A 45,042-nucleotide genomic window follows, 5' to 3' on the forward strand; every position below is an offset into this window, starting at 1 on the left:
AGGTTAAGCCATTCGTGGTGAGCGTGTCGGATACCAACTTAAAACGGGACAAAATGTAGGTTGGGTTGAACGCTTTTCTCAACCCAACATTCCCAAGGCCTTGTAAAATGTTGGGTTGCCAAACAGCAGGCAGCCCAACCTACTTGAATGTTATTGTTTTTTTGTCCCACGTTAGGAACGTGCATGAAATAACTTGAACAACTTAAACGCCACCACCGTTCGTGCTGAGCCTGTCGAAGCATGAACTTGCTCAAGTTATTTCGTGCGCGTTCCTTACCTTAACTTTTGTTGCTTGTATTTATCAATGCGAACGACAAAATAAAATTTCAACTTTAAAACCAAGCGCAATTCAGATTTAAAATCTCCAAATTACGCTTGAACCGTATTACAAATGCTTTATTTTACTTTAATGCAATGTAAAAACGCTTGGTTTCTCGGGCGAATTTCTGTATTAGGTTTTGGTGTAAATTCGCTATACGTTCCGGTAGCGGAGGATATTAAAAAAGGATAACTTCCGCCCATGCCTGTATGACGATTATCGCCCCATGTATTCAGTTGTGGACTGCCCACGGCATTCGCTTGTTGTTGAGCTTGCCAAGTGTTGTTTTGTCTACCAGGATCAACGCCTCTACCATGATCCCAACCTCTAATAAATTCGCCACGTAAATCAGGCAATTTTACAAATATATCGGCACCTACTTGTTGAATTGGAAGTACTCCATCTGTTGCAAGAAATAGATTTAAACCATCCCAGTTTAATGCACCACTGACTAAGAATGGAAATAGCTGACCATTGGTTTCGCTCCAATTGGTAGGGCAGGAGTTTTTGGCAAATGCCATAATACCTCCCACTTGAAGATCACTGGTAGGATTGCTTGGCCCCATAATTTTGGCTGTTTGTTCTTTAGCAGCAATCAACTCAGCAGGTTTTAACAAACCCGCTTCGGCTTTATCAATTAAAGGCATTGCCACTAATTGTAATTGCGCTTGTTGTTTTGCATTAATTTTAGTTGGGTTGGATATAATAACAATGGGTGGTGTTGTATCTATCGGATCTGTTTTTATCGGATCTAAACCACCTGAGCCTGTTTCTATAGGATCTGTTTCTATCGGACCTCCTGAACACGGACCTGTTTTTTGGAGTTCTCCATCGACTGAAAGTGGTGGTTGGCATTTTATGTCTGGTAATGCTATGGCATGACTTAATCCACTATTAACTAAACAAACTGCTGTTAACGCGCTGTAAGCTAATAATTTTATTTTTTTGTTTTTCATTTTTAATCCATTAAATCGTCAATCTAAATTTAGGTAAATTATCCTTAAAAAATTGGCTCTTTGTGAAGCATGCGCTATGAAAAACCCTGTTTCAGGATACGAAGATACATATCGTAATAAATTCAAGCTACTAAACAACATCAAGTCTTGAATCCGAATTGTTATATGCAATTTGAAGATTAGTTCATATACCATGCATTACAACTGTGAATATTCCACACACTTTACGGCACAAAAACTGCTTAGGAACGCGCACGAAATAACTTGAGCAAGTTCATGCTTCGACAGGCTCAGCACGAACGGTGGTGGCGTTTAAGTTATTCAAGTTATTTCATGCACGTTCCTTAGAATAAATCAAAGCTATTATTTACTAGTCTTAGTCAACTTTATTTTTCGGGTATTGCAAAGACCTACGAGGTTTTCAAAACCTCGTAGGTCTTTATAGCATCCGACAGAATAATATTGACTGAGTACTAATTTGTTGAAATCGTAGGCGGGCTTTTAAAAAAGCCGCCATAGCCTTTATCGTGCTATGAACGGCTTTTTATGGGGTGGTGTAGGTTTTCTTATTTACTTAATAAAACAGGCTCTAACACTATGGCTGGCAAAGCGATTCTAGGTTTCGCTGTTTTTCCGAACAGGTATCGGTATGAAAATACTTTGCTCTGACCTGGATTTAGCGCTCCAACCTTGAAGGCAATATTAATTGTGGCATCTGAATAAATAACGCCAGGGCTGGGAACTTGTGCGACCCCGCAGATGGCATTCAAAATATTATTTGGTACCGTTGTCCAGGTGTCGCTGATGCAGGTTTTATGAGTAACCGGATCAACTGAATACAGTGCAGTAAAAAGTTTTGTATTTTTGCCACCCGCCCAGGCTATGTGGTCTGGATCTACCACAACATTGGGGATGCCAAAGCCGTAATTAAATGTATGGCCTATATGATTAGCCGTACGAAACTCACCGTATCCATCGTAATCTTGATCAGGATCGAGCCCACGGGCAAACTGTATATTTTTAACGGTATTTTTCCCCGTATTTTCTATCTCAGTACGCATAACAATTTCGCTGGCGTTGGGATCAAGAGAGTATTTTTGTGTAATCTTTAATTTATTTGATCCTTGTGTGATGGTAGATGTTGCCAGTACAGCACCTTCTTGGCCAGCGCTCCTATAGAGTGGTGTAATAGTTGTTGGGATATTATCCGCACCTGAAATTAACGGGCCATTGCTGTTGTTATTGGTATAAACGGGGCTTCCATTGTTAAAACTGACCGAAAAATATTCAAAAGGCGAGCCGGGTCTTAAATAATCAGGTGTGTTAAGTGTGCCCGTTCCGGCGGGATTATGGGTTATACCCAACAAGCCACTGCCATTGCCCAGCGTGCCGTCTTGACTTACACAGGTAGCAACAAAATTGTTTTCTAAAAAATAGCCGTTTGTTTTGTAGCACTCTTTTCGTGGCGATATAAGAAGTTCGCGGGTGAGAACAATAGCTGGTGTTGCCGTTTCATTATGAATGGTACTTGGGTAAGCAGATTCCAATTTGCTAAAATCAACGTTCCGTCCCGCAAGATTGGCATATATACTAGGGTGGAAGTCTTTTAGATAAGAATCCAACGTTACAACTTCCGGCTGCACGACCGCTGCTTCTGAAGTCAATGAAAGCACTGCGCTGACGGCTAAAAATAATTTTTCTAACGTGTTCATGTGATAATCTCCAAAGAAAATGAGAACTAGGCAGCGTTGGCTTCCTAATTAAACTTGTTGCCAGGTGATTGAAAAAACCAAACGCATAACACCGAAGTCGTGGCTAGTATGACGATCACTAAGCGCCCTGTCTGTGAAGTAATGCACACACTCAGGGGTGAATATTACCTTTTCTTATCATTTAAAATATGCCACTTCGCCTTGGCGATAGACATTGAATTTCATCCTCCAATGCTACAATCAATTGACTTAGCACCAACGAGTCATAGACAATGGTATGTTAATTTGGAAATAACGATTTACTTCTCGCATGGCCAATAGCGATTCCCATCTCAATACCTTGATTTCAGTTTCCAACCTATCGTTTTCGCGCGGCAACAAGAAAATATTTGACGATATTTCCTTAGATTTCGAGCGCGGCAAAATTACCGCCATCATGGGGCCTAGCGGCACGGGCAAAACTACCTTATTAAAAATAATCGGTGGCCAGCTATTGCCTGAGCGCGGCACGGTGCTGGTCGATGGCCAAAACGTTCACCAGTTACGCCGTGCCGACTTGTTCACCCTGCGCAAACGCATGGGCATGTTGTTCCAAAGTGGTGCGTTGCTGACCGATATGAACGTCTTCGACAACGTCGCCTTCCCCTTGCGCGAGCACACCAAGCTGACTGAATCCATGATTCGTACGCTGGTGCTGATGAAGCTGGAAGCGGTCGGCTTGCGCGGTGCATGCAACTTAATGGCTAACGAACTGTCCGGTGGCATGGCAAGAAGGGTCGCCTTAGCCAGAGCCATCGTGCTTGACCCGATGATGATTATGTACGACGAACCGTTTACTGGCCAAGATCCCATCTCTATGGGCGTGCTCGTGCATCTGATCAAAGCCTTGAACAAAACCCTGGGGCTGACCAGCATCATCGTGTCGCACGATGTCCACGAAACCGCCGCCATCGCCGATTACATTTATATTATTTCCGAAGGTAAAGTGGTAGGGCAGGGCACACCGGATGAAATTAAACAGTCTGATTCTGAATGGGTGCAACAATTTATGACCGGTGCTGCCGATGGCCCCGTGCATTTTCATTATCCGGCAAAAGATTATCTGGACGATTTATTGTCATCAGGGAAGCGTTATTAATGGATTGTTATTATGACTGAGTTATTTGCCCAGTTGGGTAAGAGTACGCGCGGCAGTTTTAGCAAGCTGGGGCGGGCGACCTTTTTTCTGCTGCAATGCTTGTCGGGTATCGGTAGCGTATTGCTGCGTCCGCGTTTGTTGTTAAATCAGTTACACTCGGTCGGCGTATTGTCGTTTCTCATTATCAGCATCTCCGGCTTGTTTGTCGGTATGGTGCTGGGTTTGCAGGGCTTTTATATCCTGTCCGAGTTTGGTGCAGAAGAAACCTTGGGGGTTATGGTCGCCGCATCCTTAGTGAGAGAGCTAGGGCCAGTCGTGTCTGCTTTGTTGTTTGCAGGCCGTGCAGGTTCTGCTTTAACCGCCGAAATCGGCCTGATGAAAGCCACCGAGCAGTTGTCTGGCATGGAAATGATGGCAGTTGACCCGATTAAACGTATCATTTCGCCGCGCTTTTTGGCCGGATTTATATCCATGCCGTTATTAGCGGCGCTGTTCAGTGCCATCGGCATAGTGGGCGGACAAATTATCGGCTCTGGCTTGCTGGGTGTTGATGAGGGTGCGTATTGGTCGCAAATGCAAACCAAGCTGGATTTTACCGATGACATCATCAACGGCGTGATCAAAAGCGTGGTGTTTGGTTTTATCACCAGCTGGATCGCCTTGTTTGAAGGCTATGATGCCGTCCCGACTTCTGAAGGCATCAGTCGCGCCACCACACGGACGGTTGTTAATTCCGCTTTTAGTATATTGGGTCTGGATTTTATCCTGACCGCCCTCATGTTTGGAGATGATTAACATGCAGCACAGCTCTACACAAGACACTTTTGTTGGCCTGTTTGTGGCCGCAGGCATAGCGGCCTTGTTCTTTTTGGCCTTGCAAGTGAGCAATTTAAGCTCGTTTACCGACCAGGACAGTTACACACTGGTCGCCCGCTTTGAAAATTCCGGCGCTTTAAAAGTAAAATCACCGGTTTCGGCGGCGGGTGTTAAAATAGGCCAGGTCAGTGATATTAGTCTTGATCCCAAGACTTACCAATCCGTCGTTAAAATGAGCATTTATTCACAATACAATCATATTCCTAGCGACACCACCGCCAGCGTGTTTACCGCTGGGCTGTTGGGCGAGCAATATGTCAGCCTTGAGCCAGGCGGCTCGGAAGACTTTTTAAAAGACAACGAAGTGCTGGAAATCACCCAATCAGCGATTATTCTTGAAAAAGCTATCGGTCAGTTCTTGTTTAAATCCGCCGAAGAAAAGAAGTGACCGTGCTGACCATTAGCCCGCAAGGTGCTGGCCAATTTAGCGTGGCAGGCCAGATGACGTTTGCCGCCATAAGCGCCCAGATAAGCACGGTGTGTGCGTTTTTAACATCGGCTAAGCAAATCACCATTGATCTTGCCCAAGTGACCGCCGCCGATAGCGCAGGTTTGGCCTTGTTAATCGAATGGAAAAAAATAGCCCGCAACCACAAATGCCAACTGGTGTTAAAAAACATCCCTGAACAATTACGCATGCTGGCAGGACTCAGCGGTTTTGACCTGTCTAGCCATTTTACCCTTCAGCCTTGATTAGCTTAGCTGTCAACGCTTACATCAAACACTAACGGTCTACGTATGGATAAATTAATTATTACTGGTGGCGCACGACTTTCTGGCGAGCTGCGTATTTCGGGTGCCAAGAATGCGGCACTGCCTATTTTGGCCGCTACTTTGTTGTCGCACTCACCGGTTACCGTCGGTAACGTGCCGCATTTGCATGACATCACCACGACACTGGAATTGCTCGGCCGCATGGGCGTGCATCTGTTAGTTGACGAACGCATGAACATCGAAATCGACAGCAGCAAAATCAGCAGTTTTGTCGCACCCTATGAGCTGGTCAAAACCATGCGAGCCTCCATTTTAGTATTAGGGCCGTTATTGGCGCGCTTTGGTGAGGCGCATGTATCTTTGCCAGGTGGTTGTGCGATTGGCACACGTCCGGTGGATATTCATTTAAATGGTTTGATTAAAATGGGAGCCGAAATTACCCTGGAAAATGGTTTTATCCATGCCAAAGCTAAGCGTTTAAAAGGCTGTCGACTGGTGCTGGAGCAAGTTACGGTGACCGGTACAGAAAACCTGTTAATGGCAGCGGTGTTAGCAGAGGGTACTACCATTATGGAAAATGCCGCTAAAGAACCTGAAGTCAGTGATTTGGCACATTTTTTAAATAAAATGGGTGCAAAAATTACCGGTATTGGTACTGATGTATTGGTAATTGAGGGCGTGGAAAAATTGGGTGAAGAAAGCATCCATTACAATATTATGCCAGATCGTATCGAAACCGGTACGTATCTGTGTGCGGCGGCTATCACCGGCGGTAAGGTTAAGCTTAAAAACACCCGCCCTGATATTTTGGATGCGGTATTGGATAAATTGATAGAAGCCGGTGCCGATATTCAAACCGGTGAAGACTGGATTAGTCTGGATATGCACGGCAAACGCCCCAAGGCGGTGTCTTTACGTACCGCACCTTACCCTGCTTTCCCAACTGATATGCAGGCGCAGTTTATTGCTATGAATACGGTTGCTGACGGGGTTGGTGTCGTTATTGAGACAATTTTTGAAAATCGTTTTATGCACGTCAATGAATTACAGCGCATGGGCGCGGATATCCGTTTGGAATCCAATACCGCGATTTGTACTGGCACTAAAAAACTGACGGGTGCGCCGGTGATGGCGACAGATTTACGTGCCTCGGCCAGTTTGGTGATTGCGGCTTTAATTGCAGAAGGTGATACTTTGGTAGATCGTATCTACCATATTGATCGTGGTTACGACCATATTGAAGAAAAACTGACGCAATTGGGCGCGACTATCCGTCGCGTACCGAACTGAGGAGTAAGCGCTATGTTAACAATTGCAGTCTCCAAAGGCCGTATTTACGAGGAAGCTTTGCCGTTATTGGCCGAAGTTGGCATTGAGCCGATTGATGACCCCAAAACCTGCCGCAAATTGATTTTGCGTACCACGCGCGATGACGTGCAGTTGGTCATTATCCGTGCGACTGATGTACCGACGTTTGTCGAATACGGTGCAGCGGATTTAGGTATTGCCGGTAAGGATGTGTTATTGGAACACGGCGCAGAAAGCCTGTACGAGCCGCTGGATTTAAACATTGCCCGTTGCCGTTTAATGACCGCTGCGCACAAAAATGCACCGCCGCCATACGGGCGTATTCGGGTGGCTACCAAGTACGTAAAAATTGCCCAGAAGTATTTTGCCAGTCAAGGTATCCAGGCGGAAATTATCAAACTGTACGGGTCTATGGAGCTTGCGCCGTTGGTAGGTTTAGCGGATTGCATCGTGGATTTGGTGGATACTGGCAATACTTTGCGAGCGAACGATTTGGAACCGCGTGAGCATATTATGGACATCAGTTCGCGTTTGGTGGTAAATAAAGCGGCTATGAAGATGAAAAATCAGGCCATTGCCAGTTTGCTTGATCAGCTTGAAAAAAATATTGCCCAAAAAAATTAAGCTTTATCACCTTGGTCTGCGCATATATTTGCGCATATATTACAGTGCCCACTGCGTTGTATGCTGTATGTACAGCGTTTTCAACTTAGGACAGTTGCAGCCACCGTTCGTGCTGAGCTTGTCGAAGCATGAACGGCACACTTCGACAAGCTCAGTGCGAACGGTTACGCTGTAACTATTGAACTGTGAAAACGCTGTAAGTGTAGGTTAGTTATTTTTGCTGGTGAATGCTCGCGGTAGTATTGCCAGATGCCGATGTGATTACACTTTGGTGTTGCCCCCACTAAAGTGTCAGCATAAATGATCTGTAAAAATCATACTATTGCTCACTCACTTTAGTGGCACCATCAATATATAACCAAGTACCCTGATTTTTTTTAAAGCGACTAATCTCATGCAATACAAAATGCTGACCGTCTTGTTGATAATAGGCTTTAAACTCAACTGTGCCTTGGCTGTGAGTCTCCCGTCCTTTGTGACAACGGATAATTTCTAGTCGTAACCAGACAGTTGTATCGTTAGAAAGATTCAGATTAGCCGGGCATTTAGTCGCATCCCATGTTGCCAATAAATAATCCACATGCTTTACAACAAAAGCGCTGTAGCGTGACCGCATTAGCACTTCTGCGGTCTGTGCCAATTTAGATGTATTGTGATATGGCTCGCAGCAGTCAGAATAATGCAGCTTCAATCCACAATAACAATCCGCCATAGCTAATAAGTTAAGCAGAAACTGCGTTTAAAACCTGTAAAAGTTCATCGACATGGGCTTTAACTTTTACTTTGCGCCATTCATATACCAGTATTCCAGCGGGATCAATTAAAAATGTACTGCGCTCTATACCCAAAACTTGTTTGCCGTACATATTTTTTAGTTTGATGACATCAAACCATTGACACAAAGTTTCATCGGTATCGCTCAGCAAGTCAAATGGGAGCTGTTGTTTGCACTTAAAGCCTTCATGAACACGGACACTATCACGCGATACACCAATAATAGCCGCGTTTAACTGGGTAAATTTATCGATATTATCCCGAAACGCCTGACCTTCCAGTATGCAACCGGGTGTATTGTCTTTAGGATAAAAATACAAGACCAGATACTTACCCCGATAATCGGATAATTTAACCGTTTTATCGCCTGTCGATGGTAAAGCAATATCAGTAATAATCGTACCGATAACGGGATGAGGCATCATGTTAGTTAACGTTTTATGGGTTCAAGTATGGCATCAATATTAGATTGATCACAAAAATCTAAAAACTCTTCACGCAGCGACAATAAATGTAATTGCGGTGGAATCAATAAAATAAATTTGGTGGAAAATACCGAAGATTGAATGTATGGCGCTTGATAACAGCTGCCAGTGATTTCTTCAATCTCTATTTCCCTGTCATATAAAAAAGACGTGATAGACTCCACAACATTAGCGCGATCTAAAGAGATGGTTTCTAATGAATACGGCATGTAATCTTTGCCCTTATCCTTGGCTTCTGGACGCAAGGTATGTATTTTTATCTCCAGACGCGTTTGAATAAGTTCTAATGTACTTTCAAACTTAGCAATTTGATTCCAGTTACCTTGTATCAGCATATACGCTGCGGTTGATTGCGCTAATTTGGTTGTTCGTATTTCCATAATGCTGCATTTACAATCGCGCACAGCAGGCAGCAATTCGGCAACGAAATTGATTTTGTTATTACCTAAAACAGTGATGGCTAGTTGCATTATTTTTTTAAATTTTTTATTTTGAGTAGATTAGCATCAAATTAATAAAATTTGACTAACATTAGGTTTTATTGTCATAAAATAAACATCGGCACATAATCTGCCTGTCATCTCATAGTAAACAGTATAGCTTATTCATCCTACAGTAAAAAAAATCAGTAGGGCTATTGTAATCTTAATTAATCGTTGTAAATATGTCATCGTTAAAAGATAAAAAATCGCATTTTTGGAACACAGGTATCGATACCGATCATATTGTCACGTTAGAGGGTGCGGACAGTATTAATCGCTTATTGGCTCATAGCGATTTCGATAGCTTGGATATGCCAGAAATTACCACCCAGTTTTCCGCATTTAATAGCCACGAAGCATTGCTAGATATTAAAACGATAGATGATTTTCACGATTCTACGTTGTTTATGGACACTTTAGTTGAAAAAATACCTCACTTCCCTGTTGAAATTATCGCTGTCATTGATGAGCCTCAAAAACCCATAATCTTAAAAAACAGCGACACCGCATTAGCTAACACAGATAACAACTCCATTATTACAGCGTTAAGTCGTTCAGACACAATAATATCGGTAGCCAATAGTGCTGGTTATCCTGATACCTCAGTCATGCTTGCCGATGTAACTATAGCAGCAACTGCTATCCCTACAGCATTGGATAATATCACAGTAGCACCGAGCGCCTCTGTTATCGTGTCTGCGGATACAATCGTGCAAAGCACTAACATACAAAAACCAATGTCGGCTTACCAAGCACACCAACCGTTTAATAGTCCGCGTGAAGTCGATAAATATGATAAGCCTGTTAGCGAGGCATTGAGTGCTGACGTATTCGCATGTCCTACGGAAAACATATCAAGTCTAGCTGATAATCATACACCCGTGGAAAAAGTTGCCGACGATGCTGCTATTCTTAATAATTTTGTTACACAGACGGCACTGCATCAGGCAACACGTAGTGATTTTGATAAGCACATCCAAACCTCTGTTACCTTTACGTCAACCATTAATGAAACTGTACACAACTCCGAATGGGCTTTATTTAAAGCCGAACAAGAGAAGAGCCACGCACACTTGAAAAAACGCATCACCCAACTGGAAAAATCCATTAGAACTGCTGTACTGTTTAGCATACTCGCCGGCATTTTGGCCGGTGTTTCTTTAATTGCTGCGGTGAGCGGCTTAGTGTAGAACGCAATAAACCTTATGAGAAAACAAAAATTAGTCGTTGCTATCTCCTCCCGCGCGTTATTTAATTTAGACGAGTCCCACGCCGTGTTTGAAAAACAGGGCAAAGAAGCGTTTTTACGTTACCAAATTGAGCATGAAGACGAGGTTTTACAACCGGGTTACGGTTTCTCGCTGGTCAGAAAATTTTTGGCGCTTAACGAAAAAACGCCAGATGATCCTTTGGTTGAAATCATTTTATTATCACAAAACAGCGCCGATACTGGACTTCGAATTTTTAATTCCATTGCTCACCACGGCCTACACATTACCCGTGCCGCTTTTACCAGCGGCGTATCGCCGTACGGTTATATGGCTGCATTTGGTGCCCATTTGTTTTTATCCACTAACGCCGATGATGTTGCCAAAACCCTGAATGCGGGTTTTGCAGCCGCCACCATTTTGTGCGGTTCGTCAATCGACAGCCACCCCGACCAGCTACGCATTGCGTTTGACGGCGACTCGGTGTTATTTTCCGATGAATCTGAGCGTATTTACCAACAACGCGGCTTAACTGCATTTGCCGAAAATGAGCGTACCGAAGCTAAAAAACCCTTACCTGGCGGGCCTTTTAAAGATTTTTTAAGCGCTTTGCATCATATTCAAACCCAATGCGATCCAGACACTGCGCCCATCAGAACTGCTTTGGTAACCGCACGCGCTGCTCCAGCGCACGAACGTGTTGTAAGAACCTTAAGAGCCTGGGGCATCCGTATAGATGAAGCGCTGTTCTTAGGTGGCATGCCCAAAGGCGAATTTTTGAAAGCTTTCGGTGCCGATATTTTCTTTGACGATCAAGAAGGTCATTGTGAATCCGCCGCGCAACATGTTGCAGCAGCTCACGTTCCGCATGGCATTATTAACCAAAAAAAACCTGATGCTTAAATCAATTGGCAACATGGCGCATTAACAAAAAAACTCAGCTTGCATAGCCTTGAGGATTTTGGACTTGCCACTTCCAGGTATCCGCTACCATATCGTCCAGATTTTTTTCAGCTGTCCAGTTAAGCTCTTTAGCGGCGCGTTCAGGATTAGCGAAACATTCTGCTAAATCTCCCGCTCTTCTGGGTGAAAACTGGTACGGCAGTGTTTTGCCCGTCATTTTTTCAAAGGCATTAACAATGTCTAACACACTGTAACCTTTGCCGGTGCCCAAGTTATAGGCATGGCAGCCGCCGTTATTAAACGCCGCACTTTCAATGGTTTCTATGGCTTTAATGTGGCCTTTTACCAAATCGACTACATGAATATAATCACGGATGCCCGTGCCATCGGGTGTTGGGTAATCGTTACCAAATACCGATAATTGTTTTAGCTTACCGATGGCCACTTGCGTGACATACGGCATCAAATTATTGGGAATGCCGTTTGGATCTTCACCAATCAGACCACTTTCGTGTGCGCCGATGGGATTAAAATAGCGCAGCAAGGCAATTTTCCACGGCGTGTTCGTTGAGCCAAGTTTATCTACCGCCGATAGGTCGCGTAAAATATCCTCAATCATCACTTTAGAGCGGCCGTAAGGATTGATTGCACCTAGCGGCAAATCTTCAGAATACTGGGCGTTGGTTGTAGAAGGCTCATACACGGTAGCAGACGAACTGAAAACCAATTGTTTTACATTGGCCGCTACCATAACATCCAGCAGTACCAGCGTACCGTAGACATTATTATGGTAGTAATTTAACGGTTGTTGGCAGGATTCGCCCACCGCTTTAAGACCTGCAAAATGTATCACCGTGTTGATAGATTCTTCGGCAAAAATCTCGGTTAATGCGGATTTGTCTCTAATATCCGCCTCATAAAACTGTAAGGTTTTACCGGTAATCTGCTGTACGCGCGACAGCGATTCGACTTTGCTGTTAGATAAATTATCCACCACCACTACCTGATAACCTGCTTGCAATAACTCGATGCAGGCATGGCTACCAATAAACCCCGCCCCACCGGTCACTAAAACGGTGTGTTTATCCATGTTGTTCACCTATCCTTATTCAAGTATTTTTAGTTTAATGAGATGTATGCGCCGTGTATCGGCTCTAATGACTTCAAATTTTAAATGCCCCACCACCAGGCTTTCACCTTTTTTGGGCATGTGTTCCAACTGATTAACGATTAAACCGCCGACCGTATCGTATTCATCGGTGGTTAATTGTGTTAAAAAATACTCATCGAATTCATCAATAGGCATTAAGGCGTTAATCATGTATTCGTGTTCATTACGCTGGGTGACGTAATCCTTGTCTTCAAAATCATCGTGTTCGTCTTCAATTTCACCCACGATTTGCTCCAAGACATCTTCAATCGACACGCAACCGGCGGTTTGGCCATACTCATCCACGACGATAGCCATGTGATTGCCGTTAGTGCGCAGCTCTTTTAACAACACGTTCAGGCGTTTGCTTTCTGGCACAAAACTGGCCGGACGCATAATATCCTGAACCAGTAACAACTTGTTCTTTAGTACATGTGCTAATAAATCTTTCACCAGCAATATACCGACAACTTTGCTGCGATCTCCATCAATAACCGGATAACGCGAATGCCCCGATTCGATCACCAGCGGAAAAATAGTTTCCAATTCAGCATCTTTAGGCACAACCACCATTTGTATGCGCGGAATCATAATATCGCGCACCCGTAACTGTGATACCTGTAACACGCCCTCAATCATAATCAGCGCGTCGGTATCTAATAAGCGTTTTTCACGCGCCTCTCGCAATATTTCCAATAAATCATCCATGTCTTGCAACTCCCCGGTCAGCAAATGGACGATTTTCTCGATCCAGCTCTTATGCGGGGAGTGTCTACTGGGAGGCTGATCTTCGCTCATTCGTCATTCACCAAACGGTACGGATTATCAATATGCAGCTGTTGTAATAACGCGATTTCTTTACTTTCCATGATCTCTGCTTCACCGTCGTCAATGTGATCATAGCCCAGAAGATGCAATACGCCATGAATAACAATATGTGCCCAGTGATCCAGCAAGGTTTTGTGTTGCTCTAGCGCTTCTTTGGCGACAACAGGGACACAGATCACCAAGTCACCCAGTAAATCCAGCTCAATACCGTCAGGTATTTCGACAGGAAAACTTAAAATATTGGTCGCACCGTGTTTATGGCGATATTGTTCATTTAACGCCTGACTTTCTGACGCGTCAACCAAGCGGATCACGATTTCGTTATCGTGGTCAAGCTCTGTTAACGCGGCATCTACCCAGACCTGTAACTGCGCTAAACTCGGCACATCGGGCGATTCACAGACATTTTGTAACTCTATATAATTCACTGATTGGCTTTCATCTTTTTATCATAGGTTTCATAAGCCAATACAATGCGCTGCACTAACGGATGTCTGACCACATCGCGCACATCAAAAAACGTAAAGCTGATGCCTTCCACGTCTTTTAGCACGTCTAACACATGCCGTAACCCCGACATTTTTTCAGACGGCAAATCAATCTGGGTAATATCGCCCGTTATAACCGCTGTTGAGCCAAAGCCCAGCCGCGTTAAAAACATTTTAATTTGCTCAACGGTGGTATTTTGTGCTTCATCCAAGATGATAAATGCATCGTTCAGGGTTCTGCCACGCATAAACGCTAACGGCGCAACTTCTATAACCCCGCGTTCAATCAACTTTTCTACTCGCTCTAAGCCGAGCATATCATATAACGCATCGTATAATGGCCGAAGATACGGATCGACTTTTTGCGCCATGTCACCGGGCAAAAATCCCAGTTTTTCACCGGCTTCTACCGCTGGACGCACCAAAATAATGCGTTTCACTTTTTCAGTCTGCAACGCCTCAATCGCACACGCCACTGCCAGATAGGTCTTACCCGTACCCGCAGGTCCTACGCCAAAATTAATATCGTGCAAAAAAATCTGCCGCAAATAGTTTTGCTGGTTAACACCGCGACCTTTAATATTGCCGCATTTGGTTTTTATGCTGATTTGTTTGGGTGGCACGGTTTCAACCGACACCTCCGCTAATAAGTCATTAATCGAGGCATCTTGCATCGCCAAATGAATCAGCTCTGGGGTCAATCGTTCGTTTTCGGTGCTGTTAAACAATGTTTGCATAACGGCACAAGCCGCTTTTACCGCCTCCTCAAGCCCCGTTACTTCAAATTGGTTGCCACGATTGGCGATATCGACCTTTAAACGGGTTTCAATTTGTCGCAAATTGACATTGGTACAGCCACAAAAATTAGATAAACGTTCATTATCGGCGGGGAGTAAACACAATTCCTGTGAAATCATCAATCAACCAACCGCCAAAATTTTATCAACAGACGCTTCAATTAAGCGCCCCCGCAATGAATTCGGTAAGGATTCAGTAATCAGCACATCGACAAACTGACCTGCAAGGCGTGGATGGGCAATAAAATTCACCACACGGTTATTTTCGGTACGGCCTTGCATTTGCAACGGGTTCTTTTTTGATTGCCCTTCAACCAGCACGGTCTGTACGCTATTGATCATGGCGGTGGAAATCGCCGCTGTCATTTCGTTAATACGCGCCTGAAAACGCTCTAAACGCTGTTTTTTAACGTCTGCGGGCACTTCATCCGGCAATTCTGCTGCCGGTGTGCCAGGCCGTGGGCTGTAAATAAAGCTAAATGACAAATCAAAACCAATCTCATCAATAAACGCCATAGTTTCTTCAAACTCGGCATCGGTTTCGCCAGGGAAGCCAATAATAAAATCGGAAGATAAGCAAATATCAGGTCGCACCAAGCGTAATTTGCGGATGGTTTCCTTGTAATCGGCAGCTTTGTGGCCGCGTTTCATGGCGGTTAAAATGGCATCACTGCCGCTTTGTACCGGCAAATGCAAATGGTTGACCAATTTGGGAATTTCGGCAAACGCCTCAATCAGGCTGTCGGTGAATTCTAGCGGATGCGAGGTGGTAAAGCGGATGCGCTCTATGCCATCAACGGCGGCGACATAGTGCAGCAACAAGGCAAAATCGGCGATATCGCCGTCGTCCATCAGGCCACGAAACGCATTGACGTTTTGCCCCAGCAAATTAACTTCGCGCACGCCTTGTTTGGCCAGCGCGGTAATTTCGCGGATCACGTCATTTAACGGACGGCTGATTTCTTCGCCGCGTGTGTAAGGCACAACGCAGAACGAACAGTATTTGCTACAGCCTTCCATGACCGAGACAAAAGCCTTAACGCCTTCGGCACGCGGAGCGGGCAAGTTATCAAACTTTTCGATTTCGGGAAAGGAAATATCAACAACAGGCTTGTGTTTGTTGCGGACTTGATCGAGCAACTCTGGCAGCCGGTGCAAGGTTTGTGGGCCAAACACCATATCCACATACGGCGCACGTTTTTGAATGGCCGCACCTTCCTGGCTGGCAACACAGCCACCGACACCGATAATAACATCGGGGCGTTTGTCCTTAATTTTGCGCCATTTACCCAGCGCAGAAAAGACTTTCTCTTGCGCCTTTTCACGTATGGAACAAGTGTTTAACAGTAAAACATCGGCCAGTTTTGGGTCTTCAGTCAATTCAAAACCATGCGACGCGTTGAGTACATCCCGCATTTTGTCAGAATCGTACTCGTTCATCTGACAACCGTTGGTTTGAATATAAAGTTTTTGTGCCATATTCTCTTAAAAGTAAAACATCCAAAAAATTACTGAGCCCAGATTCCCTGCATCATTGAGCTACACTACCGGACAAGCGATTAATCAGTAAACTGACGACCTGCAAAAATAATAAACAAATACTTGTCGTTTTACAAGGTATTATCGAATCTATGCCCTGCCATTACCCTATTAAACAATTTGAATATCACCCCCGCTATTACGCGCGCTGGCAATACTAAAACTTAATTTATCGTAATTTGCAAAACGCTCACGAGCCTCGTTAACTAATTTTTCGGCAAAATCAGCATTGTCAACTGCACAAAATCCGGTCGGCCCCCACGAAGTCTGCCCTATTGCCACTGCGCCTTGTTGCGCTAACCAGTGCATGACTTTAGCCACTTTGCCACTGGCAAACACGCCACCTTGCACGGGCGCAAAATGTTCACCCACCGAGCGTTGTAACTGGGTGATGACATCACCAAATTGATGGATATTATTTTCCGCTACCGCTGGTAAAGCTTGCATTAATAATAAATAGCATAACCGCGCCGCCTCTTGCTGAGGAAAAGCCGGTAAGCTCTTAAAGGCCTGGATTTCTTGCTGGCCGTGCAAGCCTTGGCCACGGCTGTCAAACACCAGGATAAAACGCCAATTTTTAGGGATATGAAGATGAACTAAAACAGGGGGTGTGATGGTGTTAACGCCGCGTCCACCATCAACAATCAGGCCGCCTTGCTCAAACACGCCGATGCCTATTCCTGAGCGCAAGCCACGATCCATCACGGCGGCAATCTCGCGCACGCTTAAGCCTAAAGCATAAAAAGCATTTAGCGCACTGCCAATCGCCATTGCCATTTGTGTGCCAGAACCCAGGCCGACATGCTCAGGAATGGCGCTTTCGATAGTGATGGCGAGTTGATCGGATACCTTTAGCGCCTGGCAAAGTTGCGTTAAACACAGCTCCGCACGTTGCGCTGCTGCGCCGGTAACGCTGCGTTGTGCCGCTTTACGCACCGATAAGCGCGTGCCGTGCTCATTTAAGGCGACACCGATACTGCCGAAATGCCGGCCAAGGGAACCGCTTAAATCTACAAAGCCCATGTGCAATCTGGCGGGGGCTAGAACTGAAACTGTGGTGGGATGGTCTGTCAATTTAATCGCGGATTTTGCAGCTGAAGTTGGCAAATTATACTCTGATTGTAGCCTAAGCGTTGAAGCTTTCCAGTAACTCAGTCAAATCATTGACGATTACTGTGCTGTGCAAACGCATCCGTTCATCCATAGGCCACACTGACGGCACACCGACCACGTAAGCACCGGCCTTGTCTGCCGCCATTACGCCGGTATAAGAATCTTCCAGCACCAGGCAATCGACTATATTAACGCGCAAGCGTTCAGCCGCAGCCAAAAAAATATCCGGCGCGGGTTTGCCGTGTTGCACATCGTCACGGCTTAAAATAACGGGAAACGTCTCTGATAAACCCGCATAAGTCAAACAGGTACGGGCATCTTTTTCTCGCGTATTGGTGGCAAGGCAATACGGTATATTAAGTGTGGTAATACTGGCCATTAAGGGCGCAAAGCCGGTTTTGACGGCAATGCCGTGGGCGTTAACCCAGTCGTACCAATGCTGTTCGCTCAGTGCATTGAATTCACGGGTGTTAAAAGCTGTGCCGAAAGTGCTTACGATTTTAGCCAGGCCATTTTCGCTGGACAAACCGGACAAAGACTCGCAAAATACATCGGTAAAGTCATAACCCATTGTGCTAGCGGCCATTTTCCAGGCGTGACGGCAAATACTTTCGGTATCTAGCACCAAGCCGTCCATGTCGAAAATGACGGCGGCGAAATCGCTTAGTTTAGGCATGATTTATAAGGGTGCGTATTAGACAAATTTAATGGGGTTGCATGTATTTTGCCAGGAATATTAAAATTCTGGTTTCATAAATCTGACGGTCAAATGTGTGTAAATCTTCATGGCCAGCGCCTTTAATAATCCAGAGTTCTTTCGGTGCATTAGCCGCTTGAAATAGGCGCGAAGTTTCAGCCCGTGTTGTATGTTGATCTTTTGAACCAGAAGCAATTAATACTGGTGCGTGGATTGCTGAAATAGCGGCAATTGGACGTAATTGCTTTGCTGAAACGCCTATTTTATAAGGCAATTGCCATAATAACAGCGGCGCAAAATACGTCCCCAACACACCCATATGCAAGTTCAAACGATCAATAAGCGCTTCAGTAATGCTAGGAAACAAGGATTCCAGTACAACGGCACTCGGTGGGGCAGGCATACTGGCAAACACAACTGATGCAGCACCTAGCGAAACACCGATAATCGCAATTTTTTCATCTGGCAATTGTTGCGTTAAGTAACGCAAGGCAGCAGTAACGCCTTTTGCTTCGTGAAAGCCAAATGATATTCTGTTTCCGGTACTTTCGCCGTGTGCGGGTAGATCAATTAACATTACTGAATAGCCCGCTTTATTTAAAAACCTTGCGCGTTCTAACATGTCAAGCCGATGACCACGCACGCCGTGCAATAGCAAAACCGCGCCCTGGCCTTGTCTGCCTTGAATAAACCAGCCCGACACTGATTGATTGGCTAGCGTTTGTAAGATGACAGTCTGTATTTTTATATCCTGTGGGACGCGACCTGCCGACTTTCTAACAGGGCGACTTAATAGCTCGCCAGCAGCAAAACTTAAAATGGCTAGCAGCAATACTGTAACCACAAGGCTGTAAGAAAATTGGCGCAGAGTTAACGTAAAGTGCAATTTTCATCTCATGAACGGGTTAAATTCAGATAGCGACCCAATGATTAAAGCGGCTAAGAATTGTAAATGCCTCTGCACACTGTGTCACGGTATTTGTTTCATCGCTGTAAATGCTGGGCGTAACATATTACCAAGCAATAACGAACCACTGGCGGACAGATGATCATCATCGTAATACACTGATTTGCCTTGATAAGCAACACGACATTGCCCATCTAAACGACACAGCTGAGAGTGAGGATCTAATAATGCTACCCCGTAAGTTGTTTGTAAGTCTTTAAACACATCTAGGATAGCCGCAGCGCGCTCAGGGTAGGGGTTATTTAACCAAACATCGGTTTCCTTTGTTGCATGCAGTGCCAGCCAGCGCGGCACTATTCTGTCCATTTCCGGCACGGGCAGTACAAGCCAAACTTTAACGCCTATTTTTTGTAGCTGAGTTACGGTGTCCTCTAGCCCTGAACGGAAGGCTTGTATTCCGGTTTTTTGTCCTTTGATCAAGCGACTCGGAATACCATTTCTACCCAGAGAGCCTTCAAATTTAGTGGCGGAAAAAACATAGCTAGGCCATCTACCCACCAAAAAAACATGATGAATACCTAGGTTAACCACTGTTTTTAGTTGCTGTTGATTAAAAAACATCCAATTTTGTGAGGCGGTATTGTCATTAGATGTAACGCCCCATAACGCAGCATGGCCAAAAAGACTGGTATGCACACCTTTTAAGCCATATTCTTGTCCTAAAACATTAAAAACAGGTGTCATCGCATTGGCATGGCTATCGCCCCAAACAAGGAAGCTAGTTGCATTGGCTTTTTGTGAGCCTATGAAGCAGTTATTAATTTCTGGAAAATGATAATCGGTGGCATAAGGATCAACATGACATTCTTTTTGTGAAACATTTTTATCGCTAGCACCTGCCGCATAAGCGCCACTTAAAAGGCTAAAACGCTGCGGAAAGCCATTGTTATACAAAACACCCAGTGCGCATACGCCCAATACTGCTTGCATAGCAAAAGCCAGCTTGGCAACGGATTGTGTTTTCCAACGTGCGTGCTGACGAAACGGTGTTTCTACATAGCGCCAGCTTGCATAAGCCAATATAAACGTCAGTGCTAATAATAAAGTGATTTCATAATGAGAAGTGGCTCTAGGATGTAATCGATAGGCATACAGGCTAAACAACGGCCAATGCCATAAATACAATGAGTAGGAGATACGGCCAATTCCAACCAGAGGTCGCCAGGCAAGAAACCGAGTCACCCAAGTACCATTGCCTCCTGCATTACCGTTAATCAGCAAGGTCATGCCAACTACTGCCAATACTTGATGACCAAAATCTGAGTAAATACCATTGTTTCGCGCACTGACAATAGCTAAAAATACCATCAGCAAACCTGTAAATGACATAAGTATTTTATTATTACAATAAAGAATCTTACGCATATGATAGGTAGCCAGTAAAGCGCCGCACAGTAACTCCCATGCGCGTGGTGGTAACCAGTAAAAAGCAAAGGTGGGTCTAAAAACAATCGACCACACGGCGCAGGCAATCGCTATTAATAAAACACCGATTAATAATAGCAAGCGCCATTCTGATCGGGCGTACCGTAATAACAGATATAACAGCAGTGGAAATAATAAATAAAATTGCTCTTCAACGCCCAGTGACCATAAGTGTAAAACAGGATTGCTATCAATTGAAGAGGAAAAATAATCTCCCGACGTTTGCCAGATGCTGATATTGGGTATCATTAAAACGGTAGCGAGGATATTTTTAGCCAACATTTTAAAGTCAAGTGCCGTTAGAACCCACGAGGCCAAAGCCAAGGTTACAAACATTACTACAATTAAAGCCGGTAATATGCGTCTAACTCGCCGCAAGTAAAAGTCTTTAAAACGAAATGTTTTTTCTTGGTATTCTCGTAAAATGATCCCAGTGATCAAATAGCCTGATATAACAAAAAACATATCAACGCCTATGAATCCCCCTTCAAAGCCTGGAACACCTGCATGAAAGAATAACACTGCAAGTACCGCAATGGCTCGCAACCCATCAATATCAGGTCGATAAAGTGACTGCTTTTTAGATAACACGAATTTCTCCAGATCGCTCTCTTAAAACAAGAGCGTCATGATTTGCCATAAATGAATTTTTAACTATTTGAGGACGCGCATGAACTCAGTTGAACAACTGTAGGTGCGACTTTTACTGCATGGTGTGGATTTGTCCATATTGTAAATATTTAGCGGCCTCTTTGTAATAATGCCACTGAATAATTACATTAAGATTAAGCTTTGTTAAATATTTTTAGTTTTTTAGTCAGGCCATTGTAACTAGAATAATAAAATCAATGGCTCAAATCTAAATTATGTCTGCCTTGTCTTTTATAGCGTATAAAATACTGGGGAATGAGGTGTTTTTTAATGAAACTGCAATATTTTTTTGCGTAACATGTAAATTTTTATGACAACCTTGGGTTGAAGTAGTTTTTCTGGCTAAGATAAGGTAAAGTAAAGAAGTTTAGTGATAGTGTACAGCGTTTTACAGTTCAATAGTTACAGCGTAACCGTTCGTGCTGAGCTTGTCGAAGCATGAACGGTACACTTCGACAAGCTCAGCACGAACGGTGGCTGTAACTGTACTAAGTTGAAAACGCTGTGTATCGTAATGCTTTAATGACAGTATAGTCTAAAATATTAGCAGTTGTATAGTAAATTTTATACACTTGTGCAGTTGTAATACTTTTAAAGTAGCATGGTCTAAAATATGATAGTTGTATAGTAAATTCTATACACCGGTACAGCACGATTCATCCGGATTAAAATACCGGCAGTGCAATTTTATTTTTAGAATTGCTCTTTAAAAAATTGGGGCAGTGGTTTTACATTTTATACGTAACAAAAATAATTAAGTAACTGATTAATATATATTTTATTCTTAGTTAAGAAGCGTAAGTTTCTTTCTCAGTGTCTTGCGGCCAAGCAGTTAACACCGCTTTAACTACCGTAGCCAATGGAATTGCCAAAAACACCCCCCAAAAACCCCATAAACCACCAAAAAATAAAATGGCGATGATAATAGCAACCGCGTGTAAATTAACCGCCTCAGAAAATAATACCGGTACTAAAATAACCCCGTCTAAGGCTTGAATAATTGAATAAGCAATCAAAATATACAGAAATTGATCGCCGTCTAAACCCCATTGAAAATAGGCTACGCCCAGCACTGGAAAGGTCACCAACGTTGCACCAATGTAGGGGATAATCACTTGCAAACCCATGAGTACAGAGAGCAATAGCGCATAATTTAAGCCCATTGTCTTGTAAGTAACATAGCTGATGAACCACATAATGAGCACTTCGGCAAATTTCCCCCGAATATAATTACCAATTTGCATGTCGATTTCTTCCCATACGCGTACCGATAAATTACGCTCTTCTGGCAAGAACTGTAAAAACCAGTTGATGAGTAGCTGTTTATCTTTTAAAAAGAAAAATACCATCATGGGTACTAAAAATAAATACACTAACGCGCTGACTAAGCCAAGCACAGAAGCCGCCGAAAAAGACAGCATATTGTGTCCATAAGCGAGCAATTCATTTTGGATGGTAAACAGGATATCCTGCATTTTGTGTTCTGAAATAAATTGTGGATAGGTTTCTGGTAAACGCATGACTTCATCGCGTAGGCTGGAGATGATTGCCGGTATGTGCTGTACCAATTCTACCGCTTGCTCTGAAGCAATCGGCATTAAAGCCAGTAATAAAATGCCAAAACACGCCATAAAGCAAGAGAAAACCAGATACACGGCAGCTAAGCGCGGTAATTTTAAATCTTCCAGTTTGCCGACAATACCTTCCAATAAGTACGCTAATACGATTGATGTAAACGCGGGCATTAATAAGTCGGCTAGCGAGTAAATCAATAAAAAACTGACAATTAAGATTATAGCTAACGACACAGCCTGAGTGTTTGGCAAAAACCGATTAAGACGTGCTAAAAAAAATCGTAGATTGACGGATTGGGTTTGCATAGTCATCACTTCTTGTTGTAATTATAGTAATAGGTTTGAAGTATTTGTCGACAGAGTTATCGAGTCATTAAAAACGATTTTGGGGCAACTGCATAAGAATAGTTTAATAAGGTTAATGTTTTAGCTATTCCAGTAACGCGCCTGTTGCCTGAGCTTTTCTGTGACTTGTGTAAAATGGGCGCTGAGTATAATGCCGATGTTGATTGTTGTGGTGTCGTTATTTTTATGATTTTTGGTGTGCATTTGTATATTTAAATTCTTTATTTAGGATTTATTGGCTATTTTATAGGCAATGAGTTTACAATATTGAAACATTTTTGACTTAAGCACGGCGTGGTGATGGCGGCGTTACTGCTGCTAAAATGTGGTATTGCTAAAAGCATTTTTTGCATTTTTTTTGCTTGTATCGCGTATCCGAGCTATTAAAAAAGTTTGTTAATAGTCAGCGCATTGTAATTGCGCAATATTACCCTGTTAAATAAATTATAGAGAATGATTTTAAGGTGGATAAGAGGCGCATATGAAATATAAGCGATTAACAACGCTGATTATGGTCGGTTGGGTAACATTGGGTTTTACAAGCGTTAGTGCCTCGGTAATAACGCCGACCGGTGTTTGGGCATCCAGTATTTTTGACATATACGATGTCAACAATCTAATCGACGATTCAGGTTTAAGCGATAAGTTGTATCACGATACTAGCGAAGGACACATGTGGTTGTCCAAAGAAAAAGACATAAAATCTACCCTGACCTTTAATTTAGGGGCGGTATATAATCTGAGTGGTGCTTATATTTGGCAGTACAATCCAAGTGCGGGCGGTACGGCGAGTGGTGTGCAAAATTTTAACATTTCGACATCCTTGGATAATGTGGTGTTTAATGCAATTACCACGGCATCGCTAACGCAAGCGGTGGGTATTAATTCGATTGAGGCGCAATTTAGGTCTTTTAACCGCACAGCTAAATTTGTTAAGTTTTCAGTGTTGTCTAATTTTGGCGATAACTATACAGGTCTTAGCGAAGTAAAATTTCAAGAGGGTCCTGTCATGCCTGATATTGGCAGTTTAGTACCGCCATCAAATTCGGGGATTCCAATACCAGAACCCAGTTTGACATCGTTACTGGGATTGTCTCTTTTAGGATTGTTTATGTTGCGTGGTATGTCGCGTTTTTATAACGCGTAAATTTTTTAAAGTGTGAGTTTACGTCAGTGTTTAATTTTTTACTGTTAACACGGTTTTGGTTGGTGTAAGTGCTTTCTAAAAAAAATGAAAAATATAAGTGTTGTAGAAAACCAGCAAATAGCCAATGTAAATAAATCATGACTTAAAAAGTGTGCGCCGCGTATTTCTTGGGCAGCAGCAAAAATACTGCCTGTTAGCAGACCAATCGCTAAACCGTAAAATTTGTACGCGGGTTTAACTATCAAGCAGAAAAAATACAAATTAACTAAGGTATAGCCTAGACTGGAATGGCCTGCAGGAAAGCAATGGCCAACCCCCAGTGTGGCACTGATGCTGTCAAATAAATGTATATGCGGTTTGTTACCGTTATACAAGCTTAGATCCCAGGGACAATAAATGTGGGTACGGCTTTTTAAATAGGTAATCACTAAAGGCCCTGCCACACCTGAGATCACCAGAAATGCTAACGCTTTTCGGTGTGCTGCCAATTTAGATGCGCTTGTGCAGGATATTAATAAACACACCAGCATCACAGTGCCGGCAGCATATATCAGGTTACGGCCTTTTTTATGGATAATATCTTGCAGTAACCAATGATCTCGGTATGGCCATTTTTGTAAGTTGTGGTCATAAAAATGCGTGGTAAGCCACACATCAATTTCAGTAAAGTGAAAACAGATTAGCAGTATTAACCAAGCCAGTAGCGGTAGGCTAATATGGTATTTAATAAAGTTTTCAACATCCAATGTTTTATGAGGCACGCGTTAGCCTTTATTTCCGACAGCGGTAAAAAATATCATAATTTTTATTGTAGGTGTGGGTATTAATCGCCAGTAAACCCAAAACAGAATGGAACAGATTGTCATGCGAATACTGCTCAGTACTGTTTTGTTTTAAACACGCGGTATTAATGCCAAATTTGGCAGCATAGCCATCCGATAACCACAGTATAAAAGGGATATGCTTCTGTTCATCTGGGGCTAGCATATAAGGTAAGCCGTGCAGATAAATACCGTTTTCGCCCAAAGATTCGCCGTGATCAGACATATACAGCATGGCGGTATGGTAATTAACGCTGTTGTGTTGCAAAAAATGAATGACTTGGCTTAAGAAGTGATCGGTATAGGCAATGGTATTGTCGTAGGCGTTAACAATCTGTTGTTGTGGGCAGTCTTGTACTTGGTTAGTTGCGCATTCTGGGGCAAATAGCTTAAATTTGGCTGGATAGCGTTTGTAATACGCAGGGCCATGACTGCCTTTTTGATGCATTACAATTACGCTGTCATTAGGTAGTTTGTCGATCATCGCCTGTAAGCCATGTAATAACACCTCGTCGTAACACTCTTCGCTGTTGCACACATCAGGGATTTTTAAGCTTTCCATCGCTTCCGTTGGGATTCTATTGCATACCCCTTTGCAACCGGAGTTATTGTCGCGCCAAAACACGCTGATACCCGCGTGTTTGAGAACATCCAACAAATTCTCGGATTTTTCGGCTTTGGCTTCATCGTAATCTTGTCGATTAAACTGTGAAAACATGCACGGTACTGATGCTGCCGTTGCCGTGCCGCACGAGGTAGTATTTGGATAGTTGATGATGTTTTCTTTGCTCAATTCAGGATTGGTTAGCTGGCTGTAACCGTTCAGCGAAAAATTTTGTGCGCGTGCAGTTTCTCCAACCACTAATATCAGCACAGATTTTTTACCGCGTGTTTGCCAGCTTGCCGTTTGTTTGGCATCTAGTCCTAGCGCCTCAACATTGATTATTTTGGGGTGTGCAGAACGCTTCAGGTATTTAATTAGCGCATAAACGGCATGGTTAGGGTTAATTAAATAGCGTAAATGTTTATTATTTCTGTCAACAAAAGACAGTTCTTTATAGTTGCTAAAAACTGCGCCAGCGAGTACGGCAACCGCCAGTATAAAAACAATAAGTCGGCTTGATAGTTCTTTTAAAAAAGGCCGATATAAAATGTTAGTGCGATATACCAATAATGCCGGCAATAATCCCCAAAATACAAGATGCACCAGCAGCTTAATACTGATTAGTTCTAATGTTTCCTTGGTATCGGTTTCAAACATATTTTGTATCATCGACGTATCGACAATAACTTTGTAAGAATCCATAAAAAAGCTGATAACTGAGGCGACGATCAGAATGACAACGACGACGGGTTTAAACAGGTATTTATTGGCAAACACAGACAGCAGTGCGGTAAACAAGGCGATGAGTGCAATGACCAACGCACATTTAAAACCGATCCCGGTTAATGACGATTGGTCAGCCACTTTAAAGACGGCTTGAAAAAAGGCTTGATTATCGAATAGCGCTAAAAATAAGGCAGCGGCAATCAGCAGCTGGGTAAGGGTTAAGCTTGGTCTTAGCCATTTTTCGGGCAGCATAATAGACAGATGGGTGCTAAGAAAAGCAAGGCTTTGTTGAGCCTGAGTACTGTTGCAGCACTATACCAAGGCGTTTTAGGGGGTATTGTGAGATACGGTACACGCCAGCATTTTTTATAGGGCGATAGTTATCGATCATTGAACTTATGGGTAGCCGTATCTCAGGTGTTTAATGGGTTTTTAGTTGAGTTCTTTTTTTTCTACATTACCGGCTTTGTCAATTGACACATCCCATTGCTTGCCAGCCGCCTCAAGAATAACATCAAACTCTTCGCCAACGCCGTTAGGGTTTACTATTAAAAACGCTTCTTTAATAGCGTATTCAGGAAATACTTTTTTTAGGTTTTCTCGGCTGGTTGCAAACATCAGGTCGTCGGCGGCTATATTAATGCCTGAGACATGGTAATTCCCATTAGATCGGTATATTTCTATTGCACTAACGCCATTTTCCTTAAGATGTACTTCGGTAACATCTTGACCAAAATGTTTGGTTGTTTCAGCACTTATGTCGATTGCTTTAGGGTGTTTTTTGTTGATGTGTTGCATTATTTTTTCGGGTATCGCTTCTTTACTTAGCACTTCTGCATAAGCTGAGATTGAGCACACGGTTAATACTAAAAAACTTAATTTTAAAATATAGTGTCGCATTGTCGTGGTTACCTGAGAGTCATTATTAGTAAGGGCGGTGAGAATAACTTTAAAACCTAAAACCCAAGCTTATTGTACATGGGTTTTTCTGTAAGCTTGTGTTTATATTGCACACTGTACTGGGGTTTTGCGCTATGAATTGGTCGGTTTATATTATTTTGTGCAGTGATGATTCTTTGTATACTGGCATTACTACGGATATTGTTCGTCGCTACACACAGCATACTACACAGCGTGGTGCTAAGTATTTTCGAGGTAGATTACCCAAACAACTGGTTTATATTGAAACGTGTCATAGTCGTAGCGCTGCCAGTCAGCGTGAGTGTGCTATTAAAAAGCTCAGTCGGCTGCAAAAATTGCAGCTGATTGCATCACGAAAGCTTACAGTAGTGTCCGCGTTTAAGGTTGAACAGGTTTTGTAGGCTGGAGTACATTGCCATTAAGTGGATAGCCAAAACTTGAAAATAATAGATAATAGCCAGCTGGCGCATGTATTATTTATATTGAGGGCAGGTTAGGGACATGAAAAGAAAAATGTTGCAGATTTACTCTATTTTTGTATTGGTCTGTGCTATGTTGTTGAATAGTGAGGCAATGGCTGAAAATACTAGTACACCAAATTGGAAGTCAACAGGATTTTAATTTAGCTTTATGCTGTACACAATCAGCATTTCATTCATGATTTGAAGATTTTTATTATCCTGTTTTTATACGATTTGATGTACTAGTGATTATCAGCCGGCAATCGCCATATTTGCAGGAGGTTGCTTTTGGTGTATGGAGCCGCCTTTTGATGCTGTACCTGGCGTTATTAATACAGTGTCGGGTTACACCGGTGGGCGTACCGAAAATCCCTTGTATAAAGACGTTTCTAACGGTAAAACAGGCCATTTAGAAGCGCTGCAAGTAACCTATGATGCCAGTAAAGTCAGTTACGAAAAGCTTTTGGATGTGTTTTGGCATAACATAGACCCGCTTAATGATAATGGGCAATTTTGTGACCAAGGTGAGCAATACAAGAGTGTTATTTTTTATCAAGATGAGGCACAAAAACAACTTGCTGAGCAGTCAAAGCGTTCGATAGCTAATTATTTTGGAAAATTATTTGAACAACAGGTAGCGACATCAATTCGGCCTGCGCAAAAGTTTTTCCCTGCCGAGCAATATCATCAAGACTATTATTTGAATAACCCTAAAACCTATCACTTTTATCGATTTACCTGTGGGCGTGATCGTCGCCTTAAGCAATTGTGGGATAAAGATTAGGGTTGCCGACTTACAGCTTGGACAAAATGTAGGTTGGGTTGAATGTTTTTTCAACCCAATATGATTAGGTGGCTGTACATATTGGACTGCCAAACAGTTGGTAGTCTAATCTACTTGAGCGCTATTGTTTTTTGTGTTGTCTTAAATGAATAGTTGTTTCACGTAGTATGGCACAGCGTATTTTATACCGCTGTTGCAATAAAAATAGCCCGCTTAGGCGCAGGCAAACCTTCGCACGTCAGTTGTAAATTGTTCGGATCAAGAAAATCTTGCAGCGAATGAAAACGCATCCACTCGGTACTGCGCTGTTCTTCAACCGTGGTTGATGTGACATCCACCAAGCGGATATTTTTAAAGCCGCAGCGTTTTAGCCAGCTTTCCAGTGTTGCGCAACTGGGCAAAAACCACACGTTACGCATTTTGGCATAGCGGTCTTCTGGTAATAATACCTCGCCCAGTTTGCCGTCTATTACCAAGGTTTCCAGTACCAGTTCGCCACCGGATTGCAAGGTGTCTTTCAATTCCAATAAGTGATCAATAGGTGAGCGCCGATGGTACAGCACACCCATGGAAAATACCGTATCAAAGGCTTTTAAACCCGCAGGAATATGTTCTATACCCAGTGGTAAAACATGAACAGGGGCATCCCCATACAATTTTTTAATCGCTAAAAATTGCATTACGTTCAGCAGCATTGGATCAACACCAATAACCGCTTTTGCCCCAGCACCCAACATACGCCAGCAGTGATACCCATTGCCGCAGCCTATATCCAACACCGTGCGCTGGCTGAGCGGTGTAATATGATCTTTAACCCGCAACCATTTCCAATCCGAGCGCCATTCGGTATCAATGTGAATATCGTATACCGTGTACGGGCCTTTGCGCCATGGGTGTAAGTTGCTAAGATTTTTGTGCAGTTGTAAGTGTTGTAGCGTACTTAATTCGGCTGCTGTGCCTATACAGATTGCAGCACTATCCAGTTGTGTGTGTGTGCTGACAAGCGTAGGTAATGCGGCCATGCAATTGAACCAAGTGGCCAAATCGCCGTGTTTGCTGTTATCAAATGCCTGTTCGAGTTGTTCTGGTAGCACCGCCAGCCAAGCGTCTGCTTTTATCTTCGACAGTGTGTCGTACACTGTCGAATATTGTGCTTTTAATGTAGGTAACAGAGCAAACGCCTTTGGTAGGATGATAAGGTGGGACAGGAGTAGATTACCTGTTATTTACTGGCCAATGCGTCTGAATTACGTTTAACCAAGCCTTCAATTACCGCATTCAAAGAGCCTTTAGACTGTACTTCGCTAGCGAAAGTGGTACGGTAGTTAGTGACCAGGCTGACACCTTCAATCATAATGTCGTAAGCTTTCCATACGCCATTGCTCAACACCATACGGTAATTAACACCGATAGGTTGAATGCCAGGCTGAATCACTTCGGTTTTAACAATGGTTTTGGTTGCGCCGGCTTCCAGTTCTAATGGTAAAAAGCGTACTGTCCAGTCTTTAAACTCTACAAAAGCTCTGGAATAGGTTCTGACCAACAACGTTTGAAACTCGTGTTTAAAGCGTGTTTGCTCATCTGAGGTGGCACTTTTCCAGAGCTTGCCCAGTACCAATGAAGAAATTAAATCAAAATCCGTGTGTGGGTAAATGGTTTCATTGACAAATTCGGTTATTTTGGCAAAATCTTTGGTGAAAGACTTATCTTGTAGCTTTTGTTGCAATGTTGTTGATGCATTTTCTATCGCCACTTGCGGTGCAGCTAATTCTGCTGCGCTAACGGGTGCAAGTGGTAAAATCCCCAGCAACATAACCAGCAAGCCGAGTCGTGTAAAACGTTTAACCTTCATAAAAACCTCTGAGTAATCTGACAAATTTTGAAATAGCGTAACCTTTATTCCCTGATACAATAAACCCAGTAAAATCGCCTTTTCTACGGGTAAACCAAGCGGGTATTCCACACTCATGAGTATAGACAAGATGTCTTATAATAACATTAAATTTCCCTTAACACGTATGCGGCGAATGCGCTATAACGATTTTTCGCGGCGTTTAATGCGTGAAAATCAGCTTACCGTGGACGATTTAATTTGTCCGTTATTTGTCATGGAAGGTTCAAGGCAGCGCGAATTAATTGCCTCCATGCCAGGCGTTGAGCGCTTGTCTTTGGATTTGCTATTAGAAGAAGCGCAGCTTTTATTTGCGCTAGGCATTCCGGCGATTGCTCTGTTTCCTGTGATTAGCCGTGATAAAAAATCCGATGATGCCGCCGAAGCGTATAATCCAGACGGTTTAGTACAGCGCAGTGTGCGTGCTTTAAAGCAGGCACTGCCTGAGTTAGGTATTATTACCGATGTTGCCCTAGACCCGTTTACCACACACGGCCAAGACGGTTTGATTAATGCGGACGGCTATGTGGTTAACGATGAAACCATTGCCGTGTTGGTTAAGCAAGCCTTGTCGCATGCAAATGCCGGTGCAGATATTGTTGCGCCTTCCGATATGATGGATGGCCGTATTGGTGCAATCCGGCACGCCTTGGAAGCTAATCAGCATATTAACACACGCATTTTGGCGTATTCGGCCAAATACGCCTCCAGTTTTTATGGGCCGTTTCGCGATGCCGTAGGCTCTGCCGGTAATTTGGGTAAGAGCAATAAACACAATTACCAGATGGATCCGGCTAATTCTGATGAAGCCATGCGAGAAATTGCCTTGGATTTGCAAGAAGGTGCCGATATGGTGATGGTGAAGCCCGGTATGCCGTATCTGGATATTATTTATCGTGTTAAGCAGGAGTTTGGTGTACCAACCTTTGCTTATCAAGTCAGTGGCGAATACGCCATGCTCAAAGCTGCTGCCATCAATGGTTGGCTGGATGAGCGGCAAGTGGTGTTGGAGTCATTACTGGCGTTTAAACGTGCGGGCAGTGATGCGGTGTTGACCTATTTTGCTAAATCGGTGGCGCAGTGGTTGCAAAAATGACTGCACCAGATCAATACGCCGTTTTCGGCGACCCCATTAGCCACAGCAAATCACCCAAAATCCATCAATTATTTGCCGAACAAACCCAGCAATTAGTGCAATACACCGCGCAGTTAGTACCCGCTGAACAGTTTACCGTCGCCGCTGATATTTTTTTTGCCCAAGGCGGCAAAGGCCTTAACTGCACGATTCCGTTAAAAGAATTGGCGTGGGCGTACGCACAGCATAAAACCCGACGGGCGCAGTTAAGTGGTGCGGTTAATACGTTAGCATTACAAGACGATGGTTCGGTGCTGGGCGAAAATACCGACGGCGTGGGTTTAATTACCGATTTAATCAACAATCACGGCATTAGTTTACAAAATAGGCGAATTTTGATTTTGGGCGCGGGTGGGGCGAGTCGCGGCATTATTGAGCCAATCTTAAGCCAAGCACCACGGCAATTACTGATTGCTAATCGCACTGTGGATAAGGCGGTTGAACTGGCCAAAATCTTTAGTGTTGTCGGAGAAGTGGACAGCTGTGGCTATACCGATTTATGCGGTGAGCAATTTGATGTCATCATCAATGCAACCTCAACCAGCTTAAGCGGCCAATTGCCACCGTTGCCAGGTAATGTGCTGGCAAAAAATAGCTGTTGTTATGATTTGGCGTACAGTAATCAACCGACAGCCTTTGTGTACTGGGGGCTTGCACACGGTGCGGAAAAAAGTTTAGATGGTTTAGGCATGCTGGTAGAGCAGGCGGCGGAAGCGTTTTATTTGTGGCGTAAGTTGCGACCCGCAACGGCAGCCGTTATTGCATTAATGAATGCACAACGCGGGTATTAAGCTATGCGTCAAACTTGTTGTCGTGTAAAGTTGAATTCATCATACTTGTTATGCTGTTTTTTGCCCGTTGTGGAATGGTATTTCATCTGAAATTGAGTGCTAAAAAACGTCGGAAAGTGTTACGTAAATACCGGCACTAAGTTTTAAAGCGTGGTTCATTTTATCTAAAATCGGTCTGTTGAAAAGTGTTGATTGCGCCTCTTGGCAAGTAATGTTATGTTATAAAACCTTACTTTGTCGTGGGAGTTACCATGTCGCATCCTTTGTTTACTAACCCGCCGCAAGGGGGGGTCATCACTCTGCACAATGGTAAATTGAATGTGCCAGACAATCCTATTATTCCGTTTATAGAAGGCGATGGCACAGGTCCTGATATTTGGCGTGCCACGGTACGCGTTTTAGATGCGGCAATCGCCTGTGCTTATAAGGGGCAACGAAAAATTCATTGGTTAGAAGTCTATGCTGGTGAAAAAGCCTTTAATCTATTTGGCAACTGGCTACCCGATGAAACCATCGACCTGTGCAGGGAATACAAAGTTTCTATTAAAGGTCCATTAACAACGCCCATTGGTGGCGGTATCCGTTCGTTAAATGTGGCTTTACGGCAATTACTGGATATGTACGTGTGTCTGCGTCCTGTGCGTTGGTTTAAAGGCGTGCCTTCTCCGGTTAAAAATCCTGGCGCTGTTGATATGGTTATTTTTCGGGAAAATACCGAGGATATTTATGCCGGTGTCGAATTTGCCGCTGGCAGCGAGGACGTTAAGCTGTTTTTAACATTGTTAAAAGAGAATTTCCCCGCTCAATTTGACAAAATTCGTTTTCCTGAAACATCGGGTATTGGTATTAAGCCGGTTTCCAAAGATGGCACAGAGCGCTTGGTACGCGCGGCTATTGATTACGCTATTACTCATAAACGTAAAAGCGTCACTATTGTCCATAAGGGCAATATTATGAAATTTACCGAAGGTGCGTTTAGGTTGTGGGCTTACGCACTTGCCGAGCGTGAATACCCTGAGCAAACTTACACCTGGGAACAATGGGAAAAAACCAAGGCGCAATTAGGAGAAGCGGCGGCTAATAAGCAACAAGCTGACGCATTAACCAGTGGCAAAATATTAATAAAGGATGCTATTGCTGATATTACGTTGCAACAAATATTAACCCGTCCTGAAGATTTTGATGTGATTGCAACTTTAAATTTAAATGGCGATTATTTATCAGATGCACTGGCGGCACAAGTTGGTGGCATTGGTATTGCGCCAGGCGGTAATATTAATTATCTAACCGGTACGGCTATATTTGAGGCCACTCATGGCACAGCGCCCAAGTACGCCAATCTGGATAAAGTCAATCCAGGTTCGTTGATTTTATCGGGTGAAATGCTGTTGCGTTATTTAGGTTGGCAAGAAGCAGCCGATAAGTTGATTGATGCAATGGATGCTGCCATTGCCAGTAAGCAGGTTACTTATGATTTTGCGCGATTGACGGATAATGCAACAGAGGTCTCATGCAGCCAATTTGCAGACAAAATTATTGAGTGTTTGCAGAACCCAGCCTAATAATACAAAACCAGATACGACGACCTGAGCTTTCTGTTCAGTATCGTCGTATGCGAAAAACTGATTTTTTTAACTACTGGTTTTGCGTTATTAAAGGCCCCAGCTGGTCACTGTGTTTAAAGCCGGTCTCTGCGGTTGCACTTTTTACTGTGGTATTACAAAAGGTTTGAATTTCATAGCTGGTTATGCCTATGCCACGCTTATCCACCGTAATTGTATAAACACCCTCACCGCCTTTAATGCTCGCATAAGGTCCAAAGATAGCATCGCCATTTTTGGTGTCTGTTGTTTTGGCGGTATTGGCTGCTTTTTTAATTTGCATACTCACTAAAGCACCTTTAATGCCTCGTATACGTGCAACAAATGCAGTGGTTGGTGCTGAGCCTGCCGTGATTTTTTTCGAACATGTCGATTTGTATACATCTACGGCGGTTGCTTTTTTACCTAATACGCCGGTGGTTTTTTGCGCTAGGGCAGTGCCAGTATAACTAAGAGTACTGATTAATGTGCTTAATAAAATGGCTGGGAGTGCAGTATTTTGCAAATATAATTTTTTCATGATGAGCCTTCAAGATATTGTTAGATTAACGATAAAATAAAAATCAACGATAAAGTGTTGCATTATTAAGCGAGCTTAATTATTTGTCGGTGAGCATTTTAAAGTCACTCAAATAATTGGGTGTCGTATCAAATCTGCAACATATTTAGAACGAATAACAACGTCATACCAAGTTAGTATGCAAAGATGCTATCAAATTTAATTGACTGCATACAAATATTGAAAATAATTCAGCTGATTATTTTTTGAATTGTGCTGTAGATGATATCGTTAATAATTATTAAACCGGTGTGGTTTTATTTAACCACGCGCAAAGCAGGTCTGGTTGGTGGCGTATCGGGTGGCAAATCATCAGAATCATTGTCATCAACCCCCTCGGCATCAAAGACCATGCCTTTACCACTTTCTTTTGCATAAATAGCTAAAATTGCTTTCATCGGGGCAAGAATATACATAGACTTACCACTGAATCTGGCGTTAAATTCAATTTCTTCGTTGCCCAAAGAAAGCGCATCTACCGCAGCCGGTTTAATATTTAAAACAATTTTGCCATCGTCAATAAACTGCATCGGTAAGATGGCTTTCTTATGGGTTGCATCCACCAAAAGATGTGGTGTGCAGTCGTTATCAATAATCCATTCGTAAATAGAGCGGATTAAATAGGGCTTTAAAGGTGTCATATCAGACTCACTTCGAAGTGGGGCTCATTTCTTTTTCAGCTTCACTTAAGCTGCGTTTAAAAGCAGGTCTGCTGAAAATACGTTGTGCATAGTTATTAATCACTTCATTCGGCGTAGAGATATCAATGCCAATACTGGGTAAGCGCCATAATAAGGGTGCAATTGCACAGTCTATTAAAGAGAATTCATCACTCATAAAAAAAGGCTTAGCAGCAAAAATGGGCGCTGACGAAAGTATGCTTTCTCGTAACATTTTTTTAGCTTTAGCGGATTTTTTTTCACCAGAAGAAATGATTTCATCCAGCAATTGATACCAGTCCTGATCGATGCGTTTTATTAACATACGTGCAGTAGCGCGAGACACTGGATCCATTTGATGCAATGGCGGATGCGGAAAACGTTCATCAAGGTATTCCATAATGATACGCGAATCATAAAGCACCAAGTCCCGTTCAATTAAAGTCGGAGATGCCCCTGTTGGATTCAATTCAAGCAAGTCTGCCGGTGGTTCATTTGGGTCATAATATTCTATATCTGAAACAATCGCTTTTTCATGTAAAACGAAGCGAGCCGCGTGACTCATCGCACAGGTAGGCGAGGAAAAAAGTGTCATCACAGATTTACGGGTAATAATATTTGCCACAAATAACAACCTCTTTAGACATGTAGGCAGTAAAAATGACGATTATAGCATAAAAGGTCAGCTTTTTACGGCGCAACACCCAGAATTGGTAACAGTCGCTGTGCAAGAAAGCGTCCTTGTTTTTTCAATTCACACTCAGTCTATATCTTTTCAATACTTTTTCTTTAGCTCATAGGCTAGTTTCGCGTCAGTAAACCGCCAATTAACGCACACCCATGCCAATGTTAAGGAGACGTATTGTGGTGGATTGCCTAGCGGCGAATCCACCCTATAATTTATCCACGAGTAAGTCAGTCACGTTTGTTCTGTCGAGTGTTGCAAAAACTTCGTAGGTTTCACGCTGGCTAAAAACATACCGACATATCAAGATTGACCGAGTACTAGTACTCAGTCAACTTTATTTTGGCGAGTGTGAATTTTAAAAAACCGTTCGTGGTGAGCTTGTCGAACCATGAACCACAAGTCCTTCGACAAGCTCAGGACGAACGGAGTATTTTATAGTACTCGACAAAGTAAAAATGACTAAGTACTAGTCTATATCTTTCCAATACTCTTTCTTTAGTTTATACGCAATTACTGAAAATATGAGTAAGAAAAATAAAACGTATTTACCCAAACGATGCCTTTCCATTTGCACGGGTTCGCCCACGTACACCAAGAAATTAACCAAGTCATTAACCATTAGATCAAATTCTTGTTCCGATAATTTACCTGGCTCAGCAATGACTAATTTTTCGATTTGTTGCTGTCCATCCACTAAATGAAACACCGGCTTTTGTTGGCCTTGTAGCTGCCAAAACACATTGGGCATACCCACGTCTTTAAACACCGTGTTATTGGTGCCTAAAGGCTTGGTTTTATCAACGTAAAAACCTTTCAGATAGCTGTATAGCCAATCAGCACCGCGCGAACGGCCAATCAACGATAAATCAGGCGGTTGTACGCCAAACCATTTTTCCGCGTCATGGCTATTCATTGCAGAATGCAACTGATCGTAAATAGTCGCACCTTCGATAGCGATGTCTTTTAATACTTTTTTGTCGTCGATTTCAAAATCTAACGCCATTCGTTGATAACGAATGTGTTTAAGCGAATGGCAACCCAAGCAATTATCCACATAATGCTTAGCACCGCGCTGTAATGATTCTGAATCACTCAAATCAATATCGGCTTCTTGCAGCGCCATATCCTCTGAGGCGTAGCTACAAAAAGACAGTGTTGCCATTAAAAATAGAGTTATTAACCTTTTCATATCAATCAAAGCTCTCTTTTAGTCTTTTTGTTAAGCGAATAATGACAATAAGAATCCCTTTAGCATCGGGTTTTCTCATATTAATAACTTTGCCACTCTTGGTTGTTATGGGTTGTTTAACGGTTACTTGATCAAAGGTTGCCGCAAAAGCCAGCATGCGATCATCCAGTGATGTGGTTTTTGTTAAACGATCCGGTACCGGTTTGGTTTTTTCCCAGCGTGTGTAAATCGGCATCAATAAGAAGAAGCAAAAATACAAAGTAGTGAAAATACGCGCCACGATGGTTGCGCCATGCGTAGCAGGCTGTGTACCTAAATAACCTAACACCACAAAGCTGATTACAAAAATCGCCAAGGCTTTTTTATAAATACCGCCACGGTAACGTATAGACTTAACCGGACTACGGTCTAGCCAAGGTAATAAAAACAATACGACAATAGAACCAAACATGCCAATAACGCCAGCGAATTTGTCAGGGATAGCTCTTAAAATGGCATAAAACGGGGTGAAATACCACACTGGGGCAATATGCTCCGGGGTTTTCATTGGATCAGCCGGAATAAAGTTGGCGTGTTCCAAAAAGTAGCCCCCCATTTCTGGCCAGTAAAAAATAATCGCGGCAAAAAAGATTAAAAATACGCCGACACCGACTAAATCTTTCACTGTGTAATACGGGTGAAACGGAATGCCGTCGAGTGGAATGCCGTTAGCATCTTTGGTGTATTTAATTTCGATACCGTCTGGATTGTTAGAGCCCACTTCATGCAGCGCAACAATGTGTAAAAACACCAGCAATACCAACGCTAATGGCACAGCAATCACATGGAAAGCAAAGAAACGGTTTAGCGTGGCATCGGAGATAACGTAATCGCCTCTGATCCACAAGGATAAATCATCACCAATAATAGGGATAGCACTGAACAGGGAAATAATCACCTGTGCGCCCCAGTAGGACATTTGTCCCCAAGGCAACAAGTAGCCCATAAAGGCTTCGGCCATTAAAGCGACAAACAGTAACATACCAAAAATCCAGATCAACTCGCGTGGGTGTTTGAATGAACCAAACAGCAAGCCTCTGAACATGTGCAAATACACTACGATGAAAAACGCGGACGCACCGGTTGAGTGCATATAGCGTATCAACCACCCCCAGTTCACATCGCGCATGATGTATTCAACGGAATCAAACGCCAGGGTTGCATCGGGCTTGTAATTAATGGTCAACATAATGCCGGTGGCAAACTGGTTGACCAATACCAACATGGCTAATGAACCAAAGAAGTACCAAAAATGAAAGTTTTTCGGCGCATAATATTGCGCCATGTGGCTGTTCCACAAATGTGCCAGTGGGAATCGATCTAAGATCCAGTTACCCACGCCAGCAAAGCGATTTATTTTCATGCTGCTTTCTCCTCAGGGGCTTCACCAATAATTAACCGCGTGTCAGATAAGTAGCGATAAGGCGGCACTTCTAAGTTAGTAGGGGCAGGTACGCCGCTGTAAACACGTCCGGCTAAATCAAACTTGGAGCCATGACAAGGACAGAAAAAGCCACCTTTCCATTGTGCGCCTAAATCTGACGGGGCAATCTCGGGTCTAAAGGTAGGTGAGCAACCTAAGTGCGTACATAAGCCCAAGGCGACAAACAGCTCCGGCTTAATAGAGCGGAAATGATTTTTACTGGATGTCGGTTGTAAAGACGCTTGTGATAAGGGATCGCTTAATTGATCGTCCAGACTTTTCAAGTCGTCTAATACTTTAGGGGTTCTGTTGAGAATCCAAACTGGTTTACCACGCCAGGCAACTCTCAATAATTGACCGGGTTCCATCTTGCTCAGGTCAACTTCAACGGGTGCGCCCGCTGCCATCGCTTTAACACTGGGTTGCATTTGAGCCAAAAAAGGAACGGCCAAATAACCCGTACCAATCGCGCCAACCACGGTCAATGCCGAGGTTAAAAATTGGCGCTTAGACTTATCGACGCCTTCATTAATCATTATAGAACTCTCCTGGTTAGAATCGTGTCTTTGACAGCTTATTTTTATTATAGCAAGCCAATATACCACTAGAATGACGTGAATTTGAAGTGCTAGGTAGGATTAATTTAGCTGCTATAGGCTGTTTTTATGCGTGCTGAGGCTATTTATGGGTTAATAAATATTTAAGTGTATGAACTTAATATAAATTATGCTGTCTTGACTGGTTGAGCTAGCTAATAAAAAAATCGGTAATTTATCATTGTTATGCTACGTGGCAAGCTAACGGCGTGATTATCAAGCTATACGTTAAAAAATGATTGTCCACTCTACAGACATTTCAATAGGATTAAGTTTAGAGGCCTAGACGGGCAAACATTACACATCGAACTTGTTTGTTTTGCTTCGCCGATTCAAGCTGATAAAGCTGGCTATAATCTGCCATACTACGCTGGCAATAGCCATAAACCAAAAGATATACAGCCATTTTGGTGGAGTCAGTTGTGCTAAAAAAGGGGTCAGGTACGTGCCCAATACCGTCACAAAATAAGGTAAATTAAATATTTTAGCAAAATACGGTAATCGCGTTTTTGCGTAGAGAAATACGGCAACGCCAGTAATCAGATAAGCCATAACAGCGAAAAATGGGGAGATATCTGACATGAAAGCAGAAAAACTGGTTTTTTCTTCTACGATGATTTGATGCCATGTACCGTCTTCCCCATAATAATTGACAACAAACAAGACAGTCCAAATTATCTGTAGTGCATAAGCACATAATCCTGCTAAATGCCGCCAAGAACGTCGCCATTCTTGCTGTAGCGATAAGGTGGCCATAGTGCGATCTCTCGTTTTCCAAAGCCATAGCCAAAATATTAAAGATACAGCTACACCCAAAATAAGCTCTATGATTAATAGGGTATTCATCATCGAATAGTCTTGATTTGTAGAGTGGGAAAATCTGAGGCTGTAGTTTTTATAAGCGTCTATTTATCCAGGCTGTTTTTCAACGCCGCTAAAAACCGTGCATTCTCTTCAGGCTTACCCACAGTCACCCGCAAACAATCCACCAACAACCCGCCTTGCGGAGTCATATTTTTAATTAACACGCCTTGCTGTTTAACCGAGGCAAAAATGTCATTAGCTCGATCTTTGGGTACTCTAAATAAAATAAAATTGGCGTTGCTAGGATAAGCAATGATACCTTCCAGTGCATTAAGCTGTGTCATCATCATCGTCCGATCTGCACAAATAGCTTGGGTTTGCTGCTCAAATACCGCGCTGTTGCTGAGTGCAAATTCTGCACTGACTTGGGTAAGAATATTGATGTTATACGGTAAACGAATCTTGTTGAGCTGTTCAATAAGCGCGGGGCTACCCACCAAATAGCCCAAACGCAAGCCTGCCAAGCCCAATTTAGACACGGTACGCATCACCATAACATTAGCATATTGCCCTAACTGGCCGATAAAACTGACATCGGCAAATGGCGTATAGGCTTCGTCGATAATCACCAAACCTTTGGCAGCGCTGATGATGTCTTTAATAGCCGTTTCGCTGAACAAATTGCCGGTGGGGTTGTTGGGGTAAGCAATGAATATCACCGAGGGCTGGTGTTGTGCTATTGCCGCCAGCATGGCGGGTAAATCCAGGTCGAAATTATCGGCCCGCAACGGAACGCCAATGTATTTAAGCCCCAAACAATCACTGAGCTGTTTGTACATCACAAAGCCTGGTGCGGGGCTTAGTACGCTAGCGCCTGTCGGCAAAGCCATTAGCAGGAGCTGGATGATTTCATCAGAACCATTGCCAAGCATAATTTCCCACTCATCGGCGATGGCATTGGTGCTGCGGATGGTGTGCTTGAGCTGTTTGGCTTCAGGGTCAGGGTAGCGGTTTAACGCACAGTCTCTTAATGCCTCCAGCCATTGTTGCTTAAGGTCTTCAGGCCAGCTGTAAGGATTTTCCATAGCATCCAGTTTGATTAAACCTGTCGCATCGGCGACGTGGTAACTCGACATCGCCAAAACTTCTTGACGGAACAGTGTGCTGATTAAGGTATCTTGGGGCATGTTAAGGGCTAGGTGGTTTTTTTGAAAGGTTAGAGTTGGGCGCTGTGATCTATGTTTTTACGCGATAAGCTTGGGCAAGCACTTCAAAAGTATCGCCAGGAAGCCGAGAGCGATCAACGGGAATGGCGCTTTCCCAGTTTTTTTCACCCGCAGAACGAAATTTTGTAATCATGGCTTCAATAGTGTCCACATTGATTTCTGGAACATCCACAACGGCATTCAGGCCAATTCCATACCGATAGGTTTTGTCGGTTTGAAATGATTCAAAAATAGGCGCAGTATGACCCGTATCTTCATGAATGAGTTTTGAGCTGTATTCTTGTGCAAACTGAGAGCGAGTAAGCTTATTCAATGCTTGGTGTACTTCGGGTTCTCTCATGACATAGTGAAGCTTTTTGCCCGTTACCGGGTCGTACACGGGAATAAATAGGGAATCAATGTCATCTTCATCAGGGTTACTTGGGCAAAGCCGGTACGACTCATCATAAGCCAAATCTCGGATAGCCTCCCAGTAAGCCTGATTTGCCGTGCAGATGGCGGCATTCCAAATCGTTGCCCCATCCAATCCAAGAAAGTAAAAATCGAACCATTGATTAAAAAACGCTGGTCTATCGGCTTCGTTTAGTAACAGCATACTTGTGAAATTTTGCCCGTAGTCAGACGCTGTGCGTTTGATTTTTCCTCGCAAACGCACATACAAATCCCGTTGTTTATGGCGGGATAGTTTTGAAAATGGGGTGAATTTTTGATAATGCTTCATAGTACCGACCCTGCTAAAAAATATGCCTCTATAGTGCTCGCTTCAGCATAGGGCGTATTATTGAACAACTGTGTTATTTAATCCGATATTCCGCAGAACGCGCATGCGCCGTCAAGCTTTCGCCCCGCGCTAACACAGATGCAATCTTGCCCAAACTGTCCGCGCCTGCCGCTGAACAATTGATTAAACTGGTACGTTTTTGAAAATCATACACCCCCAAAGGCGATGAATACCGCGCCGTGCTGGACGTTGGCAACACATGGTTTGGCCCTGCACAATAATCGCCCAAGGCTTCTGCGGTGTAGCGCCCCATAAAGATGGCACCGGCGTGGCGTATATGCTGGCTCAGTGCTTCAGGGTTTTCTACTGACAGCTCCAAATGTTCGGGCGCAATGCTGTTGGCAACGGCAGCAGCTTCCAGTAAATTGGCCACTTTAATGAATGCACCCCGTGTTGATAACGACGCTTTGATAATGTCAGCACGCTCCATTGTAGGCAGCAGTTTGTTAATGCTTTGCTCAACCGCCAGCAAATAATCCGCATCATCACTGATTAAAATCGCTTGCGCGTTTTCGTCATGCTCTGCCTGTGAGAACAAATCCATCGCAATCCAGTCCGGATTGGTTTTGCCGTCACAGATAATCAATATTTCTGAGGGGCCTGCGATCATGTCAATACCAACTTGGCCAAATACCATTTTTTTGGCAGTTGCCACATAAATATTGCCAGGCCCCACTATTTTGGCGACCGCTGGAATAGTTTCAGTGCCATAGGCTAAAGCGGCTACAGCCTGTGCGCCGCCAATGCTAAACACACGATCCACACCGGCCAAATGTGCCGCCGCCAATACCATCGCATTAGTTTCGCCATTGGGCGTTGGCACCACCATGATTAATTCATCAACACCGGCCACTTTGGCAGGAATGGCGTTCATCAACACAGAAGAGGGGTACGCGGCCTTACCACCAGGGACATACAGGCCAACGCGTTCCAACGGGGTGATTTTCTGGCCAAGCACCGTGCCATCGGCTTCGGTAAACTGCCACGGTTGCAGTTTTTGGTGTTCGGCATAGGCACGGATTCGATCAGCGGCAATTTGCAAAGCGTGCGCTTGATCAGTCGGCAAGGTTTGCCAAGCGGCCAATAAATCAGCCTTCGGGAGTTCTAAGTTGCTGGCCAAACTGACATTGCGCTTATCAAAACGATTGGTGTAATCCATTACTGCTTGGTCGCCACGTTTTCGCACATCGGCAATAATATCCAAAACACGGTGTTGAATGTCCAGATCGTCTTTTTCATCAAAGGCTAACAGCAATTTTAAGTGTTGTTGGAAATCGGCTGCGGAAGCATTCAATTGGGTGATATTCAAGGTTGTCATAACGCTTAAGCTCATCGTTTGTTAGGCTGTTTTTAGGTTGCAAAATAACTTTTGATACTAGCACACTTAAATTTAAGTTTTGTTAAATTTCAATTACTAATTTAAGTCGCCATGCCATTCGTAGTTTGATAGGGTTCACCATGAAACTGCCTAAGGAACGCGCACGAAATAACTTGAGCAAGTTCATGCTTCGACAGGCTCAGCACGAACGGTGGTGGCGTTTAAGTTGTTCAAGTTATTTCATGCACGTTCNNTATCTTGGATGACGGATTCTTTAAATTCGTCCAATAGTTCTTCAAATTCATATTCAAATAAGCGATATTCCATTTTGCCGTCATTGAGTAAAGCGTTTTCTAATACTGTTCTGAGTTCTTTTACAGTTGTTTTCATTGTCTTGTAGTTGATTAATATGTTTTGTGGTTAAGCCACTGCTTGTTGTACCAGGGTTTCGGCAAGTTGTTGTTGCAGGGTTTGCGCGGTGGCGAGTTTGGTTTTTAGTTGTTCGCACAGGGTTATGAGTTCATCGACTTTGGCGACTATGCGGTGTTGTTCGGCGAGTGGGGGGAGTGGAATTATAAGGGAATTAACATGACCTTGATTTATTGTTTTTTGCCCAGCAGTTGTTATAAATAATTTTTGGATATTATCTCGAACTAATTTAGATGAGCCTAATAACTTTATAAACGAAGATGTAAAAGAATTCATTGGAAATCTCATACGAATAAAATGGTCGCAGTAAATAGCATTAATAGGTTCTTCAATTGCAATAAATCTTCCAACAATGTCACTACTTCCATTAACTCGGATAATTAAATTATCATCTTTATCAAGTTTATAGTTTGATATAGATTTTTCATTGATTACCAGTTCTCTAGTATTACTTAACGAAACTCTATATTCCTTGATGTCTGCAAGTCTTATAACTGTAATTTCTTCACCTTTAGAGTCCCCACGGCTAGATATTCCATTTTGAAATTCAGGAGCTACATTTCCTAGCCTTATCCATTCCCAGCTTTTTGGCAGTGTAAACGGCTTTTCCTGCTCGTTGATTTTTGGTGATAGGTTTTGTTTTTTGATTTTGCCTTCAACAATCAGCCGTGCTTTCTCGGTGGCGATTTTGTTTAATAATTCGCTGGCGGGTTCGTCGTTGGGGTTTTGTGGGACTAATTTACCCATGACGGCTAATTGCAGAATGGTTTGTTTTAGCTGCTCGATACTGTTTTGTGTGGTGAAAAGACAATCAAAATTTGCCGCAATCCGTGACCACGCCGCTTGAAACACTTGTGCATCGGTGGCTTCGGTCAGTGTGGTTAATAAACAGCTCACTAACTGGCGGTGTGTTTCTTGGCTACCGCTTTGCTTTTGTTCTAATCGGTCGCAAAGCTGCATTAATTCATCCACTTTGGCGACTATGCGGTGTTGTTCTGGCTCTGAAAGTATTGGAATCAGTGCTAATTGTGCTTTTTCAGTTCCCAGTCTTGGCAAACTCATTCCATGCGTTGAGTTATCAGCATAATTTATAAAATAGGATGATTTCAGTGTAAGTCTTAAAAACTCAGGGACGATTGAAGAATATCCTCGAATCGGTATCATTTCAGTTGTACAAACTCCAGCTTCATCGGCAACAAGCACTTTATCCAAATACGGTCTTAATTTTCCATAAATAACATCACCAGCAAAAAATCTATTTTTTGAACTTTTAAATTTTTTTTCAACAAAACGAACTTTTTTAATTAAACGAGAGCTCTGTACATGACAAAAAAATAAGCCAATGAAATGTCATATAATTTTCGTTTTTGTAAACG

General features: G+C 43.2%; 46 protein-coding genes. 14 read left to right on the plus strand and 32 right to left on the minus strand.

The genetic code is table 11. The features are described 5' to 3' along the window. Positions 1 to 396 precede the first annotated feature (396 nt). Both CRENPOLYSF2_RS19170 and CRENPOLYSF2_RS05715 read right to left on the minus strand, forming a co-directional pair. Positions 397 to 1,275, minus strand: coding sequence for a phage tail protein (locus tag CRENPOLYSF2_RS19170; RefSeq protein WP_087142988.1), 879 nt, complete (start codon positions 1,273 to 1,275; stop codon positions 397 to 399). Between the two features lie 566 nt (positions 1,276 to 1,841). Continuing rightward, a complete protein-coding gene (locus CRENPOLYSF2_RS05715) occupies positions 1,842 to 2,987 on the minus strand; it encodes a hypothetical protein (RefSeq protein ID WP_087142989.1) in 1,146 nt (381 codons plus the stop codon). A gap of 310 nt (positions 2,988 to 3,297) precedes the next feature. Between CRENPOLYSF2_RS05715 and CRENPOLYSF2_RS05720 the strand changes: the two genes are divergently transcribed. From CRENPOLYSF2_RS05720 to hisG, 6 genes are read left to right on the plus strand one after another with little or no spacing between them, the layout of a single operon-like run. Further along, the gene (locus CRENPOLYSF2_RS05720; protein ID WP_087142990.1) at positions 3,298 to 4,125 is read left to right on the plus strand and encodes an ABC transporter ATP-binding protein; all 828 of its coding nucleotides are present in this window, start codon (positions 3,298 to 3,300) and stop codon (positions 4,123 to 4,125) included. 12 nt (positions 4,126 to 4,137) lie between these two features. Beyond that, complete coding sequence (gene mlaE, locus CRENPOLYSF2_RS05725) at positions 4,138 to 4,920, plus strand: lipid asymmetry maintenance ABC transporter permease subunit MlaE (RefSeq protein WP_087142991.1); 783 nt, start codon at positions 4,138 to 4,140, stop codon at positions 4,918 to 4,920. A gap of 1 nt (position 4,921) precedes the next feature. Then, entirely contained in the window at positions 4,922 to 5,389 is a 468-nt protein-coding gene (mlaD, locus tag CRENPOLYSF2_RS05730) for an outer membrane lipid asymmetry maintenance protein MlaD (RefSeq protein ID WP_087142992.1), read from the plus strand. Positions 5,390 to 5,391: 2 nt separating this feature from the next. Continuing rightward, positions 5,392 to 5,694 (plus strand): STAS domain-containing protein, encoded by a 303-nt coding sequence (locus CRENPOLYSF2_RS05735; RefSeq protein ID WP_245807914.1) that lies wholly within the window; start codon positions 5,392 to 5,394, stop codon positions 5,692 to 5,694. Positions 5,695 to 5,739: 45 nt separating this feature from the next. Then, positions 5,740 to 7,005, plus strand: coding sequence for a UDP-N-acetylglucosamine 1-carboxyvinyltransferase (gene murA, locus CRENPOLYSF2_RS05740; RefSeq protein ID WP_087142994.1), 1,266 nt, complete (start codon positions 5,740 to 5,742; stop codon positions 7,003 to 7,005). A gap of 12 nt (positions 7,006 to 7,017) precedes the next feature. Beyond that, on the plus strand, positions 7,018 to 7,647 hold the full coding sequence (gene hisG / locus CRENPOLYSF2_RS05745) for an ATP phosphoribosyltransferase (protein ID WP_087142995.1): 630 nt from the start codon (positions 7,018 to 7,020) through the stop codon (positions 7,645 to 7,647). 319 nt (positions 7,648 to 7,966) lie between these two features. On the opposite strand, the gene CRENPOLYSF2_RS05750 is transcribed toward hisG, so the two are convergent. Genes CRENPOLYSF2_RS05750 through CRENPOLYSF2_RS05760 form a run of 3 tightly spaced genes read right to left on the minus strand, consistent with a single transcriptional unit; the run spans position 7,967 to position 9,376 of the window. Continuing rightward, positions 7,967 to 8,359: a YchJ family protein gene (locus tag CRENPOLYSF2_RS05750; RefSeq protein WP_272867691.1), complete on the minus strand. Its 393-nt coding sequence runs from the start codon at positions 8,357 to 8,359 to the stop codon at positions 7,967 to 7,969. A 10-nt stretch (positions 8,360 to 8,369) separates the two neighbouring features. Next, positions 8,370 to 8,843, minus strand: a complete 474-nt coding sequence (locus CRENPOLYSF2_RS05755) for a peroxiredoxin (RefSeq protein ID WP_087143029.1) — start codon at positions 8,841 to 8,843, stop codon at positions 8,370 to 8,372. A gap of 8 nt (positions 8,844 to 8,851) precedes the next feature. Further along, positions 8,852 to 9,376, minus strand: a complete 525-nt coding sequence (locus CRENPOLYSF2_RS05760) for a glycine cleavage system transcriptional repressor (RefSeq protein WP_087142997.1) — start codon at positions 9,374 to 9,376, stop codon at positions 8,852 to 8,854. Positions 9,377 to 9,570: 194 nt separating this feature from the next. Between CRENPOLYSF2_RS05760 and CRENPOLYSF2_RS05765 the strand changes: the two genes are divergently transcribed. Together CRENPOLYSF2_RS05765 and CRENPOLYSF2_RS05770 are read left to right on the plus strand one after the other, a co-directional pair. Further along, on the plus strand, positions 9,571 to 10,578 hold the full coding sequence (locus CRENPOLYSF2_RS05765) for a hypothetical protein (RefSeq protein ID WP_087142998.1): 1,008 nt from the start codon (positions 9,571 to 9,573) through the stop codon (positions 10,576 to 10,578). Positions 10,579 to 10,593: 15 nt separating this feature from the next. Continuing rightward, positions 10,594 to 11,499, plus strand: coding sequence for a 5'-nucleotidase (locus CRENPOLYSF2_RS05770; RefSeq protein ID WP_087142999.1), 906 nt, complete (start codon positions 10,594 to 10,596; stop codon positions 11,497 to 11,499). Positions 11,500 to 11,533: 34 nt separating this feature from the next. Here CRENPOLYSF2_RS05770 and galE read toward each other — a convergent pair whose 3' ends face one another. From galE to CRENPOLYSF2_RS19345, 11 genes are all read right to left on the minus strand, one after another. Continuing rightward, positions 11,534 to 12,589: a UDP-glucose 4-epimerase GalE gene (gene galE / locus CRENPOLYSF2_RS05775; protein ID WP_087143000.1), complete on the minus strand. Its 1,056-nt coding sequence runs from the start codon at positions 12,587 to 12,589 to the stop codon at positions 11,534 to 11,536. Between the two features lie 15 nt (positions 12,590 to 12,604). After that, the gene (locus CRENPOLYSF2_RS05780; protein ID WP_087143001.1) at positions 12,605 to 13,447 is read right to left on the minus strand and encodes an HlyC/CorC family transporter; all 843 of its coding nucleotides are present in this window, start codon (positions 13,445 to 13,447) and stop codon (positions 12,605 to 12,607) included. Then, a complete protein-coding gene (gene ybeY, locus CRENPOLYSF2_RS05785) occupies positions 13,444 to 13,905 on the minus strand; it encodes an rRNA maturation RNase YbeY (protein ID WP_087143002.1) in 462 nt (153 codons plus the stop codon). The genes CRENPOLYSF2_RS05780 and ybeY overlap by 4 nt, the downstream gene beginning before the upstream one ends. Continuing rightward, entirely contained in the window at positions 13,902 to 14,882 is a 981-nt protein-coding gene (locus CRENPOLYSF2_RS05790; protein WP_087143003.1) for a PhoH family protein, read from the minus strand. Before CRENPOLYSF2_RS05790 ends, ybeY begins: the two co-directional genes overlap by 4 nt. 3 nt (positions 14,883 to 14,885) lie before the next feature. Then, a complete protein-coding gene (miaB, locus tag CRENPOLYSF2_RS05795; RefSeq protein ID WP_087143004.1) occupies positions 14,886 to 16,241 on the minus strand; it encodes a tRNA (N6-isopentenyl adenosine(37)-C2)-methylthiotransferase MiaB in 1,356 nt (451 codons plus the stop codon). Positions 16,242 to 16,412: 171 nt separating this feature from the next. Then, positions 16,413 to 17,408 (minus strand): beta-ribofuranosylaminobenzene 5'-phosphate synthase family protein, encoded by a 996-nt coding sequence (locus tag CRENPOLYSF2_RS05800; protein WP_336469718.1) that lies wholly within the window; start codon positions 17,406 to 17,408, stop codon positions 16,413 to 16,415. 19 nt (positions 17,409 to 17,427) lie between these two features. Beyond that, entirely contained in the window at positions 17,428 to 18,090 is a 663-nt protein-coding gene (locus CRENPOLYSF2_RS05805; RefSeq protein WP_087143006.1) for an HAD family hydrolase, read from the minus strand. A gap of 28 nt (positions 18,091 to 18,118) precedes the next feature. Further along, entirely contained in the window at positions 18,119 to 18,997 is an 879-nt protein-coding gene (locus CRENPOLYSF2_RS05810; protein WP_217884073.1) for an alpha/beta hydrolase, read from the minus strand. An 84-nt stretch (positions 18,998 to 19,081) separates the two neighbouring features. Further along, positions 19,082 to 21,094, minus strand: a complete 2,013-nt coding sequence (locus CRENPOLYSF2_RS05815) for an acyltransferase family protein (RefSeq protein WP_176371048.1) — start codon at positions 21,092 to 21,094, stop codon at positions 19,082 to 19,084. An 848-nt stretch (positions 21,095 to 21,942) separates the two neighbouring features. Continuing rightward, the gene (locus CRENPOLYSF2_RS05820; protein ID WP_087143009.1) at positions 21,943 to 23,040 is read right to left on the minus strand and encodes an AI-2E family transporter; all 1,098 of its coding nucleotides are present in this window, start codon (positions 23,038 to 23,040) and stop codon (positions 21,943 to 21,945) included. A gap of 114 nt (positions 23,041 to 23,154) precedes the next feature. Continuing rightward, the gene (locus CRENPOLYSF2_RS19345) at positions 23,155 to 23,277 is read right to left on the minus strand and encodes a hypothetical protein (RefSeq protein WP_272867692.1); all 123 of its coding nucleotides are present in this window, start codon (positions 23,275 to 23,277) and stop codon (positions 23,155 to 23,157) included. Positions 23,278 to 23,554: 277 nt separating this feature from the next. Between CRENPOLYSF2_RS19345 and CRENPOLYSF2_RS05825 the strand changes: the two genes are divergently transcribed. Then, positions 23,555 to 24,220, plus strand: coding sequence for a discoidin domain-containing protein (locus CRENPOLYSF2_RS05825; RefSeq protein ID WP_087143010.1), 666 nt, complete (start codon positions 23,555 to 23,557; stop codon positions 24,218 to 24,220). A gap of 44 nt (positions 24,221 to 24,264) precedes the next feature. Here the strand turns inward: CRENPOLYSF2_RS05825 and CRENPOLYSF2_RS05830 are convergent, their stop codons facing one another. The 3 genes from CRENPOLYSF2_RS05830 to CRENPOLYSF2_RS05840 form a co-directional block, all read right to left on the minus strand. After that, complete coding sequence (locus tag CRENPOLYSF2_RS05830) at positions 24,265 to 24,981, minus strand: phosphatase PAP2 family protein (protein ID WP_087143011.1); 717 nt, start codon at positions 24,979 to 24,981, stop codon at positions 24,265 to 24,267. A 10-nt stretch (positions 24,982 to 24,991) separates the two neighbouring features. Then, positions 24,992 to 26,623, minus strand: a complete 1,632-nt coding sequence (locus CRENPOLYSF2_RS05835; protein ID WP_087143012.1) for a phosphoethanolamine transferase — start codon at positions 26,621 to 26,623, stop codon at positions 24,992 to 24,994. A gap of 180 nt (positions 26,624 to 26,803) precedes the next feature. Next, on the minus strand, positions 26,804 to 27,271 hold the full coding sequence (locus tag CRENPOLYSF2_RS05840; RefSeq protein ID WP_087143013.1) for a hypothetical protein: 468 nt from the start codon (positions 27,269 to 27,271) through the stop codon (positions 26,804 to 26,806). Positions 27,272 to 27,405: 134 nt separating this feature from the next. Between CRENPOLYSF2_RS05840 and CRENPOLYSF2_RS05845 the strand changes: the two genes are divergently transcribed. Beyond that, positions 27,406 to 27,693 (plus strand): GIY-YIG nuclease family protein, encoded by a 288-nt coding sequence (locus CRENPOLYSF2_RS05845; RefSeq protein ID WP_087143014.1) that lies wholly within the window; start codon positions 27,406 to 27,408, stop codon positions 27,691 to 27,693. A gap of 328 nt (positions 27,694 to 28,021) precedes the next feature. Beyond that, positions 28,022 to 28,537, plus strand: a complete 516-nt coding sequence (gene msrA / locus CRENPOLYSF2_RS05850) for a peptide-methionine (S)-S-oxide reductase MsrA (protein ID WP_272867694.1) — start codon at positions 28,022 to 28,024, stop codon at positions 28,535 to 28,537. A 182-nt stretch (positions 28,538 to 28,719) separates the two neighbouring features. On the opposite strand, the gene cmoB is transcribed toward msrA, so the two are convergent. Both cmoB and CRENPOLYSF2_RS05860 read right to left on the minus strand, forming a co-directional pair. Further along, positions 28,720 to 29,676 (minus strand): tRNA 5-methoxyuridine(34)/uridine 5-oxyacetic acid(34) synthase CmoB, encoded by a 957-nt coding sequence (cmoB, locus tag CRENPOLYSF2_RS05855; RefSeq protein ID WP_087143016.1) that lies wholly within the window; start codon positions 29,674 to 29,676, stop codon positions 28,720 to 28,722. Between the two features lie 83 nt (positions 29,677 to 29,759). Next, positions 29,760 to 30,389 (minus strand): MlaC/ttg2D family ABC transporter substrate-binding protein, encoded by a 630-nt coding sequence (locus CRENPOLYSF2_RS05860; RefSeq protein WP_087143030.1) that lies wholly within the window; start codon positions 30,387 to 30,389, stop codon positions 29,760 to 29,762. A 115-nt stretch (positions 30,390 to 30,504) separates the two neighbouring features. Between CRENPOLYSF2_RS05860 and hemB the strand changes: the two genes are divergently transcribed. From hemB to icd, 3 genes are all read left to right on the plus strand, one after another. Then, complete coding sequence (gene hemB / locus CRENPOLYSF2_RS05865) at positions 30,505 to 31,524, plus strand: porphobilinogen synthase (protein ID WP_473206031.1); 1,020 nt, start codon at positions 30,505 to 30,507, stop codon at positions 31,522 to 31,524. Next, positions 31,521 to 32,354 (plus strand): shikimate dehydrogenase, encoded by an 834-nt coding sequence (gene aroE / locus CRENPOLYSF2_RS05870; protein WP_087143017.1) that lies wholly within the window; start codon positions 31,521 to 31,523, stop codon positions 32,352 to 32,354. Before hemB ends, aroE begins: the two co-directional genes overlap by 4 nt. 251 nt (positions 32,355 to 32,605) lie before the next feature. Beyond that, the gene (icd, locus tag CRENPOLYSF2_RS05875) at positions 32,606 to 33,916 is read left to right on the plus strand and encodes an NADP-dependent isocitrate dehydrogenase (protein ID WP_087143018.1); all 1,311 of its coding nucleotides are present in this window, start codon (positions 32,606 to 32,608) and stop codon (positions 33,914 to 33,916) included. 73 nt (positions 33,917 to 33,989) lie between these two features. On the opposite strand, the gene CRENPOLYSF2_RS05880 is transcribed toward icd, so the two are convergent. The 11 genes from CRENPOLYSF2_RS05880 to CRENPOLYSF2_RS05930 all read right to left on the minus strand — a co-directional run bounded on the left by CRENPOLYSF2_RS05880 (position 33,990) and on the right by CRENPOLYSF2_RS05930 (position 44,869). Further along, a complete protein-coding gene (locus CRENPOLYSF2_RS05880) occupies positions 33,990 to 34,475 on the minus strand; it encodes a hypothetical protein (protein ID WP_087143019.1) in 486 nt (161 codons plus the stop codon). 296 nt (positions 34,476 to 34,771) lie between these two features. Next, positions 34,772 to 35,155, minus strand: coding sequence for a ClpXP protease specificity-enhancing factor (locus CRENPOLYSF2_RS05885; protein ID WP_087143020.1), 384 nt, complete (start codon positions 35,153 to 35,155; stop codon positions 34,772 to 34,774). Positions 35,156 to 35,162: 7 nt separating this feature from the next. Next, the gene (locus tag CRENPOLYSF2_RS05890) at positions 35,163 to 35,768 is read right to left on the minus strand and encodes a glutathione S-transferase N-terminal domain-containing protein (RefSeq protein WP_217884074.1); all 606 of its coding nucleotides are present in this window, start codon (positions 35,766 to 35,768) and stop codon (positions 35,163 to 35,165) included. A gap of 559 nt (positions 35,769 to 36,327) precedes the next feature. Beyond that, complete coding sequence (locus tag CRENPOLYSF2_RS05895; protein WP_087143022.1) at positions 36,328 to 37,050, minus strand: cytochrome c1; 723 nt, start codon at positions 37,048 to 37,050, stop codon at positions 36,328 to 36,330. A 1-nt stretch (position 37,051) separates the two neighbouring features. Further along, on the minus strand, positions 37,052 to 38,452 hold the full coding sequence (locus CRENPOLYSF2_RS05900) for a cytochrome b (RefSeq protein WP_087143023.1): 1,401 nt from the start codon (positions 38,450 to 38,452) through the stop codon (positions 37,052 to 37,054). Continuing rightward, positions 38,449 to 39,048: a ubiquinol-cytochrome c reductase iron-sulfur subunit gene (petA, locus tag CRENPOLYSF2_RS05905; protein WP_087143024.1), complete on the minus strand. Its 600-nt coding sequence runs from the start codon at positions 39,046 to 39,048 to the stop codon at positions 38,449 to 38,451. Before petA ends, CRENPOLYSF2_RS05900 begins: the two co-directional genes overlap by 4 nt. A gap of 357 nt (positions 39,049 to 39,405) precedes the next feature. Beyond that, a complete protein-coding gene (locus CRENPOLYSF2_RS05910; RefSeq protein WP_087143025.1) occupies positions 39,406 to 39,957 on the minus strand; it encodes a methane monooxygenase/ammonia monooxygenase subunit C in 552 nt (183 codons plus the stop codon). Positions 39,958 to 40,013: 56 nt separating this feature from the next. Then, on the minus strand, positions 40,014 to 41,099 hold the full coding sequence (hisC, locus tag CRENPOLYSF2_RS05915) for a histidinol-phosphate transaminase (protein WP_087143026.1): 1,086 nt from the start codon (positions 41,097 to 41,099) through the stop codon (positions 40,014 to 40,016). Positions 41,100 to 41,148: 49 nt separating this feature from the next. Next, positions 41,149 to 41,859 carry a hypothetical protein gene (locus tag CRENPOLYSF2_RS05920; RefSeq protein ID WP_087143027.1) on the minus strand — a complete coding sequence of 237 codons (711 nt, stop codon included), beginning with the start codon at positions 41,857 to 41,859 and terminating at the stop codon, positions 41,149 to 41,151. Positions 41,860 to 41,932: 73 nt separating this feature from the next. Further along, on the minus strand, positions 41,933 to 43,237 hold the full coding sequence (gene hisD, locus CRENPOLYSF2_RS05925; RefSeq protein ID WP_087143032.1) for a histidinol dehydrogenase: 1,305 nt from the start codon (positions 43,235 to 43,237) through the stop codon (positions 41,933 to 41,935). 420 nt (positions 43,238 to 43,657) lie between these two features. Further along, a complete protein-coding gene (locus tag CRENPOLYSF2_RS05930; protein ID WP_245807918.1) occupies positions 43,658 to 44,869 on the minus strand; it encodes a restriction endonuclease subunit S in 1,212 nt (403 codons plus the stop codon). Positions 44,870 to 45,042: the final 173 nt, after the last annotated feature.

The sequence above is a fragment of the Crenothrix polyspora genome, from assembly GCF_900163755.1.
In the GTDB taxonomy this organism is placed as follows: Bacteria; Pseudomonadota; Gammaproteobacteria; order Methylococcales; family Methylomonadaceae; genus Crenothrix; species Crenothrix polyspora.

What these genes read in the sequence shown, in the direction of transcription:
- CRENPOLYSF2_RS05845 (WP_087143014.1), top strand. Translation starts at nt 27,406, where the DNA reads ATGAATTGGTCGGTTTATATTATTTTGTGCAGTGATGATTCTTTGTAT.
- CRENPOLYSF2_RS05825 (WP_087143010.1), top strand. Translation starts at nt 23,555, where the DNA reads ATGAAATATAAGCGATTAACAACGCTGATTATGGTCGGTTGGGTAACA.
- CRENPOLYSF2_RS05780 (WP_087143001.1), bottom strand. Translation starts at nt 13,447, where the DNA reads ATGAGCGAAGATCAGCCTCCCAGTAGACACTCCCCGCATAAGAGCTGG.
- hisD (WP_087143032.1), bottom strand. Translation starts at nt 43,237, where the DNA reads ATGACAACCTTGAATATCACCCAATTGAATGCTTCCGCAGCCGATTTC.
- miaB (WP_087143004.1), bottom strand. Translation starts at nt 16,241, where the DNA reads ATGGCACAAAAACTTTATATTCAAACCAACGGTTGTCAGATGAACGAG.
- CRENPOLYSF2_RS05770 (WP_087142999.1), top strand. Translation starts at nt 10,594, where the DNA reads ATGAGAAAACAAAAATTAGTCGTTGCTATCTCCTCCCGCGCGTTATTT.
- murA (WP_087142994.1), top strand. Translation starts at nt 5,740, where the DNA reads ATGGATAAATTAATTATTACTGGTGGCGCACGACTTTCTGGCGAGCTG.
- hemB (WP_473206031.1), top strand. Translation starts at nt 30,505, where the DNA reads ATGAGTATAGACAAGATGTCTTATAATAACATTAAATTTCCCTTAACA.
- galE (WP_087143000.1), bottom strand. Translation starts at nt 12,589, where the DNA reads ATGGATAAACACACCGTTTTAGTGACCGGTGGGGCGGGGTTTATTGGT.
- CRENPOLYSF2_RS05910 (WP_087143025.1), bottom strand. Translation starts at nt 39,957, where the DNA reads ATGATGAATACCCTATTAATCATAGAGCTTATTTTGGGTGTAGCTGTA.
- CRENPOLYSF2_RS05760 (WP_087142997.1), bottom strand. Translation starts at nt 9,376, where the DNA reads ATGCAACTAGCCATCACTGTTTTAGGTAATAACAAAATCAATTTCGTT.
- CRENPOLYSF2_RS05860 (WP_087143030.1), bottom strand. Translation starts at nt 30,389, where the DNA reads ATGAAGGTTAAACGTTTTACACGACTCGGCTTGCTGGTTATGTTGCTG.
- mlaE (WP_087142991.1), top strand. Translation starts at nt 4,138, where the DNA reads ATGACTGAGTTATTTGCCCAGTTGGGTAAGAGTACGCGCGGCAGTTTT.
- CRENPOLYSF2_RS05755 (WP_087143029.1), bottom strand. Translation starts at nt 8,843, where the DNA reads ATGCCTCATCCCGTTATCGGTACGATTATTACTGATATTGCTTTACCA.
- CRENPOLYSF2_RS05920 (WP_087143027.1), bottom strand. Translation starts at nt 41,859, where the DNA reads ATGAAGCATTATCAAAAATTCACCCCATTTTCAAAACTATCCCGCCAT.
- CRENPOLYSF2_RS05820 (WP_087143009.1), bottom strand. Translation starts at nt 23,040, where the DNA reads ATGACTATGCAAACCCAATCCGTCAATCTACGATTTTTTTTAGCACGT.
- CRENPOLYSF2_RS05715 (WP_087142989.1), bottom strand. Translation starts at nt 2,987, where the DNA reads ATGAACACGTTAGAAAAATTATTTTTAGCCGTCAGCGCAGTGCTTTCA.
- CRENPOLYSF2_RS19170 (WP_087142988.1), bottom strand. Translation starts at nt 1,275, where the DNA reads ATGAAAAACAAAAAAATAAAATTATTAGCTTACAGCGCGTTAACAGCA.
- CRENPOLYSF2_RS05750 (WP_272867691.1), bottom strand. Translation starts at nt 8,359, where the DNA reads ATGGCGGATTGTTATTGTGGATTGAAGCTGCATTATTCTGACTGCTGC.
- mlaD (WP_087142992.1), top strand. Translation starts at nt 4,922, where the DNA reads ATGCAGCACAGCTCTACACAAGACACTTTTGTTGGCCTGTTTGTGGCC.
- CRENPOLYSF2_RS19345 (WP_272867692.1), bottom strand. Translation starts at nt 23,277, where the DNA reads ATGCACACCAAAAATCATAAAAATAACGACACCACAACAATCAACATC.
- hisC (WP_087143026.1), bottom strand. Translation starts at nt 41,099, where the DNA reads ATGCCCCAAGATACCTTAATCAGCACACTGTTCCGTCAAGAAGTTTTG.
- CRENPOLYSF2_RS05885 (WP_087143020.1), bottom strand. Translation starts at nt 35,155, where the DNA reads ATGACACCTTTAAAGCCCTATTTAATCCGCTCTATTTACGAATGGATT.
- CRENPOLYSF2_RS05895 (WP_087143022.1), bottom strand. Translation starts at nt 37,050, where the DNA reads ATGAAAAGGTTAATAACTCTATTTTTAATGGCAACACTGTCTTTTTGT.
- hisG (WP_087142995.1), top strand. Translation starts at nt 7,018, where the DNA reads ATGTTAACAATTGCAGTCTCCAAAGGCCGTATTTACGAGGAAGCTTTG.
- CRENPOLYSF2_RS05880 (WP_087143019.1), bottom strand. Translation starts at nt 34,475, where the DNA reads ATGAAAAAATTATATTTGCAAAATACTGCACTCCCAGCCATTTTATTA.
- icd (WP_087143018.1), top strand. Translation starts at nt 32,606, where the DNA reads ATGTCGCATCCTTTGTTTACTAACCCGCCGCAAGGGGGGGTCATCACT.
- CRENPOLYSF2_RS05900 (WP_087143023.1), bottom strand. Translation starts at nt 38,452, where the DNA reads ATGAAAATAAATCGCTTTGCTGGCGTGGGTAACTGGATCTTAGATCGA.
- CRENPOLYSF2_RS05765 (WP_087142998.1), top strand. Translation starts at nt 9,571, where the DNA reads ATGTCATCGTTAAAAGATAAAAAATCGCATTTTTGGAACACAGGTATC.
- CRENPOLYSF2_RS05790 (WP_087143003.1), bottom strand. Translation starts at nt 14,882, where the DNA reads ATGATTTCACAGGAATTGTGTTTACTCCCCGCCGATAATGAACGTTTA.
- petA (WP_087143024.1), bottom strand. Translation starts at nt 39,048, where the DNA reads ATGATTAATGAAGGCGTCGATAAGTCTAAGCGCCAATTTTTAACCTCG.
- CRENPOLYSF2_RS05840 (WP_087143013.1), bottom strand. Translation starts at nt 27,271, where the DNA reads ATGCGACACTATATTTTAAAATTAAGTTTTTTAGTATTAACCGTGTGC.
- CRENPOLYSF2_RS05835 (WP_087143012.1), bottom strand. Translation starts at nt 26,623, where the DNA reads ATGCTGCCCGAAAAATGGCTAAGACCAAGCTTAACCCTTACCCAGCTG.
- CRENPOLYSF2_RS05890 (WP_217884074.1), bottom strand. Translation starts at nt 35,768, where the DNA reads ATGACACTTTTTTCCTCGCCTACCTGTGCGATGAGTCACGCGGCTCGC.
- CRENPOLYSF2_RS05805 (WP_087143006.1), bottom strand. Translation starts at nt 18,090, where the DNA reads ATGCCTAAACTAAGCGATTTCGCCGCCGTCATTTTCGACATGGACGGC.
- CRENPOLYSF2_RS05720 (WP_087142990.1), top strand. Translation starts at nt 3,298, where the DNA reads ATGGCCAATAGCGATTCCCATCTCAATACCTTGATTTCAGTTTCCAAC.
- aroE (WP_087143017.1), top strand. Translation starts at nt 31,521, where the DNA reads ATGACTGCACCAGATCAATACGCCGTTTTCGGCGACCCCATTAGCCAC.